The organism is Bacillota bacterium, assembly GCA_012842395.1.
In the GTDB taxonomy this organism is placed as follows: Bacteria; Bacillota; SHA-98; order UBA4971; family UBA4971; genus UBA6256.
In genome coordinates this window covers 1-57,671 of the sequence record DUSX01000029.1, presented here as the reverse complement: position 1 = coordinate 57,671, position 57,671 = coordinate 1, and the positions used below count along the sequence as shown (strand labels likewise).

The following is a 57,671-nucleotide window of genomic DNA, read 5'->3' as shown; positions in this document are numbered from 1 at the left end:
CGCGCCCATCCGCTCGGGGCCGTACTCGGGAAAGGCTTGAATGTACTTGCCCACCGACGCGGCCGCCTCGCCCAGGAGGATGGCGGCGGTCTTCGCCCCTTGGCCACCCCTCCCATGCCAGCGAATCTCGAGAACCTGTGCCATAGCTCGTCCCCCTCACATATGAATTTGTCACGCGCCCCGAGCCACGGACCCATACCCACGAGAACCCGGAGCCCGAAGCGCCCGAACATGTTTTGCGCCCTACCTATTTTAGCATAGAAGTCCAGAACGCGCAGCACCATCTACAACTTTGCGATAGTATGAGACCGCGCGGAAGTGACCAAGGCTCCGACCGCGCGATACTTGGGCCTTTGTGTCGTGCGAGGTCGATCCATGACGATCCGTAGCGCACCAGCTATTTACTTCGTAGCCAGGCTATGCTAGAATTCCTTTTGGACGCCTGTTAACGCCTGAATATGGCGCCATAAGTGTTCGTTTCCCTTCTTGACAGCGTGGGCTTGCCGGTGCTTGCACGACGCGGCGGGGAGGATTCGGCGGTCTCGCGCCGCGCCGAATTCGAACGAGGCGCGCCGGAAACGCGCCGTCCCCGGAGGGCAAGGCCGGCAACCCTGGGGAGGAACCCTCCGCCGAGAAGTGGCGCGAACTCTTGGCGACATACTTAGGGCACCGGCAAGGCGTTCTGATTCGAGTTTTCGAGTTTTCGAGTTGCAGAATTCTTACTACGCCGAGGGGCTGGCAAGGACATGAAGATGAAGGTCAAAGACGTTGAGACTCTCGAACCTGTCACGGCAGCGCCCGGGGCAGGTCTTGAGGGGCTCGCGCCCTTGGTGACCGACCGGGGCATTGTGTATGTCGTTTCGCAGACTAACGAGCTATTGGGCGTGGTCACAGGGAGCAAGCTAATATCCGCACTGACCTCGGGATATGCGAAGGGCGCCACCGCTCAAGACGTGATGATTCCCGCGAGCAGCTTTCCAAGCGTTGATCCTGAAACCGACCTCCAAGCAGCCGCAGGCCTTTTTGAAAGCTCGTGTGTCCCCGAACTGCCGGTAGTCGAGAATGGGATGCTGGTAGCCTCCCTGCCTCAGCGGTCCGTGCTCATGACTTTCTCCAGCGAAGCGGCCTTATCAAAGAGTGCTCGTTACCACGAGCAGCGGGCCCTTGCCATCCTTCGTTCCCTGCACGAGGGGCTTATCGTGATAGACAAGGACCTCATCATCCAGGAGTTCAACCCGGCAGCGGAGAGACTCATGAATGCGAGGGCCGCGGACAGGATCGGCCAGAAGGCCGTGATGGTAAGCCGGGACGAATCACCAATCTTCGAGGTCATGAAGACTGGCAAGGCCAGGTACAACGTAATGACACCGCTTGCTGACGGACGCGTCTTTTCCGTAAACTACGTGCCTCTCGTGGAAGACGGCACGGTGCAGGGGATCATCGAGACCTTCCACGACATCACAGAGCAGGAAGAGCTTCGCTCCCAGCTCGTCAACTCCAGGGACGAGCTCGACAGGGCGTTCGCGCTTACCCTCCCGAACTCAAGGGTGGAACACAAGCTCAAGCATACGCCCGAGTACAGAGACAAGTACGACCCCGAGACCGGTCTCATCACCGTGACCGAGGTCATCGAAGATGGCAACTACAAGCACGTGGTCAACGCGCTCAAGGTCCTCGCGGACCTCAACTCCAAGGGCATTATGTCGCTCCTCGGCATCAGCAAGGATGTCCTCGTCCAGAGCATAATCTTTCACGACCTCGGCAAGTCTCAACCCCAGCTAGAAATAGGGCAGACTGTGGATCCGAAGAAGGTCTTCGAGTACAGTCCCGCGCATGCGGCCCGGAGCGCCGACATCGCAGCCCACTTCTATCATAAGGATCAGGACGTGATCTGGCTGGTTCGTTACCACCATCACAGAGAGGAAGAATTGCCGCTGGATTTCCCACGGCACTTGATGCCAATGCTGAGGCTGCTGCAGCTCGTGGACGGTCTTTCCGCAGCTCTCACCCGCCGCAACGCCACGATAAAACTGGACGTCGAAGGCACGAGAGTGACCGTGCATGAGCGCAACGGCCACCCGGATTTCAACAAGTCTAGGGTGGTCGACCTTTTCACGGGCGAGAGCACGGTGATCAACGTCGACTGAAATGTCGACCGGAATGCCGGCTGGGCTGAAATGTCGAATGTCGACTGAAATCGCACGCGCCGGCTCCCCCACGCGGGGAGGGCCGGCGCGCTCGCGTTAAAAGTCCTCGGGCTCCTCTGCACATGGACACGGCCCGAGCCAGGCTAAAGCCGACATGAACGGAATCGAATGCACGGTCACACCGCATTCGCTTCCCTCACGCGCCTCCCGCACACGCCCCGGGCTTCAGGCCACAAGGGTCATATGTCCGGATAAAGGGGGAAGCGGTCCGTAAGGCGCGCAACCTTTGCGCGAGCAGACTCCATGATCGCGTCGTCCCCCGGCTTGTCGAGCACCTCCGCGATGATGTCAGCGATCTCCTCCATCTCAGCCTCCCGCATCCCTCTCGTGGTGACGGCGGGGGTGCCGAGGCGTATTCCGCTCGTTACAAACGGCTTCTCGGGATCAAACGGTATGGTGTTCTTGTTTACGGTGATGCCGACATCGTCGAGGAGCTTCTCCGCCCTTTTGCCGGTAAGCCCTTTCTCCGCCACGCTCACCAGCATGAGATGGTTATCTGTGCCGCCCGAGACGATCCGAAACCCGCGACGCGAGAGAGCAGCGGCCAGGGCCGAAGCGTTCCTGACCACCTGCACCTGGTAGGCGCGGAACTCCGGGGTCATGGCCTCCTTGAGCGCAACGGCCTTCGCTGCGATCACGTGCATGAGAGGCCCGCCCTGGGTACCCGGGAAGACAGCTTGATCGATGTCTTTCGCAAACCGAGCCTGGCAGAGTATGAGGCCCCCGCGCGGTCCGCGGAGGGTCTTGTGCGTGGTGGTGGTGACGAACTCCGCATACGGGACTGGGTTCGGGTGCACGCCCGCCGCTACGAGCCCCGCGATATGAGCCATGTCCACCATAACATACGCGCCGACCTCGTCAGCGATCTGGCGGATCCGCGCGAAATCGATGAACCTCGGATACGCGCTTGCCCCCGCGACTATCATTCGCGGCTTGTGCTCCCTCGCAAGCGCGTGAAGCGCGTCGTAATCTATGGTCTCCGTCTCCCTGGAAACCCCGTAGGGCACGAAGTTGAAGTACTTGCCCGAAAAGTTGAGAGGGTGACCGTGGGTCAAGTGTCCGCCGTGGGAGAGGTCCATGCCGAGCACCGTATCGCCGTGGGACAGCACCGCGAAATAGACCGCCGTGTTGGCTTGGGCACCAGAGTGCGGCTGGACGTTGGCGTGCTCAGCACCGAAAAGCGCTTTCGCCCGCTCGATAGCGAGTTTCTCGACCACATCCACGAACTCGCATCCACCGTAGTAACGCCTCCCGGGGTATCCCTCGGCGTACTTGTTGGTCAACGTTGACCCCTGTGCCTCCATCACCGCCCTGCTGGTGAAATTCTCCGATGCTATCAGTTCGATCTTTCGTCTCTGGCGCCAAGTCTCCCGTTCGAGGGCCTCCGCGACTTCCGGGTCGACGGACCTCACGATATCATACATGTCTGTGCCCCTCCCACGTAGAAGTACACTACCCGCTAAGGCCCGGCTAAGTATGTCGCCAAAAGTTCGCGCCGCTTTTCGGCCAGGCGGTCCTGCCTAAGGCTATCGGCCTTGCCCTCCGGCGACGGCGCGCTTGCGGTGCGCCCCGTTCGAATTCGGCGCGGCGCGGCACCGCCGAATCCTCCCCGCCGCGTCGTGCAAGCACCGGCAAGCCCACGCCGTCAAGAAAAGGAGACGAAAACTCATGGCGCCATACTTTAGGACCTGCGCCGCCCGCACCGAACTACCCCTGTGCTGGCTCCTGGCGCCGTCAGCGCGCGTGCAGCCCCAATGCCCGGGTGCGCCCCTGTCGTCACCGGTGCCGCGTTCGCGAAGGGCATCGCAGCGCGGCGTGCCCGCCGCTCAGGGCGGCGCACCGGGAAGCCGCCAGCCATCGCGCTGCGCACTCGTTACGCTCTGCCCGCCAACATGTCAAGGAAATATCGGTGGAGCCTCGTGTCGGACGTTACCTCCGGATGGAACGCACACGCGAGGTGCCGCCCCTGCCGGGCGAGCACGATCTTGTCATCGAACCTCGCCAGCACATCAACGCCTCGACCGACCGAAAGGATGTAGGGCGCCCGGATGAATACAGCACGCATGGGAGGGCCCCCGACCGCAGGTATCTCGATGTCGGCCTCGAAACTGTCCACCTGTCGCCCGAAGGCGTTCCGCTTCACCACGAAGTCCATGAGGCCCAGGCAGATCTGGTCGGAACCCGAGACCTCACGAGAGAGAAGAATGAGCCCGGTGCACGTGCCGAATACACCGAGGCCCCGGGCTGCTTGGTTTCGGATCTCCTCCACGAACCCGAACCGCTCCATCAGCTTTCCCACGGTCGTGCTCTCGCCGCCTGGTATGATAAGGCCGTCCAGCCCATCCACCTGCTCCTTGTACCTGACCTCCACCGCGTCCGCGCCCGCTGCCGTGATCATGCTCAAATGCTCCGCCACGTCACCCTGAAGCGCCAAAACTCCTACCTTCACCCCTGCGACCTCCTGCCACTAGCCGCTGCCGTCGCACTAGCCGCTACCGTCAATGCACGCAAAGCTCGGTGCAATCGAACCTTCAGACAGAGCCGGTGCTATGACCCTCTTGCCCAATCGCGCCCCGGTGGCCGCAGGCCACAGGCCACCCCACCGGCCACGACGGGTGAGGTTCTCGCTCCGCGAGCGAGCCCGCGCCGCAAGTCACCAGCCTCTCACCTGCAACCTCTCCTCTTCCTTCAAGGACGCAGCGGCGAGACCCTTCATCGGTTCACCGATGCCGCGGGACACCTTCGCGAGGATGTCCGGGTCGTTGTAATGAGCCGTCGCATCCACGATGGCGCGCGCCCTGGCCGCCGGGTTGTCGGACTTGAATATGCCCGAACCCACGAAGATCCCGTCCGCCCCCAGCTGCATCATAAGAGCGGCATCCGCGGGAGTCGCGATGCCACCGGCAGCGAAGTTCACCACGGGGAGCTTGCCTTCCTTCGCAACCTGCACCACAAGCTCGTATGGGGCCTGCATCTCCTTGGCTGCCGCCATTAGCTCATCTTCGCGCATCGAAGTAAGCCTGCGTATCTCGCTCATTACCCGCCTCATATGTCGCACGGCTTCGACGACGTCGCCCGTGCCGGCCTCGCCCTTCGTGCGAATCATCGCCGCGCCTTCTCCGATCCTTCGCAGGGCCTCCCCCAGGTTACGGCAACCGCAGACGAACGGCACCTTGAACTGGTGCTTGTCTATGTGATGCTCCTCGTCGGCTGGTGTCAGGACCTCGCTCTCGTCGATGTAATCTACGCCCAGAGCCTCAAGGATCTGCGCCTCAACGAAATGCCCGATCCTGCATTTGGCCATGACCGGGATTGTGACAGCTTCCATGATCGCCTCGATTATGGCGGGGTCGGACATCCTTGCCACGCCGCCCTGCGCCCTGATATCGGCGGGCACGCGCTCCAGTGCCATGACAGCAACTGCGCCGGCATCCTCGGCGATCTTCGCCTGCTCGGGGGTGGTGACGTCCATGATCACGCCACCCTTGAGCATCTCCGCAAGGCCTTTCTTGACGGTAAACGTTGCCTTTTCAACCATCCGTTCGTCCCTCCATCAGCTTGTGGCTCATTCCCCCATGCAATTCTACTACACGAGTTTCCGAGACACAAGCGCCTGGAAACCACGATCTCCCAGAGCATGAGACGAGGCGAGGGATGGCTTGAAGAGTGGAGTCGGGCACAGCGCGCCGCCTTACATCCTAAGTTAAGTATCAAGTATCGCTCCGTGAGTCCTCGTCTCCTCCTTTGGGCGGCGTTCGGGTTGCCGCCGGCCCCTGCACGACGGGGCGCCCGGAATTCGGCTATCTCGTGTGCCGGATCCGAACGATGCGAGCCGAGAGCACGCCATCGCCGCGGAGCGCAAGGCCGATAGGTAGCCTTAGGCAGGGGACGCTCGCGCCGCAGAGCAGCGCGAACTGCCGACGATGCACTCAGTCCCAGAGTCGGCAGCCTAAGGGGGCCGCATATTCATGCCACCCGGACGGAAACTTAACTCAAGGGGCAAGCAAGGCAAGTGCGTCAACGTCAGGGCGAGCCTAGGTTTGCCGGTGTTGCCCTCGGGAACGGCGCCCCGGCAGGCCACCCTCACAGGATGCGGGATGCGCGGCCCGCCGGGCCGGACGGGTGGCCGGGTTTTGACACCCACCGCGCAGCGACCGTCAACCGCTCCCAAGAGTCGCAAGCGTTCCTGACCTCGCGCCCAACAAGGCCGCAACCGCAGACAGGAGAGAGCGTGGATATGTCCGACACGTTCTTCAACCTCTTCTGGATCCTTCTCCTGGTGTGGAGCCTCCTCTCGCCCCTCTTCGGAAGGCGAAGGATCGAGCTCGCAAGGCTGCACATCCTCAACTCCCTCTCACGCAAGAGGAGATCGCGGGTCATAGCCATGATCCACCGCATGGAGGCAATCAGCTTCCTCGGCATCCCGATCTCGCGCCACATCGACATCGAGGATTCGGAACAGGTGCTAAGAGCGATCCGCCTCACGCCAGACGATGTCCCGATAGATATCATCCTCCACACACCGGGCGGTCTCGTGCTCGCCGCGGAGCAGATCGCCCACGCGATCGCGGGCCACAAGGCGAAAGTAACTGTGTTCGTGCCGCACTACGCGATGTCTGGCGGGACGCTCCTGGCTCTAGCCGCAGACGAGATCGTCATGGACGAGAACGCCGTGCTCGGCCCGGTCGACCCGCAACTCGGGAACTACCCGGCGGTATCCATTCTGCGGGCCATAGAGCAGAAGGACAAGAACTCCGTAAGCGACACGACGCTAATCCTGGGGGACATGGCCGCCAAAGCCATGGTGCAGGTCTATGAAAGCGTATACGAGATCCTGGCCGCGAAGCTGCCCGAGGACAAAGCCCGCGAGATCGCGAAGACGCTCACGGAAGGGCGCTGGACACACGATTACCCGATCACTTGCGATGCGCTGCGGCGCATGGGGCTCCAAGTCAGCAACGAGATGCCCTACGAGGTCTACCGTTTGATGGAGCTCTACCCGCAACCCGTGCAGCGGCGCCCCTCTGTTCAGTATGTGCCGGTGCCGTTCGAGCGACGGGAGCCGGTGGAGCGGGGACGGCGCGACTAAGCAAGGCGCGGGGGCGCCAGTCGCTGCGTGCGCCGAACTAAGTTCCAACCAAGAGGCGTCTCCGCGACACCGGGCAGGCCCGGTAGATCGCCAGGCTTTGCGGCGACGGGGTCGGCTTTCATGAGGCATGGATAGGTCAGGGCTACGCGATGATTGCGCCCCGAGGAGGCACAAGCAAAAAAGAACGCCAGGCATCCGCCTGGCGCAACATCCTCTGGTGGAGACGAGGAGATTCGAACTCCCGACCTCGTGAGTGCGATTCACGCGCTCTCCCAACTGAGCTACGTCCCCACTCAAACCTATGGGCTATGTGGTGCCACATCTCTCGCACGTAGAATAGTAACACACGCCGGGACCGAAGTCAAGGCCGGGCAAAGCCGGAAGATATGCGGGGTATCTGGCTATCTTGCGCGTCAGATTCGAACGAGGCGCGCAACAAGCACGCCGTCCCCGGAGGGCAAGCCCGATAGCCCCAGGCAGGACCCTCGCGCCCAAGAGTAGCGCGCACTCCTGGCGATGTGCTCAGTCCCCCAGGCCGCCCAAGAGCTCGGCGAGTACCCCCGCTATCTCCACTGTGTCTCCGATCTCGCTGATACCAATGCCGGTCTTGACCGCCTGGGGTCCGTAGACCATTAATGGGACCATTACGTCTGTATCAAGAAGCGTTCCGTGGCTGCCCTTCGTATACTCCATGAACGCGCTGGACTCAGTGAACATGTAACCTTGGCGTGCTATCGCGATGATCGGGGCACTCCTCGGATGCGACGCGTGAAGAAGCGCCCGTCTTTCGTCTGACGTCGTGATGACCTCCGCTACGCCTTCAGCGCCCTTGAGCGCGCTTACCACAGCTTCCTCTGTTGTCGGCGTCGGCCACGCGTACAAGACACCTCCGTCAAGGCTGTATGCCAAGCCATCGTCGGCAATGCCTCCGAACAGCTCTGACGGCACAATGGCCTTGCTCACGCTGGTCATCCCGTGGTCTGCGGTGACCACTACAGCCCAGTCCTCCCTCGCGACCTCCTCGAGGACTCCTGTCAGACCGCGGAGAGCCTCTCCTACTGAGATGAGGCATTGAGTGGTCTCAGGCGCAGGAACGGGCCCAAACCTGTGTCCCACCTTATCCGGTCCGGCGAGGTTAAGCACGATGAATGCGCCAGGCCCTGCCTCTTTCACGAAAGCACCCGCTACATCGATCACCCATCTGTCGAGCTTTTCATACCAGCCGCAGTAGTCCTCATATTGCGTGGACTCGTCCGGAGGAGGCCCGACCTCTTCGAGCACCCATGATGGCACTGACGCCGGGCTCACCGCGAGGTCTGCATCTTCGCCGAACAGCGACCTGACTCCTTCCTTCCCGGAAATGAATGCTGTGCGCAGGCCAGCCTTCGCCGCCCGTTCGATCACTGTGGGAGCTTCCAGCAATTGAGGCGAGCTGAACCCATTCAGCGTCCCGTCGCTCCCCATGAACTGTTTGCCTGTGACCCCGTTCTCATCGGGCCACTTGCCGGTCAGTATGGCCGCATGTCCGGCTGCCGTGGAAGACGGGAACACGGTCCGCACGTGCTGGTAGAACCCTTCCGCCGCCGCCTGCCTGAGATATGCCTCGGATGGCAGCAAGTCCAATGAGTAAGCAGCGCAGCCGTCAAGGATGACCAGGACCACCGTCGGGCGGGCCCCCTCGCTCGGGGAGGAGCCGGCGGCCGCGGGCACGGCGGCCGCCAGCGAGCAGACCAGAAGGACGAGGAGGACCCTGTATGTTCTCCTAATCCATTCGGTAGTCATGACTTCGCTTTCACCTCTAGGGTCACGACATACCAGTTCCAGTCATTCTTGTCGTGGATTTTCTCTACTTCTGGATGCGTGTCGTACGGGAACACCAGCTTCACCGGCCCGCCAAGGCCGCTTCCTATTGCCTTGCCACCGTCTTTCGTCGCAAGCATAATCGGATACTTGATCGCGTCGGCAACCTTGACGGAAACCTTCTTCCCGTCCTTCGCCACGACGATCACCTCATCCGCTGTGTCCACCGCCCCAGCATACTGGAGTATGGTGCTGATGAGGACGCCCTCATAAACCTTCTTGCCAAGCCACGGGTCTTTGACTTCGCATTTGGTGAGGCCGAGGCCCTCAAGCATCGCCATGTCGAACTCAAGCCCGGCGTCGGCGTTCTTGACCGTGATGTCCCCCGTTACAGTGAGCACCACTTTCCCCGCAGGCTTCGGCGTCTCAGCGAAACCAATAGGCGCAATACCGGCAACGAGACACATGACCACGAACCAGACGAAACCCTTACGCATCTCTTGTCCCTCCTAGATAAGAGTTGATTGACGGAGAATCGCCCGAACGCGCACATCTTCGTGCATGAACCACCTCCCCGGCGCGGTTCGGTCTGGGTTCACAGAAGAGCAAGACCAGGGACATCGCCGCGAATGCCGCTGCACATGCAAGGAAGGGCACCGCCGGAGACCGCTCGTACAAGACCCCACCGGCGTATGGCCCAACGATCGAACTTGCGGCGACCGCCAGATTGAAAAGCCCGAAGGCACGCCCCGTGGGCGATCCGCCGAGAACCTCGCCAACGCCGGCAAGTGCAACCCCTTGTCCGGCCATGAATGCACCTGCAAGGAACAGGACCCCAGCTAGCAAAGCGAGGCTTCGTGCCGTCACGAGACCCAGCATCGCAGCGGAAAACACGAGCGCGTTGCCGCCGAGAGCAACAACGGTACCCCACCTATCCGCGCATCGACCGAGCATGACCGTGATGACAGACTGGCCCAGCGACATTATGGATCCGGTCAGCCCTATGAACGCGAAGCTCGTTCCCATTTCGTCTCCAAGGTACTGGGGTATGAGAGGTTGAACCATGTAGTAGGCAACCGCCATGCACGAGTACGTGACTACAAACCTCGCGAATCGCTTTTGCCGCAGAAGACCTGCGTAGCCTGCTGCTGCGTCTTCTGTATGGGCTGAACCACGAGAGCTGGAAGCACTTGGCGCTTGTTGGTCAACAAAACACAGCACAGCGACGGAAGCTAGGAAAAACACGAAGGTGATGAGGAAGACGTTGCGCGTGCCGATTACCTGTGCAAGCCATCCACCCAATATGGGGCTGGCTATCATTCCCGCTGCATAACCGGAGTTGATGACGCCGAACACGAGGCCAGACATGCCCGCCGGCGCTCTCGCCGCCGCGTACGCGTTCATCGCGGGGTAGCCTATCATGGACAACGAGTAAAGCGCCGATGCGGCCGCGACAACCTTGTAGTCCCGGGCGAAATAGTACAGAAGAGGCGCCGGAACCCCAACGAGCCAGGAAAGAATCATCGTCCGCTTTCTCTCGTACTTGTCCGCGATGACGCCACCAGGGATGTACGACAAAGCCAAGGCGACCATCATGACGGAGTAGACGACCCCAACCTGCCCCGGCGAAGCGCCCAGTGACCGTATGTACAGGGGAAAGACGTAGGCGTAAAGGCCGTACCCCCACCCCCACAGGAACAAGCTCAACGTCATCAGCTTGATGTCTCTTGGCATGTCTCGTCCTCCGTGTCCCGCATCAGAGCGTGCGCCTGGAGGCCAGGGCCAGTCTCGGGAGCGGGCGCTTCCTCCCAGCAAGCGTCCGTCCGAGTGCCCGTCAAAACCTCTTGGGCGCGCTCAAGACCAATGCTTGCTTCTCGATACGCCTCATACATGACGTCATAGACGCGGCGCACGTCGTCGCAAGGGTCGAAAACCCGCCTCCAGCTGACAAGACGCCTGGTTGCCTCCTCGAGCGACGCGAAATCCCCGCAACAGTGCCCGGCGAGGACGATGGCCCCGAGCACGGCCCCCTCTGTGATCGACATCCCCTTATAGGGGATACCGAGCACATCCGCCTTAATCTGGAGCCATGGATCATGCCTCGCCCCGGAACCCACCGCCCTCATCTCCGCGGTCATCTGGTGGCAGCTCATTGCTTCAAGGCTCTCCCTTACAGCGTACGAGCAGCCCTCAAGTACCGCCCTCAACATGTCAGCCCTGGTGTGTTTGGGCTCGAGCCCGACGAATGCGCCTCGAGCATGTGGGTTCGCCTTCGGGCTCCGTTGGCCCACCAAGTGCGGGATGAACAGAAGGCCCGAAGCTCCTGGCCGTGACGCCGCAACGGCCTCGGTTACTAACTCCCTCCAGTCGTGGGTCGCGCTTGCCTCAGCGGGGAAAAGGACCGATAGGGCCCACTTAAGCGAGCCCCCGGTGTATGATACCGGGGCTACGCGAAGGAATCTGCCGGGCGCAACGTGGCACATGCAGCTGCCCTGACCTTCTTCAGCCGGACAGACCAGCGACACGCACGTCGACGTGCCCGTGGCGTCGCAAGCTGCACCTGGCCCGAGGATCCCGGCGCCCAGAGCTTCCATAACGGCATCTATGCCGCCCGGAGCCACCGGGATGCCGGCGGGGAGCCCGGTTTCGCGGGCGGCCTCATGAGTGACCGTCCCGCACGCCTCCCAGGGGTGAACGACCGAGGGCAGGAAGGCGGCGACGTCGTGTCCGCCACGGACATCCCAGCCTCTTGCAGGATCGTACCAGGAGAAGCACGAGGCTGACGACGAATCGATGCACGCCCGGCCGGTGAGGCGAAGGGCAATGAAGTCCTTCGGCTGAAGGAGGACCCACCCGCTCTCCGCCTGGAGCGCACGAAGGCTTGCGAGCCACTGCGCGGTCGCCTCGAACGACGGCCCTTGCGCACGATAGTCGGCGCTGCCGTCCAGGGGTGCAGGGTTTCCGCGCCCATCGAGAAGCGGCCTTCTATCCATCCACGTGATCACGGGCGTGAGCGGGTCTCCAGAAGGCCCGGCCGCGACCAGGGAGGGGCTGTGTCCCGAGAGACCGACAGCCCGTACGTGCACGTCATCGCCTGCGGCGTGCACTACCTCCCGGATCGCTCCCGCGACCGTAGCCCACAGCCCGCGAGCGTCCTGCTCGGCACCGCCGGCTCGTGACACTACGAGTCCCGCGGGACGGGTCACCACGTGGTACGAGTCTCCCGCAAGAAGCCCGACCTTCACAGACGAGGTCCCGACATCGATCCCGACATATGCCTCGTTTCTGTTTCTATTCATCCCCGCCCATCCTCAAGAGCACCTTCAGCGTCTCTCCGGAGGCACCGGTATCCAGGGCAAGCCCGACGTCGTCGAGGCTGAACTCCTGGCTCAAGAGGCCTGAAACGTCCAGTCTTCCCGACGCGAGAAGCCGAATCGCCATGTGGAAGTGACGCGGGGCAAAGCCGAAGCTACCGAGGAGCATTACCTCGCGGTAGTGGATCGCGTTGGGGTCCAGAGGTACCTCGGACCCGCCAGGGAATCCACCGAATAGGTTGACTCTGCCACCGGGACGGACCGATGCCACGGCGTCCTCGAGTGCGCCAGCCGCACCTACGCACACAAAAGCGGCATCCGCCCCGTCACCCCCGGTTTCCGCGTTCACCCGGTTGCGCACGTCCTCGACCCTGGGATCGATCACAAGCGCCCCGCGCCGGGCAGCTTCTCGGCGTCTCGTCTCGCTGGGCTCGCTTACGAAGATCGCCCCTGCGCCCCTGATTTTGCACAGCTCTAGCATGAGGAGGCCCATCGGGCCGGCACCGTTGATGAGCACGGAGTCACCCGGGTCGAAGGATGTCGCATCGACCGCGTTCAGGCAGCACGCCACCGGCTCGGCAAGACAGGCCGCCCTTGGCGACAGGCCCCCAGGGACTTTGCACGCGCCTTTCGCCAAGACTTCGCCGGGCAGCCTGATGTACTCGCAAAACGCGCCAGCTATCCCCTCCTTCGATGCGCACATCTCCTGCCTTCCCTTGAGGCACAGCCGGCACTTGTCGCACGGAACGTAGGGCGCGACGGCCACGACGTCGCCCACGGACACGCGTCCCGTCCCGCGCGCGTCGTTCCCCGGCCGCATCTCGACGATCTCGCCGACTGGCTCGTGACCGAGGATGCAGGGCGGCTCGAACATTGGGTGCCCCCTCAGGTACGTCTTTATGTCGGTTCCGCAGACTCCACAGAACATGACCTTCAACAGGGCCTCGCCGGGCTCGAGAGCAGGTTCTGAGACGTTCTCCACCCGGACGTCCCTCGGGCCGTAGTAAACCGCCGCCTTCACCGCACAGCCACTTCCTCTCGCCCGCCTTCATGGACCACGCGCGCAAGCTCGCGCGCCATAGCCTCAGGGTCGGCGGCCTCGAAAACGTTGCGGCCAAATGCGATCCCCGCGGCCCCCGCATTGAGCGCTTCCCTCGCCATGCAGATAGGGTCCGAAGTCCGAGGCCCGCCGGCGATCACTATGGGAATCTTACATGCCCTGACGATCCTGTCGAATCCCTGGCCAGTAAAGTACGTCTTGACGAAGTCCGCGCCAAGCTCGTAGCCTACTCTGGCACACACGGCTATGCACTCCGGATCATGGCTCATGTTCATGTCGGCTGGAATGATCTCGGCGAGCACAGGCAACCCATATCTCGTCGCCTGCGATATCACCTCCGCCATGGTCTCGAACATGCGCTGCTCCTCCGGGGCGCCCACCAGGACCATGATGCACACCGCGTCGGCGCCCAAGGACACAGCTTCTTCCACTCCGCACACGAGCGCGTGGTAGGACATATTCGGATTGTACCGCGTTGCGCCGCCGGTGAGCCGGATTATGAGGCCGCACCGCCCAGCGTAGGTCGCCCACTCGCTCCTGGCGACGCCGGGGTTCACGAGGATGGCATCGGCCCCGCCGTCCACCACCTGCCGCACGATCGCCCCGGGGTCCTCTATCCCCGGGGCAGGCCCCATGAAACCTCCATAGTCAAGGGCGCTTATGAAGCTTCTGCCCCTCCTGAAAATCCTCCGCAACCTGACTTCCTTGCCTGTCACCATTCGTCCCTCCGAACACTTCCGGCCTCCAGCCTGTGAGCACGAGTCGCAATGAGCTGTGACGCGAGAGCTTCGCAGTCGAGGTCGTTTACTCGCTCCACCGCCCCCACCCACTCGGCTGGCAAGGCACCAATGCCGCCAAGCGCCCCTGAAAGCGCACCTACTATCGCCGCAAGCGTGTCTGTGTCACCGCCCATGCTTGCGGCGGCCGGGATCGCAAGGTGGGGCCGCCCGTCGTAAAGCACCACGAGGCCTAGGGCGGTCGCCACGAGCTCGGTGGGGTACATGCCAACCCCGACGGTCTCGTAGAGGGCCTCCTCAGCTCTCTCCGGCTCGCTCTTGTTGTGCGAGACAAGGTCGAGAGCAAGCCTCATGCGTGCGGGAACCGTCGCGCCCGCCCACTGAACGCCCAAGCCTTGCCCGTACGCCGCACCAGCCACGGCAGCCTCCACGACAGCCCCGAGCGGTCTCCCGGCCACTGCACACGCCACGCCCGCCGCCACAGCGCAGGCACCTGCTATTGCGATGTTCACACCGTGCGTGGGCAGGGATGAGAAGTGTGCCTCACACGCGGCCGCCTCCGCATCCCCCGCATTGACGATGCCGATCGGCGCGACGCGCATAGCCGCCCCCACGGTGGCTCCCTTGTCGCCGGTGCGCGCCGGGTCTTCCCCCGCACGCAGGCGTTCAAGCGCGCCTCTTGAGCTGGGGCCGAGGAAGGACGTCTCGAACGCGTTCACGCGGTCCGCCCATTCCAGATATGCGTCGGCCGCCACACGTGGCGTGATCCGTCCCGAAGCCACGAGCGCTCTCGCAAGCGCCCAGGTCTGTTCCGTGTCGTCCGTCACTCGACCCGGGGGTGTTCCCATGTGGATGTGGCCTGGCGGGGGCTCGAGAAACCGGTCGACCCTGCCGAACCGCGCTTTGATCTCTTCCCTGGTCAGGAATTCCACCGGCATTCCCATTGCATCTCCAACTGCCACTCCTGCAAGGCAGCCTGCAGCCCTCGCCAAGAGCTCGTCACTCATGCGCGGGAGCACCCCCCTCTTTCCAGCGACTCGATGTAGGGACTGACCTCGTCCCAGGTCGGCATGGCCTCCCTTGCTCCCACCTTTGACACCGCCAGCGCTCCGCATGCGTTGCCCAGGGCGAGGCAGCGGTCTTTGTCGAGCCCGCTCACAAGACCGCGTATGAACCCCGCCGTGAATGCGTCCCCGGCGCCGGTGGTATCCACAACGGGAACCTTCAAAGCATCCCGGTGTCGTCTCGCAATGGCCATCGTTGCCGAAGGTGCCCCCGTCTCTCGCTCAAACAGACTCGCCCCGCGGTCTCCTTGAGTCACCACGACACGTCTCGCGCCTTCAGCCATGAGGCTTCCAACCGCTGCATCGAGATCGTCCTTTCCAGTCAGCAAACGCGCCTCCCCTCGGCTGAGCACTAGATAGTCGGCGAGGGCAATCATCTCGCCGAGCGTGCCCATCCCGAGACCGGAGAAGGCCCCGCCCGGGCCGTAAACCACGAGGGCTCCGACGTCTCTTGCCGCTCTCATCGCCCTCACCCCGACGGATGGTATCGCCTCACCCACGTAGAGGACCTGTGCGCCCGCGAGCGCTTCCGCCCGAAACTCATCCGGCTTCTCAAGGATAGCCGTCCCGCCCAGTGAGAAAATGACCCGCGCACCGTGGCGATCAACGGCAATGATGGTTTCCGCGGTTCTTCCCTGGTCATCCACAAGCACGAACGATGTGTCCACGTCGTCCTGCCTGAATGCCTCGAGGAGTCGCTGCCCGTTATCATCAGGCCCGACCTTCCCTACGAACCGCGACGATACTCCCAAACGAGCCAGCCCCACCGCGATGTTCGCCGTTGAACCGCCTGGTAGGAAATGCGGGCCATCCTCAGCGAACACCATCTCGTCAGGCCCCGGAAGCCGATCCACTTTGATCATCATATCGATGGCAGCAGCCCCCAGCGCTACAACGGTTTTCATACGTTAGAGCGATCCCACCTTATAGAGGGCAAGGCCCGCTATGCTTGTGATTGCCGCACCCAGGCACGCCAGAACCACCACGTAGTCGAGCGCCTTGAACCTGTACGGCCGCAGGAACGTGAACCGCTTGCTTGAGCCGAAAGCGCGCGATTCCATCGCGAGGGCAAGCGTGTCAGCCATGGAGAGCGCATTCGCAAACAGAGGGGACACCACCCGTGACGTCTTCTTGAGTCTCTCCACGAAACTGCCCCTGTCGAGCTCGACCCCCTTGGATTTGTGAGCGTCCATGAGCGACCTGATCTGGGCCTGGACGACCGGCACGAATTTCCATGCTGTGGAGACTATGAACCCGACCTGATAGGGCATTTTGGGAATCCTCGCGATAAGCTGCACTATCTCTGATGGCGAAGTAACATACCCAAGCACAGCCACTGCCACCAGAACGGTGAAAACCTTGAGAGTCATACCGATGCCGTAGAGAAACCCACCGAGCTTGACAGGCCATGCTGGGCCCACGCCCGGCACCCACGCCGGTATAATGTGGAATAGCACACGGCCGGGCTCCTTTAGGTGGGCAACCGCTGGCGTGTACGTCACACCCTGCGCGAGGGTGATGATCACCGCCATCACCGTGAGGAATACTGCGAGGCCTTTCAGCTTCTCCCACGGGAACCTGGCGAAGGCGCCGAAGATGAAGACGCTCACGGCAAGCCCGAAGAGGTATACCGGGTCCGACCAGATGACGCTGATAACCACCACCACGAGCAACCAGAGAATCTTGGCCCTCGGGTCGAGCGAGTGGATAGGGGTGTTCTTGCTTTCATACTCGACTATCACTGCAAGCCCTCCCTTGCGCCTTTCAAGTGCATTAGCGTCTCAACCGCCTCTTCCGGCGTAAGGGCCACCTGGCCGCACAACCTCACCGATAGCTCCGCAATGGCAGGTGGTTTCAGGTTCGCCTTCGCCATAAGGCCAGGGTTCGAGAACACTTCCTGCGGCGAACCATCGCCGACCACACGACCGCCCGCCATGACAACCACGCGTCTGGCATATAGGCTGACAATGTTCATGTCGTGCGTGATTATGAGAACCGTCTTGCCCCGGTCATCGTGGAGTCTCTTCAGGTAGTCCATGATTTGCAGGGATTCGAGCCAGTCAAGGCCGGTGGTCGGCTCGTCCACGATGAGTATGGCAGGGTCCATGGCCACTACCGAAGCCAGAGCCAGCCTCTGCCGCTCGCCCTTCGTGAGGTATTTGGGCCAGACCTCGCGATACCCGGCTAGCCCGATGTCCTGCAGGATCTCCTCGACCCGTCGGTCAAGTTCCTCACCGGTGAGACCCACGTTACCGGGACCGAAACGCAGCTCTTCCTCTACGCTGTTGCAGAACAGCTGCTCATCGGGGTTCTGGAACACATAGCCCACGGTGCGCGAAACCTGCGCTGCCGTTAGGTCCTTGATTGACCTGCCGCCGATTCTTACGTCGCCTGCAGTGGGCTTCAACAGGCCGTTGAGATGGCGCGTCAACGTGGTCTTGCCCGCGCCGTTTTGGCCGATTATGGCGATGAACTCCCCCTCTCGTACGGTCAAGTCGACGCCCCGCAGCGCAAGCGCACCCTGGGGGTACCTGTGCTCGAGGCCCTTCACTTCGATGATCACATCACCCAGCGGGTGCCCTGGGGAGGTTGCCCCGCTCACAGCGTTCGACGTGTGGCCTGCGGTCGTGGTCGTGCCTTTCTCGCCGCCAGCGCCGGCGTCGTCGCTGGTGTCCCGCCAAGCGCCACTCAGCCAACCGCCGCTCTCCACGAGTTGGACGGCCTCGTCCAGCGTGAACGGGACCCTTTCCGCACCAAGCAGGGTGCCGAATCTCACCACGTGCGGAACACGGACCCCAGCGGCCGCCACCTCAGCGACGCGCCCGAAGACCTCGCGAGGCGTGCCCTGCAGCACGAATCTGCCCGCGTTCATCACGAATACCCTGTCCGCAAGCTCGAGAACATCGTCGACCTCCTGTTCGACGAGGATGACCGTGATCCCCAGCTCTTCTTTCAATCGTTTGATAATCGAGAAGACACTGGCCTTGCCCTGCGGGTCGAGCATGGATGTGGGCTCGTCAAGGACCATGATGTCAGGCAGCATTGCGTATACCCCGGCGATGGCCGTGGCCTGCCTTTCCCCGCCGGACAGCCTGTACGGAGCGCGCCTTTCGAGGCCTGTAAGGCGCATATCAACGAGGCTCTTGTGAACACGCTCCATGATCGTGGGATAGTCCAGCCCGAGGTTTGCCGGCCCGAAGGCTACGTCCTCTTCCACCGTCATGCCGAAGAGTTGCATGTCAGGATCGCCGAAAACAAGCCCCACATGAGCCGCCATCTTCGCGGTGCCCACCTTCGCGGGCACCATGCCGTCCACGAGCACATCGCCCTGGAGGTCACCCTCGAGGAAGAGGGGCACCGTGCCATTCATCACTCCGCACAGGGTGCTCTTTCCCGAGCCTGTGGGGCCCAGCACAGCCACGCACTCACCCCTTGCGACGTCGAGTGAGACACCATCCAGCACCCAGCGATTGGAGCCCTTGTACCTGAACCTCACGTTCTTCAAGCATACGGCCTTGTCTGTCAAATGGAACACCTCTTCACCAACTGCGGCTATGCGTGAACTGGCTGGAACTCGCTGGCGGCGCCCCTATACCACCTGCTCCGGCCGCTTTCTGTGCTGTGCCGTTTTCAGCATCCCAGCCACAGCCAGACCGATCGCAGCGTTCGCTGCAGATCCAATGATCTGCGAAGGAAGGATCGCGATCATAAGGGGCAGGCCAATCATGATGACCCAGGGTCCAAGACATGTTACCGTATTGGCGATCGTGCCGACTATGACGGCCGACACCACCCCCGCCTTCTTCGCCATGAACGCGGTGAGTGTCACAGTCAATGCCATCCCTGAGAGGTATATCGGCACCATGGGCAGCCAGCTAGCGAAGCCGCCGAGAGCGTTGCTGATAAAGCACCCAATTGCGGCCACCGTCGCACCCACCGGCCAGCCGAAGAACACTGCCGCAAAGTAGCCCGCTGCCGCATCCAGAGCTATCGTGGTGGCTGGCCCAGGCACCTTTATCATCGCACCGGCGCCAGACACCGCGGCCAGGATGGTGACCCTGGCGATCGTCCTCGTGTCCCAGCGGACCCTGTGTTCCTCAGGATAATGCGCTGAAAGGTATCGCCCGATGACCCACATGAGAACGAGATAGCCAACGGCAAGAAGGTAGGACACTCCAAGACCGAGGGCCCCCTGACCAAGCCCCATGAAAGACACCTCCAGTCAAGCTCAGATATGGAGTGTACAGCCTGCCACGCTTCACTCGGCCAGTGACATCACCCCTCTCGCCGCAGCGTCGTCTGTGATGATCACGTCCACGACCCTGCTGCGGAGCGCTCCGAGGATTGCCTCGGTCTTGTTTGCCCCGCCAGCGACAGCTATGACGCACCCCATACGGCTGAGCTCCTCGAGAGTCACCCCGACGATCCTGTCGTTAAGCGACGTCTCCAACGGCGTCCCATGGATGTCAAAGAAGCGCATGCACATGTCCCCTACTGCGCCGATCCCTCGCAGCTCGCGGAGCTCTGCATCGGGAAAACCGCCTCTCTCGAGGAGGGTCGAAGGCGGCCTGAAGGTTCCCACTCCGACCAAAGCTACGTCCACGCGTTCCCACAGCTCTACGACTCTCTTTATATTGCTATCAGCCATGATGGCCGCCTTCGCCTCAGGAGTGTCAACAAACGACGGTGCATGGAGGTAGAAGTTGACCCCTCCGAGTGCGGTCGCCACTCGCGCGGCAAGCTCGTTGATCTGGAGGTCAGCTGCTACCTGTCCAAGCCCTCCCAGCAAGGGCACAACCGTCACATTGAGGGCCGATGGTATTGCGGCACCGAGCGCCGCCGCGACTTCACGCAGCGTAGCTCCCCACGATACGCCGATCACCGAACGCTCCTTGACGCAATGGGCGAGGTAGCTCGCAGCAGCACGCCCCAGGTTCTGTGCAAGCAAGCGCGGGGAGTCGACTCCTCCTATTACCACAGCGTCCTTGAGGCCGAACCGCTCCCTCAGCGCCCGCGCAAGGTCGCTGTAGTCTTCATCCGGATCTATGACCTTCAGGAGCACTATCCCGGCCTCGCGCGCCTGTTGTAGCGCACGCGACACCTGGCTCCTGGATATGCCCAGGCTTTTCGCGATCTCCTGTTGCGTGCGCTCGAGCTCATAGTACTGGTGAGCGATCTCGTAGAGAACCCTCTTATCGAAAGACACCGGGATCCTCCTTTGCACATATGTTCAGCACACTTGTTCATCCACAGCAACATGATTCGCCGCCTGACCCGGAAATCCTTCTACTGGTGCAGGCTTCGGAGAATAAAAAGCAGGGGTTCCGCGACTGCTCATCGCGTAACCCCTGTCTTACGTCCGGAACGTCGTCGAGAGCTCAGGCACTTTGAGTGCTCCGAGTCCTTGATTACCTCTTCGGCCTCATCGTGGGGAAGAGGATCACGTCCCTGATCGAGCTCTGGTTGGTGAGGAGCATCACCAGCCTGTCTATGCCTATCCCCATCCCCCCGGTCGGCGGCATTCCGTGCTCCAGCGCTCGCAGGAAGTCCTCGTCCATCCTGTGAGCCTCGTCGTCACCCCTGGCGCGCAACGCCGCCTGCGCTTCGAACCTCTCGCGCTGGTCTATGGGATCGTTCAGCTCGCTGAACGCGTTCGCTATCTCGCGCCCGCCTATTATGAGCTCGAACCTGTACGTGTAACGCGGGTCGTCCTCCCGCTTCTTAGCCAGAGGGGAGATCTCTATGGGGTGGTCCGTTACGAAGACCGGGGATATCAGCGTCGGCTCCACGCACTCCTCGTAGACCTCGGAAAGCACCTTACCCGTTGTGGCCTGCGGGTCGACCTCGACTCCCAGGCGGCGCGCCGCCGCACGAGCGTCTTCGTCGCTATCCACACCGCTGAAATCAACCCCTGTGCGTTCCCGCACGGCTTCCACCATAGTCTTTCTCGGCCAGGGAGGCACAAGGTCGATCGTGTTCCCCTCGTAGTCGACCTTGGCCTGTCCCAGCACCTGAATGGCCACGTAGTGGATGAGATCCTCCGCGAGGTTCATCATGTCTGTGTAGTCCGCGTAGGCTTCATAAAGCTCCAGCATGGTAAACTCGGGGTTGTGTTTCGTGGAGATCCCTTCGTTCCTGAACACGCGCCCGATCTCGTACACTTTCTCGAGACCCCCGACGATGAGGCGCTTGAGATGGAGCTCCAACGCTATCCGCAGGTAAAGATCGATGTCAAGGGCGTTATGATGGGTAATGAACGGCCTCGCGGTTGCCCCGCCAGGGATGGTGTGCATCGCCGAGGTCTCCACCTCGATGTAGCCACGGGAATCGAGAAATGCGCGCACAGCGCGAACGATGGCTGTCCGCTTGAGGAAGACCTCGCGCACCTCGGGGTTGACGATGAGGTCGAGGTATCTCTGCCTGTAGCGAAGGTCCACGTCAGCCAGGCCATGCCATTTTTCCGGGAGAGGCCGGAGCGACTTCGAGAGAAGCTCGAACCTCTCGATCTCTAGCGTGACCTCGCCCCGCCGAGTACGGAATACCCTACCCTCCACGCCAACGATGTCGCCAATGTCGAGCGAGGTGAACAAGTCGTAAGCGTCCTGGCCGAGTCGATCCAACTTCGCGTAGATCTGTATTCGACCCGACAGATCCAGAAGGTCCGCGAAAGTGGCCTTCCCGTGGCTCCTCATCGCCATGAGCCGCCCGGCGACCTTGACGGTGCCACCCTCGAGCCTCTCAAAGCCCTCAACGATCTCTCGGGCGTGGTGGGTGCGCTCGAACCTGTGACCGAAAGGATCGATACCCCTAGCTCGGAGAGCATCCATCTTCTGCCTCCGGACTCGCACCTGCTCGCTTTCGAGCTCCTCGTCCCCGTACGCTCCAGCGCCCGCCGCGGCTCCGCCCTCCGGTGTTGGCGCGCCTTCCGCTAACCCCGCCGCGGCCTCCACAGCCTCCGCGGCCTCCGCAGCACCCTCACTCGCCGGATGAACCTCTCTCCCCTGGCTCATTTCGTCACCTCGTGATGTCCAGAATCTGGAACTTGATGGGCCCCGCGGGTGCGAGGGCTTCCACTATGCTCCCGACCTTCTTGCCGAGGACGGCCTTACCCACGGGAGACTCATTCGATATACGCAGGTTCCCCGGATCGGCTTCCGCCGAACCGACTATGGTGTACTCGAAGATCTCGTTGTCCGAAAGGTCCTTCAGCTTCACCTTGCACCCGAGATGCACCGTATCGGTGCTGACCTCATCCTCGTCGATGACCTCGGCATTCCGGAGCATCGCCTCCAGTTGAGCGATCCGTCCCTCGACGAACGCTTGCTCGTTCTTGGCGTCCTCGTACTCGGCATTGTCGGTGATGTCGCCGAAAGCCTTCGCCTCCTTGATCCTCGCAGCAACTTCGCGCCGCTTGGTAGTCTTGAGGTACTCAAGTTCCTTCTCGAGTCTCCTGAGCCCTTCCAAGGTGAGAACTACCTTTTGCGCCATCAAGCAGGTTCCTCCCTTAACCGGCCCATGTACATCCGGACATCGCGCAACCTGCCCCGGCGCCATCTCGCGCGCCCGGGCCCGTTGCGCGATGCCCCTTTTCGCATGCCATTATTATGTCGTGTGCTCCCGCCGTTGTCAAGCCTCGGTCAGGACCGCAAGACCGGCTAGTTCAGCGTCTCCACTCTGGGCTTCATCTCCAATCGCCTGATGAGGTCCAGGTAGTCCGAAGGCGTGAACTCCTCCGGTCGCCGGCCAGTCAGAGCAACGAACACCGCGTCCATGACGTTCGTTGCGAACGACCTGCCCTCGATCTCTGGGGTCGACGCCACCAGCGTCTTCACCCCTCTCTTTCTAAACGCTTCCACGTCATCGCGGGTGACGGTGTTCGTTATGATAACCTTCCCCGTGAGGTCGTCGGGCATGTGTTTCTTGATGAAATGGCAGTCCCCCCCGATGATGTCCGCCCACCCGTACGCCTTCCCGAACTTCGGCACCACGCGTTCCTGGCTCTTGCCTGTAGGGTATAGCATCTTGATGGGGAGAAGCCGTATCACCGGCATGAGGACGGTTACAAGCGTCTCGAACGTGGAAAGAGATCTCAGGAATATGGGTATGCCGAGACCGAACGCCAGATCTCCGTACATCATGTGACACCCGGATTCGAGGAGAGCTGACGCCATGCCGAACCTGTCCAGGGCGCACACGATAAGAGCGTTCTTGCCCGCGAGGGGCATCTTCATCTCGTCACGAATATACTCGACCGCCCTGCGCTCGATCACGCCTTTCAGCATGCTCCCGTCGGCGATGGGAGTCTTGCTGGCAGCACGTGCTATCGGGACCGCATCACGAACCATGTACCGCCTCCGTCCCACGTAAAACCAGAGATCCGTGCCGCCCATGCCAAAGGCGTCCACTTTGCCATCCAGGCTTCGAATGAGATCAATAGCTCTCCGGATGTCCCCATCGGTCCCGCGCCTCTCGATCACGACTTCCTCGCCGAGCAGAATGACCGTGGCTTTGTGGTCGCGCTTGGACGAGCCCAGACTTACGCTGACAACGTGCTTCATGCGAACCTGCCCCCCACTCCCATCTTGTAGGCTTGTGCGACTAATTGCGCGACGCTGCCGCCGCGGCTATGGCGTTGTTATGCTGCGAAGGATGTTGCGGATGGACTCCGGGTCCACATAACGGTCGCCCTTAATCGGGGACGTTCCGACCTCGATCCCGATCACCCGGTCGCCGAGAATGGATTCCACAAGGCCCACCCGCATGTCGGACCCTATGAAAACGACGGCGTCGTATGTCTTGAGCCTCGTGATTATGGCCATGATCTCGTTGAAGACCTCTTGCCCCGACCTCTCCCTGAGATAGGCCCACCGTTCAACGTCGTTCAGAAGGAGGACGAAATCCACGCCTTCCTCCTCCGCTACTTTGCGGATCTCCTCTTTGTTCCCCACCGGGAACCCCACGATCGCGACGCGCGCGCCTTTACGAACCTCGCCGAGGCTCTCCAGGCGGGACACGAAAGCCCTGTCGATGCCTACCTGCTCCGCGGTCTCCTGTTGCGAGAGGCCCTTCACGCGGAGCTCGAGGATCTTGTCGATGGCCTTGTACAACCGCGCCTTATCCACGACTTTATCGCCGATGCGGATGAGCTCCAGCCGCATCACCCCCTGTCTGCCTTCGGTGCGCGTCCAGCGCGAGCACGCACCGACGGCATTCCCGCTGGAGCCATGTTTACATTATTGTGCACACTCACATTCTAGCAGGATGCTCCCGAAAACGCAAACTCGGGTTTTGGCGAAGCGCGCCCTGATCGTGGCGGCGTCCCAGAGTGCAACGCCGGCAACCCGGCAACCGACGGGAATGGGGCAGAGACCGATGCAACCTCAATTAGCTCCAGGGGTCACCAAGGACCGAGGTCACGGCTTCCACCATCTCAGCCCTGGTCTTCGCAGCGTTTATCCGCACTCGAGCCTGGGCCGCGCCGGGGATGCCGCGGAGGTACCACGCTGCGTGTTTCCTCATCTGAAGAACGGCGCTTTTCTCCCCGAAAAGCTCGATCATCATGTCAAGGTGGCGGATGGCCATGGCGGCTCGCTCAGCAAGCGAAGGCGGCGGCACCTTCCGGCCTGTCGCGAGATAGATAGCGACTTCCCTGAATATCCAAGGATTCCCGAGCGCCGCCCTGCCTATCATAACCGCGTCGCAGCCCGTCTCCTCGAGCATACGCGCGGCGTCCTCCCCCGACCGGACGTCCCCGTTGCCGATAACGGGGATTCCGACGGCCTCCTTCACATCCTTGATGATGCTCCAGTCAGCCTCGCCGGAATAGAACTGGTCACGGGTGCGACCGTGCACCGCAACGGCGGCCGCGCCGGCAGCCTCCACCGCCTGCGCGAGTTCGACGGCGTTGACGTGCTCCCTGTCCCAGCCCTTTCTCATCTTCACCGTCACTGGAACCCCCGCCACCCCGACTACAGCCGCGACGATATCCTGTGCGAGGGGCACGTCCCGCATGAGCGCGGCCCCTTCGCCGTTCCTGACAATCTTCGGCGTCGGGCATCCCATGTTGATGTCGATGATGTCGGGATGGACCCGGTCCCGAACGATGGCGGCTGCGCTCGCCATGCTCTCGGGATCGCTCCCGAACAGCTGAACCGCCACGGGTCTTTCGAGGTCCGAGATCCGCACGAGCTCGAAGGTCCGCTCGTTGTGGAAGATGAGGGCCTTGTCGGAGATCATTTCCGTGTATACCAGAGCGCACCCCATCTCCTTCGCGAGCACCCGGTAGGCGAGGTCGGTCACCCCCGCCATGGGCGCAAGCACTACGGGAGCCGCCAGAGCAACATCGCCGATGGAGATGGAAACGGCGCGTGAACCGCCGCGTAGCTCAGTTGCGCCTGAGGCATGCGCCCCGCTTACTGCCGCGCGGGAACCGGGCTCGGCTTGCGGGCCACCTCGCCGTCCCGTCGGAGGAAGCGTGTCCTCGATCGCTCGAAGCAGGTCAGACAGGCCCCATCGCTCGGCGGCGGAGATCAGCACCGCACCGGGGTGCTCCACACGCAAGCGTTCTCTCTTGATGTCCCCTTCGACGAGGTCTATCTTGTTGAGGACGGTGACCATCGGCTTGTCCTGAAGGCCGAGGTCGGCGAGGACCGCGTTCACCGCCGCACACTGCTCGTCCTTGCCGGGGTGACTCGCGTCCACCACGTGACAGATGACATCGGCTTCGGCGACTTCCTCCAGGGTGGCGCGGAATGCCGCCACGAGATCGTGGGGCAGCTTACGAATGAAGCCCACGGTGTCTGCAAGGAGCACCACCCCGCCTCCCGGCAGGCGACACCTGCGTATCGTCGGGTCCAACGTGGCGAAAAGTTTGTCCTCCGCGAGGACCTGCGACTCGGTGAGGGCGTTGAAGAGCGTGGACTTGCCGGCATTGGTGTAGCCGACCAGCGAAACCACGGGTATCCCCGCTTCCTTGCGGCGGGAACGCTGCAGCCCTCGCCGCGCCGCTATCTCGGCGAGCTCGCCGCGGAGGACCGCGATGCGCTTTCTAATCCGGCGCCTGTCTGTCTCGAGCTTCGTCTCCCCAGGCCCACGGGTGCCGATGCCGCCGCCGAGCCTCGAAAGCTCGACGCCCTTGCCTGTGAGCCGCGGGAGTAAGTAAGAAAGCTGGGCGAGCTCGACCTGGATCTTGCCTTCCTTGCTCGCGGCCCTTGAGGCGAAGATGTCGAGGATGAGCCAGGTGCGGTCGATGACCTTGATCCCTATGATCTCCTCGAGATTGCGTTGTTGGGCGGGGCTGAGTTCGTCATCGAAGATAACCAGGTCAGCGTGGGCCACGATCGCAAGGGCCGCGATCTCCCGGGCTTTCCCCTCGCCTATATACGTAGCGGGGTCAGGCGACGCCCGCCTCTGGACCACCCTCCCGACCACCTCGGCACCCGCCGTCTCCGCGAGCCGGTCGAGTTCATCAAGGGAGTCCTCGACCTCCCACCTCCGGGAGCCCGCTACCTCAAGACCTACGGTAATGGCTTTCTCGAGCTGCTGAGCTGAGTTTCTCAGACCCCGTTCACTCCCCAAATCAAGGACACGGCCGATTCTTCTCGAAGATCATGCGCAGGCCTTCCAGGGTAAGGTTGGGCTCGAGCACGTCTATCTCGGATGAATCCTCCGCGATGAGCGGCGCGAAGCCCCCGGTAGCCACCACGCGGGCATCGCCTCCCATCTCGAGCTTCATCCTCTTCACTATCCCGTCGACGAGCCCCACTGTCCCGTAGATTATGCCTGCCTGCATGCTTGCAACTGTGCTGCGCCCGATAACCGACCTCGGTTTCACGAGCTCGACACGGGGGAGCTTTGCGGCGCGCGCGAACAGCGCCTCACTCGATATGCCGATGCCGGGCGCGATGGCCCCGCCCAAGTACTCGCCGGCCGCGGATATGGCACAAAACGTCGTGGCGGTGCCGAAATCTACCACGATCACTGGGCCGCCGTACTTCTCGTAAGCCGCCACGGCATTGACGATGCGGTCCGCCCCAACTTCCTTGGGATTCTCGTAACGTATGACTATGCCAGTCTTGATCCCGGGCTCCACGACCACAGGCTCACAGTGAAAATAGCGCCTCACAAGATCCTCGAATGTACCGATGACGGGAGGCACGACGCACGAGATGGCAGCGCCGTCTATTGCGGTGAAATCAAGCCCGTGGTACGAAAAAAGGTCTCGGATGAGCATGGCGTACTCGTCCGCGGTCTTCAGCCGGTCGGTGGCCATGCGGGAGCTTGTCACCAGGCGCGTGTTCTCGTAAACCCCCAGAACGATGTTGGTGTTGCCAATGTCGAGTACAAGGATCATCCCCGTGATTCCCCTCCTTCAGCCTCTCCCGGAGGCTCGAGCTCGGTCGAGCAGCCTCGGAGCGCAAGACGCAAGAACGAGACAAAGCCCCATTCATCGCTCCTCGCTCATCTCAACTCCCCCGCTACCGCTGCGCCCGTCCGACCCGCTACCCTACCAGCTTGGCCATGGCCTGCACCAAGATGAACACGCCCATCCCGATGAAAAGGATGCCGGCTGCGATCTGAATGTACTCCGCTGGGAGGAATCTGGAGATCACGCCGCCGAACAGGGCACCAATGAGGCTGACGCTGGACAAGGCAAGGGACGCACCCAGGAAGACCGGGATGACCATGCGGTGTTGGGCAACCAGCGTGAACACGGCAAGCTGCGTCTTGTCGCCCATCTCAGCCAGGAAAAGAGTAGTGAAGGTGAGAGCAAAGAGTTTCCAGTCCATGCTTGGCAATATCCTCCTAATATGTAGATCGCCGAAAGTTCGCGCCACTTTTCAGCGCGGGAATCTTCCCCAGTCAGCCCGGGGGTTTTCCGCAGGGTTGCCGGCGCCGCCCTCCGGGGACGGCGTGCTTGCGGCGCGCCTCGTTCGAATCGGGCGCGCGAGATAGCCAAATCCTCCACGCCCCGTCGCGCAAGCACCAGCAACGCTGGCGTCGGCAAGAAAGGAGACGAAAACTTGCGGCAGAGAGCGTTGAACTCTCCCACAATGTGTCGTCTCGTCCCAAATATGATGTCGCCCCAGCCCAGTTGAAGCCCACAGAGCCGTCGCTGGGGTCGTGCGCACTGGCAATTACCTGGGAAGTTCAACGGCCTCATGGCAGCGTATTAGTAGACACGCCTTTCAGCCCGGCGCCATTTCAGCTGGCGGGTGAGCGCCCTTCGGCTTTTCCTGCGATTTTTCTACGTGCTTGCAAGGATATCCTTCCGCTGGGTCGAATATCATGATTCATGCGTAAACGTCTCGAGCTTGCCGCAGTAACATCCGGACACCTGGTGAATGACCTGTACGCAGCCTTCCTCACGCCGCTGTTGCCGATGCTCGTGGCGAAGTTCGACATGTCTCTAGCGGTGGCAGGGCTTCTCTCCGCAGTATACGCCATCACCTCGTCGGTCGTTCAGCCTCTCGTGGGACACCTCGCCGACACTACCAAAAGCAGGGCCTTCATCGTCCTCGGCCCGACGGTGACCGCCACAGCCATGTGCATGATCGGTCTTGCTGGCAGCCAGGGTCTGCTCGTGGCCCTGCTCGTTATCGGCGGGATCGGCTCGGGCATGTTCCACCCCCAGGGCGCCGCAATGGCTGGCTCAATAGACCAGACCCGTAAAGGATTCGTTCTGTCGGTGTTTACGACAGCGGGAGAGGTCGGGTATGCCCTCGGACCTCTCGTGGTGCTCTCAGTCGTGAGCACGCTCGGCCTGCGGTACACTTACGTCACGGTCATCCCAGGCATCCTTGTCTCTCTCTTCATATACCGTTTCGCACCACGTCGTCGCACGGCCAGCCGCCCCGGTCTTGGCGAGGCAAGACGCTCCCACCCGGCGCCGGCAAACGATGCCTCCGCCGCCGATGGAGCCCTGACCAGCAGCGGGCAGAGTGGGAAGGTGCCCGTTGGGGCGCTCGTGATGCTCTGGATCATCGCGGCCCTGCGCCTGGCCGTCTCCATGAGCTACACCACGTTCCTGCCCATCTATCTGAAAGAGATTGGCCTGCCGCTCATGGTGTACGGGTCCGTGGCGTCGGTATTCGTGGCCGCCGGCATCGTCGGCATCATGGTGGCGGGGCCAGCGGCCGACAGAATGGGGCCATTCAAGTTGATGATCGCAGGCCTGCTGGCGCCCATCCCGCTCCTGCTCGGGTTCATGCGCGCGAACGGCCTCGCCTCGTACGCGCTGCTCGCTGCGGCCGGGTTCACCATATATCTCCCCATGCCCATCATCACGATGACCGCCCAGAATCTCGCGCCGGCAAGAGCGGGCACGGTTTCGGCGTTCATGATGGGCGTCGCGTGGGGGGCGGGGTCGCTCGGTGCAGCAGGCATAGGGGTCGTCGCGGATGCCCTCGGCATTCGGACGGCGCTCACTCTTCTCCCCGGGGTGCTCGCCGTGGCCGCGGCGCTTGCCTTCGCTCTGGAGGGCCAAGCTCACCGCGCGCCTTCTCTACGAGCAGCTCACGAACCCACTTCCCGATAGGGTTCGTTCCGCGTGCTAAGTAATCGGCATAGTGGGCGTGGAGACACTTGATCCCCGCAGCATCAGGCTTCCCAAGCACGCCGCCGATTCCGGAGCGCGCCACTACCTCATACTGGCCCGGATGCTCCGCGGCGAGACGCGCTGCCTCGTCGGCCGGGAGGAGGGACAGGCGGTAGTTCGCGTACGACCTTGTCGCCTCACGGTAGGCCTCGAAGGCGGACGCGTCGCCCGCAAGCCTTCGCTGCAGCTCCCTCACGTATCCCAGGGCTTCGAGCTCGGATACCGCTCGCACTGCACCAGGACAGGTGAGCCAGAACACGGTGGGAAACGGCTTCACGCGCCTTTCTGGAGACGTGCCACCGTCCTCGCGGAGGACCGGCCTCGTCACGATGGTCTCCGGGAGGCCAAACGGGCACCGTGTCGCTACCCGGAGGAACCCCCGTGGCTTCCTGCCTATTTGTCTTTCCACGATCTCCTCGTCTGTCAGGCCCGTCCATTGGGGTCTGCGCTCCATAGGGCACATTGAAGAAACAGCCGGTGGCCTAAGCACACCGGCTTTCCTCTCACTCCACTCTTTCCTGATTCTTCATTGCTCGATGTTCGATCCTGTCGTTGTTTGTCTCTCGCGTCAAAATCGTTCGTCTTCGTCTTGCTCTTCCGAATCGTGCCCGTGAGATGGTTGTCTTTTCTGCGGGGCAACACAGCCGGGCTAACGAGACCATGCGATCCGGCCTCTACGCCCCTCCTACTCTGGAGTAGCGAGTGCCGCGCCCACCCCGCTTCGATTCCTGGCTTTTCTTGAGGTCTGACAGCCGCTCGTCGCTGTCTTTCAAGAACTTTGATAGCTTCTCCTCAAAGGACTGCCTTGCGGCCGCGTTCATCCTTCTGCCGCGACCGGGCTGGTAATTCGGATCAGCCTGCTTGATCGACAACCCGATCCTGCCGTTTTCCACGGCCAGAATCTTCACTTTCACGACGTCGTTTTCTTTCAAGTAGTCCTTTATGTCTCGTACATACGTGTCAGCAACTTCAGAAATGTGAACCAGTCCGGTCTGACCCCCGGCCAGTTCGACGAAGGCTCCGAAGTGCGTGATTCCCGTCACGCGGCCCTCGACGATGCTGCCTACCTCGAGCGACGGCATACCTGGTGAACTCCCCCTCGTGTGGTCGTGGTCAGCAAGAAACAGAGCCCGAATTTCAGTTCATTATACTTCGTACGGTGCGGTTGTGTCAATCCAAACCCAAGCGCGCCAGGCCCTAGGCTCAGCCAGAAGACCAGCGGACACGGCATCTGAGACCTTCGCTGCCCGGCTACGCGAGCCCGCCGGCCTAGTCACGAATGCTCGCAGGGTCGACCCCCTGCCTTTTCATGACGGCGGGGGGCGAATCAGGGTTGCGCGGCTGAGCGACAATGAACGGCACCTCGCCCGGCTTTACGAGGCCCAGCTCCTCACGGGCCACCTTCTCAACATATTCGTCGCTGGAGAGGTATTCGATCTGCTTTCGCAGTTCCTCGCACTTGGCTTCCCAGACTTGGATCTCCTTCTGCACCACGGAGATCTGGTAGTTCACCCGCACGAGCTCGAGATAGCCTCTGAGGTACAGGAACGCGATCCCGAACATGAATAGACCGACTAGCACCCGCCTGATCGGCTTCCAAGACGATTGGTTCGGCTTGTCTCCCGCGGCCAGAGCAACCACCTTCGCCTTTCTGCAACCTCCGGGCCCCGGGCTCCTGTCTCCGAATGCAGCGGCGCCCCCTATTGGGCCGTTGTTTGCTATTCGACGTCTTCCCGGCCAATCCCTTCTTACCGTCTCCGTCGCGGACGCGGAAGCCTGAAAACGCCGTGAGCAGCCCGACGCATCCTGAAGGAGGCTTCACGAAACCCCAGCCTTGCTCGCCTTCTCACACGGCGACAGCCCTCGACCACCGACACCGCGCTTCCCATCACTCGCCGACCTAGGACCGCCCTGTATCCAGCGAAACCCGCGGCGAACCCGAGGAACATGAAAAACCTGACCTCCCCCCAGCAGGTGGCGAGGAGAAACGTGAACGCGACGGTGGTCGCGAAGAGCGAGAACAACAAATCGCCCGCAGCCGTGGCAACCGGGCCCAGCCCCAGCACAGACCTGGCGACACGGTAAAGGTCGAAGAACACGCCAACGATGACGCCCGTAAGAATCGTCACTAGAAGTGTGAACGCCTGCGATTCGACCGGCTCAATCACTTCAGCAGCCGCCCCAAGAAGCTCCTGGCCTTCTTGCCGACTTCCTCGGCATACTCCATGCCTGCAAGATACCCTTCGATGGTCAGGTTTCCCTCATCGAGGTTGAGTTGCTTGATGTGGAAATCCCTCCCGTGCAACATCAACATCCCCGCTGTCGTCTCAAGGACTACTTCCTGGTCATCGAAGCTCTCCACGTTGTTGACGCCGTCAACCGCTATCGTCTCGCGTTCAGTAACCGTCACCCTGTGCTGCGACGACACGGCTGTCCGCCTCTTCTCGTCAATCATCCCTCTTCCCTCCTCGTGCGAAGGTGCGCAACTCGTTGCCGCATTTCCGGCGGTTGCCCGGTCGTGGGCCTTTCCTGATGAATGGTTATGCCAGTCCCCACAAAAAAAGACCTGCCTTGGGACAAACCAGGCAGGTCTCACCCTATCCGTCATGCGGCGTGGTTGGGCACTCAAAAGGCCTACGGCTTCCGTGCGCTGTGCCGTTCCTCCCCGCTCCTCGACACGCTCTTGGCCTCCTCCCACAAGGAGTCCATCTCGTCGAGGGTCATGTCCTCCATGCGGCGGTTGCTCTCACCTGCGCGCGCCTCGATGTGCTTGAACCGCGTGATGAATTTGTCCACCGTGCGCCCGAGAGCGATCTCCGGGTCCACCTTGAGGAACCTGGCCACGTTCACGAAGGCGAAAAGCACATCGCCGACCTCCTCGGCGATCCGCGCTTGGTCTCCCGCCTCTCGTGCCTCCTCCAGCTCGTGCATTTCTTCTCGGACCTTTGCGAGCGCCCCGGAGACATCCGGCCAGTCAAAGCCCACCCTCGACGCTTTCGCCTGGACCTTCAACGCCCTCATGAGAGCGGGCATTGCACCCGCGACGTTGTCTAGGACCGACGCCGGTTCGCCGGCTTCGTCCGATCTCTCTTTTTGCTTTATCCGCTCCCAATTGCGCAGCACAGTCTCGCTGTCCTTCGCCTCGACATCGCCGAACACGTGGGGGTGACGCCGGATGAGCTTGCTGACGATTCCCTCGATGACGTCGCCCACATCAAACTTGCCGGCCTCGCTCGCGATCTGGGAGTGGAACGCTACCTGGAGAAGCAGGTCGCCTAGCTCCTCGCACAGCTCCGCATCGTCGTGGTCGTCTATGGCCTGGACCACTTCGTAGGCTTCCTCGACTACGTAAGTTCTGAGAGATTCGTGAGTTTGCTTGCGGTCCCAGGGACATCCGCCTTCACCCCGGAGCCTTCGCATCACTTCAACGAGCGGGGCCAGCGAATAGCGGCCCGTCGCATCGTTCGCGGTTTTCGCCTGGTTGTCCCTGCACCTCGTCGCCATCTCTTGCACCTTCCCCTAGCCCAGTACTCAACACTCAACGACGCAGGAGGCCAAGCCGTTCAAGGACGCTCGCGATCTTCCCCCCGCCGGGGAAAACCTCAAGTTCGTGCCGGCCGACGACTCCCGTGACGAGCAGCGCCAGCCCGTACACGGCGACCGCCACCACTATAGCGGCAAGCGCGCCCAGGGTGTTGCTGGCAACTGCCCGATACACTCCTGCGTACGCCGCCCTTGCCACCAAAGCCATCACCGCGACGCCCAAGACCGGTTTCACTGCTGTGTTCATGACGTCAATGCTCAGGCCGAGCATCCGCACGAGCGCCGCCACGTTAAGGAGCCCCGCCACAGCAAAGGCGGCTACAGTGCCATATGCCGCGCCCCGGATGCCGTATGCAGGCATGCCGGTGAGCACGAGGCTCACGACCAGCTTCGCCAACGCGCCCTTCGCCAGGTTCCGCACAGGCACCGTAACCTCGCCGAGCCCCTGCAGAATGCCTGAGCTGACTTGCTGGAGCGCCAGGAATACGGTGCCAAACGCAAGGGCGCGCAGCGGAACAGCGACTTCCGCAGGCCACCTGAGCATGATCGAGAACTCCTTGGCGAACACGAAGAGCCCTACCGCGGACGGAAGCGCAAACAGGAAACCTAGCCTGATGGCCTCCTCGGCTCTCGCCGAAAGCGTGCTCCTGTCGCGTCGCGCCAGGGCTTCGGAGATCGCTGGCACGGCGCTCGCCGCCACCGCCGACGTGACAAGCGTCGGAAAGTACATGAGGGGTTGCGCCATGCCCGTTAGCCGCCCGAAAAGCCTCGTGACCTCGTCGGGTGAGAATCCCGCACTGGCGAGACGCATGGGCACAATAGCTATATCGAGGAACTGCATGAGCGGCATTATCGCCGCGGCGAGCACCACCGGCAACGACAGGTCGAAGATGCGACGAACGAGCGCCAGCGTAGAGCCCATGTAATCCTCGATGGCACGCGCCCCGCCCCCCGGTGCGCCGTCCTCAGCCGCGGAGCGGCCGCGGCTTTCCCCATCGCCACGACGTCTCGCCCCGCCACCCTCCCTGCCGCTCCTTGCAAAGACCGCCCTCACCTGGGCCCATGACACCTTCCATGACCCTGGCACGTGCTGAAGCCTGAAATACGCAACGAGTAATACTAGGAAACCCGCGGCCCCGCCGAGCACCGCGCCAAGGTTCGCTCCCGCCGCCGAGAATTCAACCCCCCGCGGCAAGAGGAGCCATGCGAGGCCGATCATGGCGGAGACCCGCACTACCTGCTCGCTCACTTGCGAGAGCGCGCTCGGCCCCATTTCTTGCATGCCTTGGAAGTATCCGCGGAACGCCGACGTTACCGACAGGATGAGCACAGCCGGCGACACAGCTACGATAGCAAGAGCCGCCCGGGCGTCCCGCGCCACGTACCTGGCGATCGGCCCCGCTCCCAGGGCGAGGGCTGCCGAGAAGAACGTGCCCGTTAAAAAGAGGATCGCCGTGGCGACCTTCAGGACCTTAAGGGCGCCCGCAGGGTTGTTCCTCGCTGTCTGCTCAGCTACGAGCTTCGATACCGCCACCGGCACCCCTGCCGTCGAGACTACCAGGAACACCCCGTAAACGGGATAAGCCATCTGGTACAAGCCGACGCCCTCGTCCCCGATGAGCGAGGGCAGGACGATCCGGGAGACCGCGCCCAGAAACCTGTTGGCCAAGCCCGCTGCGGCGAGGATCGCCGCCCCTCTGATGAGAGACTTTCTTGTCATCTACCGATGCCTCGCATGCCCTAATGGGTACTTAACGCACGCCCCAATGCCCGCGGGCTGCCTGCGCGCTAGCACCAGAGCGTGCGCGCGGCGTCAAGTCCTTCACTCGCGACCGCCGTCCTCGGCAATCGCGAGATGCGCCGGCGGTGGGAGACGCACAGGCCAATTGTACTACAGCGCAGGCTTGCAGGCAACACGAACGCCGCCTGTCACTTCAGGTTCACACTACCGCGTTCCCACCGACACCACCGTGCCGATGGACAGCCTGCCGGGGCCAACTTTGCAGGTCCCCGTGAGGGAGCACCGGTCCAACGAGGCACATCGGTTCATCGGTTCAAGGAGGCACATCGAAGCACACCCACTGCGCGGAGTTGCCGGTGTTACGCTCGGCGATGCCGCCCCGAGCGGCGCCCGCTTAGCCAGGCCATAACCGAGCCCGTCCGGCTAGGCGGCAGGTTCCGACACCCCCTCACCCAATCACCGGCAACCCGAGAGTTCGGAAAGCGAGAGAAGACCGGATAACCTTATGCTGCTGAGGCGGGTGGCGTAGACGGGCTAGGGACGGAAGCAGGCAGCCAGCCCATACGGCTCGCTGCCTGCTTCCGTCGACAGGCTGCCCCCTCAGGGGAGCCACTACCTTACCCTGGTGACCCACGTTCCGACTCGGGTTGCGCGAGATCCTGACGGCCACCCCGACCCCATCCCCCAGCCCACCTGGGAATCGTCGAGCAAAAGGGGAAAGGTGGACGGAGAGCCCGAATGAACACCGGCTAAGCATAGCGCCACAAGTTCTCGTCTCACTTCTTGACGGCGCGGGGTTGCCGGTGCTTGCACGACGGGGCGTGGAGAATTCGGCCGTCCTAAGCGCCGAATTCGAACGAGGCGCGCCGCAAGCGCGCCGTCCCCGGAGGGCAACACCGGCAACCCTGAGCAGGACCACTCTGCCGAAAAGTAGCGCGGACTCTTGACGACATACTTAGACGCACAGGATACTGGCTCAAATCACCGTTACTGCTCCATCTGCTTGGCTAGGAATCCCGCGGCGGTCTCAGCCAGTTTCAGCTCGAGGTCACCCATCTTGACGTTGGGATCCATCGAAGAAAGTATCACAGCCCCGATCGGGTCGCCTTCCGCGATGATCGGCGCGATCACCTGGCTAGAGAACTTGCAGTCTCTGGCATCCTCAACCACCGGGCAGGTCTCGCAGTACTCGTGCTTTCCCGGCTCGTTGATGATGACGGACTTGCGGGTTTCCATGGCTTTTTCGACAGCCGGAGATACCCGCTTGTCCATGAACTGCTTCTTTGGCCCTCCGGCCACCGCGATGATGGCGTCACGGTCGGCGATACATGCGATATGTCCTGTAGATTCATACAACGAATCCGCGTACTCTTTCGCGAAGTCGCCGAGCTCTCCGATGGGCGAGTACTTCTTGAGGATCACCTCTCCCTCGCGGTCGACGAAGATCTCGAGCGGGTCGCCTTCGCGGATTCGCAGCGTTCTTCTGATCTCCTTGGGGATGACTACCCTGCCAAGGTCATCGATGCGTCTCACAATGCCCGTAGCCTTCACCGTCGTCCCTCCTCTCGAGTTGGTCTCGTTTAGCTCTGTCTTCACTGATAGCCTATTGCATTAATGACATTTTTATTCAGTTTTGCCACCCACCCGTCAAACCTCGGGCGCTCGGGCACTCGGGCGCTCTTTCGACTGCGCCGCAGCCAGCTTGGGGTGGGGGCGTTTGGCCTGGACCGTGATTCCAACACTGTGCCATTGGGCTCGCCCGCTTTCCAACCCCGTCTCGCAGAGTATATGGTATCCAAGTGCGCAACAATCATGCAGAGCTACCCGGCTGAGGCTCCCACCCCTTACCACCCATTACCAGCGAGTTGCCGTGCCGGGCGGCTATCCTCCGATGGAGGTCGCGCTGCCTTGCCGGCGACCAGTGGCAAGCCCCCGTATCCCCTGGTCGCGGCCGAGCCGCGTCTTCGATGGCCGCTGCCGGACACGCTGGAGCGTGTCCTCGACCAAACGAAGGAGGTCCTCATCAGAGAGGCCGTCGCGCCTGATTCGCACGGAAGGGCTCTTGCCGAAGTTCGCATACACCCTGCCCCGGTTCGCCCTGACGGCCTCCATGACTTGGTCTTGCGAGACTCTCGAGGCAGGAAGCAGCTTCACGACGACCTGGTCGCGTTCGGACGCTACCTGAGCCACGCCGATGTCTCTTGCAACAGCACGGATGCGCGCGATGGCAAGAAGGTTCCGGCACGGCTCCGGTGCCGGCCCGAACCTGTCCTCCATCTCTTCCTCAAGGTCGTTGACGTCGTCAACCGTAGAGGCAGCGTTGATCTTCTTGTACATCTCGATCTTCAACCTCAAGTCGGCGATGTAGTCGTCCCCGATGAAGGCGCTCACGCCCAAGTCGATGACGGGCTCGGTCTTTTCCTCCTCGGCCGCCGTGGTGCCGCGCAGCTCCTTCACGGCCTCCTCCACGAGACGCGAGTATAACTCGAACCCGACAGCCGCGATGTGGCCGTGCTGCTCGGCGCCGAGGAGGTTGCCGGCACCCCTGATCTCGAGGTCACGCATGGCGATCTTGAAGCCCGACCCGAAGTCCGTGAACTCGCGAATCGCCGAGAGCCTTTTCTCCGCAACCTCGGACAGAACGCCGTCCCTACGGTACATGAAGTATGCGTATGCCACACGGTTGCTTCGCCCCACCCGCCCCCGCAGCTGGTACAGCTGGGCCAGGCCGAGCATGTCCGCGTCTGTCACCACGAGCGTGTTGACATTAGGTATATCGAGCCCGTTCTCGATGATGGTCGTAGCAACCAGCACGTCGTACTCGCGATCCATGAATTTGAGCATGACCTCTTCCAGCCTGTCCTCCGGCATTTGGCCGTGAGCTACCCCGATCCTGGCCTCCGGAACGAGCCGGGCGAGGAACATCGCCGCGGAATCGATGGTCTGTACGCGGTTGTGCACGTAATACACCTGGCCGCCTCTGGCGAGCTCGCGCACGATCGCCTCGCGGATCACCGTATCGTCGTGCTCCATCACGTAGGTGCGCACGGGGAACCTATCCTCGGGAGGCGTTTCGATCACACTCATATCTCGGACGCCAGTAAGAGCCATGTGAAGCGTCCTCGGGATTGGAGTCGCCGTTAATGTAAGAACGTCCACGCTCTTTCTTAGTTCCTTCAAAAACTCCTTGTGTGCGACCCCGAACCTTTGCTCCTCGTCGACCACCACGAGGCCGAGGTCGTGGAACTTCACGTCCGGCTGAAGCAACCGGTGGGTGCCGATGACTATGTCTATCCCGCCCCTGCGCAGCTCCTTCAGGATATCGCGCTGCTCCGCCTCTGATTGGAATCGCGATAGCGCGGCGATCCGAACCGGGTAGCCCGCGAACCTGTCCTTGAAGGTGGTGAAGTGCTGCTGAGCCAGGATCGTCGTGGGCACGAGGACTGCTACCTGTTTCGAGTCCATGACGGCCTTGAAGGCCGCTCGGATCGCGACCTCGGTCTTGCCGTACCCGACGTCTCCACAGAGAAGCCGATCCATAGGTCTCGGCTTCTCCATGTCCGCCTTCACCTCGGCGATCGCGTTAAGTTGGTCCGGGGTCTCCTCGTAAGGGAACGCGTCCTCGAACTCTTTCTGCCACGGCGTGTCAGGGCTGAACGCATGCCCGCGTATAGCCTCGCGCGCTGCATAGAGCTCGAGAAGCCCCCGGGCCATATCGCGGACGGACTCTTTAACCTTTGCCTTCACCCTGCTCCATTCGGTCCCGCCCAGCTTGTAGAGCTTGGGCGGGGAGTCCTCGGGACCGATGTACTTTTGCAGAAGACCGATCTGGTCTGTGGGTACGTACAGCCTATCCTCCCCGGCGTACTGGATCAGCAGGTAATCACGCTTCGCACCAGCGGCTTCAAGCGTCTTGATGCCCATGTACCTCCCTATGCCGTGCGCCACGTGCACCACGTAGTCGCCCGGCCTAAGGTCCGTGAACGCAGCGAGCCGCGATCCCGCGCTTTGAGCCTGCGGGAGCCTGCGCTTGCGCCTCTCCGCCCCGTAGAGCTCGGCATCGGTGAGCACCACAAGTCGCAGTGAGGGAAGTTCGAAGCCGCTCTCGAGGGAACCCGCACTCACGATGACGTTCCCCGGCTTGACCTCATCGGTGATGGACGGCACGCAGGTGGCCTCGATGCCGTTCTCCACCATGACCTCACGGAACCGCCGAGCGCGGTCTTCAGTGCTGACGACCACGACCACCCGGTGCTTTTTCCTGCGCCAGGCCTTGAGGTCCTTCACGAGCAAGTCGAACTTGCCGTGGTAGGGACTCGCAGGCTTCCCGGAAAACAACCTGACGCGGTCTGTGTTGCTGATATCCGTGCCCCGGGCCAGGAGCACGAATTCCAGGCGCTGGTAGCGACCAAGGCACGCCATGGCCTCCTCGGCGGAGGCAAAGAGCGAGACCTCCATCGGAAGCACCCTTCCGGCCTCCAGGAGGGTCGCGTACGCCTCGCGCACCTCAGCCTCGAAGCCAACGAACGCCTCCCGTAGGCGCGCGGGTTCATCCACGACGACCACCGGGTCAGCGGCGTAGTCGAGAATCGTGCCGAGCCGTCCGTAGAACGCCGGAGCGTACTGGTCCTCGCCGTCGAACGTGAGACCTTCACGGAGCTTTTCGAGGGCGGAATCGGTCCGGTCGCGAAGCGACCTCGCCTCGGTCACGCGCCCGAGCCCCTCGAGTCGTTTACACTGGGCGGCGGCTTGAGCCTCGATGCGGGCCAGGCCTGCCTCGCGGGCGTTTTGCGAGACCAAAAACTCGCGCGCCGGCGCGAGGCTCGCGTGGTCCACCTCGCGGCTCGACCGCTGGCTCGCCGGGTCGAACTCCCTAATGGAGTCGATCTCGTCGTCGAAGAACTCAATTCGTAGGGGCGACGCGGAGTCTGGGGGAAAGACATCGAGGATGTCGCCCCTCGCGGAAAACTGCCCGCGCCTTTCCACGAGTTCCGCCCTCTCGTAACCCATTCCAGCGAAACGGGTAATGAGGGAATCCCTGTCGTGCCTTTCGCCGGTTTTGAGGGTCAGTGAGAACTCCGAGAACACCTCTGCCGGCACGAGCCTTCTCGCGAAGGCCCTCGCGGGTACTACCACCAGAGCCCGCCTGCCCCTGGAAAGGCACGCCTTGACGGCAAGCCTTTGGGACAGCACGTCGGCGCTCTCTCTGGCCTCCTCGTGAGGCCACAGCTCGAGTGCTGGAAAGCTCATCACTTCCGCCGGCGAAAGCAGCGTGGCGAGGTCTTCCCCAAGCCTCCCGGCCTGCTGCGGGCTGTACGTCACCACGATGAACGGACGCCCGGGCACGGCCCGGTACAGGGCAGCAAGGACATAGCTCTTCATCGACCCGCCAAGCCCCAAAACCACCTGGGAAGGGGTCTTTCTCTCGAGACCAGAGGCGATGTTGGCGAACTCGGGAGACTCCCGGAGCACTGAGAGAAAGCTGTTCAAGAAGCACTCCTCCTGGGACCGTCATTCACAGTGGGACCGCCACTCACATCAGGCTCGTCCGCGTCGGGCTCGTCCGCGCCTCAGCCGCACGTACGGGTATCCCGCGGGTCAAGGCGCGTCGGCGTGCGCCGCGCCGGCCGCGAGCGCGTCGGTCAAGAGCGAGGGCACGCAGGCGCCAAGCGGCCGGGGAAGGCCCGCACGCGTCTCCGCCTCCCCCCGCTCCCCGCTCCCCCGCGCCCCAGGGCGCAGCCTTGGGCGCGCCCGAGTGCGAGAGAAGAAAGACAGGGCTGTAAATGCCCATGCCGAAAAGGGCTTTAGAAGCCCAACACCCCGTCTAAAGCCCTGCCGACGCCGGTGTTTTCTGTTCTTGCCCGCGCTTCATTATATTATCCCAGACGAAACTAAGTCAATTCCGCCTCCGCCGGGTCCCAGGGCACCGCCTCGGCCCAAATGTGATGTCGCCTCTCGGCCCAGTTGAAGCCCATGGAGCCGTCGCTGGGTTCGCGCCGCGCTTACAGGCGCCCGCCCGCACCAACCAGCGCCACTATCGCTAGGTTCCAGGCGGCATGCGCGAGCACGGCCGCGGCCACCGCGAACAACGGCTCGAGCGTGACGGTGAGCACCGCCTGGGTCACAGCGCCGAAGGCGGCGTGGCTCAAGAGGCTCATGGCCCCCGCCGCAAGCCCGCGCGCCGATAACGAGGCAGGCTCGCCCTCCGGCCCGGGCTCGGGGTCGGGCCCGTGCCAGAGCCATGCTGAAGCGTCATACACCGCCTCAACCGCGCCGAAACCGAGGTGCACCGCTAGGACGGGCGCCGCCATCGCCAGCGCGAAGCCCGTCTTCGCGGTCTCCTCCACGCCCGGGCCGAGGACGAACGCCAGAAGCGGACCCGGCCGCCCGCCTCGCGATGCCGCCCTGTTGAACAAAAAAGCCGCCCCCGACGCAAGGACAGAGGCCAGGAGGGATCGAAGCCCTGTGAGGAACAAGCCTTTCGTCATCCACCTGCGTTGCGAGGCCGCCCATCCAAGCGCGTCAACCGCTCGACCTCGATTTGTCGCGCGATGGAGCGGTCGATGGCAACCCGCGTGTTCCCAACCTCGAGGACGAACGCTGGGAACGTCAGGTTCACCGTGACTTCGCTCCCAGGAAGGACGGCCATGGCAAGGAGTTTCTGGAGGAGCCGCGCGTTTGCGCTCTTGACGCGCACCACCCGCCCGCGCTCGCCTACCATGAGTGCTGCAAGCTCACACGTGGGCCCGCGGCCCTCGCGGATTATTGTGCCGCTTCGAACGCGGAATATCCTCGCCCCGCTTGTCGGGCCGGTAGCGCCGCCTGCGCCATTCCATCCTCCCGCGCTCATAACGCCAGGCCGCTCCACGTCAAGACGAGATTGAGCACGCAACCCCAGGCAAAAGCGACTCCAACGGCTAGCCCTGCGATGGCAAGCGCCACGCGCCAGCCCCGTTCTTTCCACATCATGGCAAACTGGGCCACGCACGGGACGAACAACGTAAGGACCACGCACGCCACAACGAGGTCGGGGCCGGTCAGCTTGCCTGCGACCACCAGATCGTAAAGCCCCGCCGCGCCATAGTCCCGGCGGAAAAACCCAAATAGGAACGCGGACGCCACTTCGGGCGGAAGGCCCATGAGCCTCACCGGCACTTCCAGTAACCTGAGCGCGAGCTGGAACAAGCCTGTCATCCTGCCGAGCCAGATCACAATGCTCGCGCCCATGAAGAGCGGCATCACCTCAAAGAAGTACCACTTCATCCGGGTGAAAGTCTTGGTGAGCACGTTCGAGGCGACGGGCACCCGGAGCGGGGGCACCTCCATATAGAAGACCGGCCTCTCCCCGGGAATGAACCGCGAGGATGCGTACCCGGCGGCCAGGAAGGTACCTCCCACTACGCCAACCCACAGGAGAAGCGCCCGCGGCCTCGTCGCCAGCATCCCCAGGATCACGCCGAGTTGCGCCGAACATGGCACCGCCAGCGCAAGGAGCAAGGTGGCGATCGTCCTCTCCCGCTTGGTCTCGAGAGTGCGTGTCACCATCGTGGCCATCGTGCCGCAGCCGAAGCCCAACGTTATCGGGATCACCGCGCGTCCGCTCAGGCCCACCAGCTTGAAAGCAGCATCGGCCATGAGGGCCAGCCGCGGCAGGTAGCCCGTATCCTCGAGGACCGAGAACATCAGGAAGAACGTGCCCACGATGGGCAGCACGATCGCCACGGAATAGCGAAGCCCCAACGTGATGAGGCCGTACTCACCGGCGATAAGCTCCCTTAGGCTGACGCTAGCTATGTGCCGTGCCACGAACGCATTCACGGCGGGGTTCACGATCTCGCCGAACACCCGTCTTTCAAGGAAGTCCACGAGTGTGCCCGCGCCGAACGTTCCGACAAACCGGTAGAGCCCGAAGTAAAGTACCAAGAGAAGCAGCGGCACGGCCGTCGGGGGGAAAAGCGTGACGAAATCCAGAACCCGCGCAGCGCAACTCCGCCCCCGGCCACGACGCGCGGCCGTCCTGGTCACGCGGCGGGCAATGACGTCCGCTCTCCCTTGTCGCTCAATCCCAATGAGGTATGACAGAGGGAGGTCGCAGCAGCTTGCGGTGGACTCCACGATCGCGCGGATCCGCTCGTAACGCTCGCGGCCCTCGCTGCGGCGCACGAGGGCGTGGACATCCTTGGCGCCGGAAAGAAGCAGCAGCGCGATGGCCTTCCGGGACATTGAGTAACGCCCATGGAGCTCGGCCTCGATCTCACGCGCCGCGCGCGCTATCAGGTCCGCGACACGCTCCGAGGCGAGCGCAGGCGCGGCGCGGAGCGCCGTGGACGCCAGAGGTGCCCGGTGCGCCCGGGACGCCGGAGGCACCCCCGACGCCGAACGCCCCGGAAACGCTCGAGATGCCCTGGACACATCCAGCCACCCTATCCTTCAGAGCGTCCACCCCGAGACCGCGCGTGAGCACAGTCCCGACCACAGGCACACCAAGCTCACGTTCGAGGCCCGGGATGTCTATCCATATCCCTATGCGCTCGGCCTCGTCCAGTATGTTCACGTCGAGGATCAGCTTGAGATCGGCCTCGATTAGCTGCAAGGTGAGCGGAAGCATCCTGCGGAGGTTGCGCGCGTCCACCACATGCACCACGATATCGACTTCCTCAGAGAGCAGAAGCGAAAGCGTGACGCGTTCCTCTTCGGTCATGGGCACTAGCGAGTACGTGCCGGGCGTATCTATGACTTCGAACGGGATGCCGCGAATCCTGGCAAGGCCACGCGAAACCTCAACAGTTGTCCCGGGGTAGTTTGACACGGTGGCGTATGCGCCCGTTAGGACGTTAAAGAGCACGCTCTTCCCGACGTTGGGGGTCCCGATAATGGCGAGCTTCCTTCGGCGCACGGAGCCTCCCCCTATGGGAGGATGCGTCAGCCCTTGCCCCATCTTCAGTAGATGAGAGACTGCCAATGTTGCACGCGAGGACGCCGCTGCGAGCAGGACGGCACTTCTGCACCGTCCACCCGCCCGCAAGGGGCATGAGCATTTCTGCACCCTCCGCCCGTCCCAAAGAGGCGGGAGCATCTCTCGACTCTCCACCTATGAGGTGCGACAACGATATGTTATTCCCTACCACGAGTGTTTGCTACACCTTCGTTGCCTGCATCGCCTTCCCGTGGGGAACTCCCATCCCCGCGCCCGGATCGGGAGTGGGAACCCGCCTGCGCCTGGGCCGCGCCCCGGGCCTCGGCACCATCACGCGCGCCCCCGGCCGTGGTGGCCATGCGGCAGTTGCGGCAGTACCCGTAGACCCTGAGACTGTGGTCCACGACCTGGAAGCCGGTACGCTCCGAGATGGCTTCCTCTATATCGTCGAGAAGGTCCTCGTTGAACTCGAAGATGCCGCCACAGCTCAGGCATATGAGGTGATGGTGATAATGCTTCTCGAACTCCGGGTTGAACTCGTAACGACTTCCTTCCTCTCCGAACTGCAGCTTGTGGATGATGCCCAAGCTCTCGAAGATGTCGAGAGCCCGGTACACGGTGGCGAGGCCGATGTCCGGGCACTCCTCTTTGGTGCGGCGGTATATCTCGTCGGCAGAGAGGTGTAGGTCTGCGCCTTTCACTAGAACCCGCAGAATCGCCTCCCGCTGCGGGGTAAGTCGCATGTCTTTCTCGGCAAGAAGCTCCTTTATGTCAGAAAGCTCCCTTGGCACCCCGTCACCCCCCACCCCCGTTTGCGGCCGCTCACGGACCCGCGGACCCTTGGCCGCCTTGCGCGAGGGCCGCCCCGTCCGGCATGCTCGACGGCTCCCGCGGCCCTATGAGCTCCTCGACGAACTTCGGCAACACGAACGCGGCTTTGTGGATCTCGGGCGTGTAGTAACGCGTCTTCAGGTTCGTGACACGCGCGTCGCGGACCGGGTCTTGCTTCTTCGACGCGAGCACAAAGCTCCACAGTGCCCCAGGGTAGGACGGAACCACGGCGAGGTAAAGCCGTACGACGGGGAAGACCCGCCGAAGGTCGCAAACGGCGCGCCTTATGAGTTCGCCGTAGAAGAAGGGCGACTCCATTTGGGCACAGAATACCCCTTCGCCGGTGAGGGAGGCGTACGAAGCGCGATAGAACTCCTCAGAGAAAAGCACGGCCCCGGGGCCCACGGGGTCTGTCGAGTCGCAAATGATGACGTCGTACTCCCCGGGATGCGACCTCACGTGCTCCGCCCCATCGCCTACCATTATCCGACACCTGGGATCCTGAAGCGAACTCGAGAGGTGAGGAAGATACCGCCGGCTGACCTCGATGACCCCCTCGTCTATCTCGGCGAGCACAGCGTTCTCCACCGACTCGTGCTTTAGGACCTCGCGCATCGTGCCGCCGTCACCCCCTCCGACGACAAGGACCTTCCGGGGACAAGGATGGGTGCAGAGCGGCACGTGGGTGATCATCTCGTGGTATACAAACTCGTCCAGGTCGGTGGTCATGACGCATCCGTCGAGCACGAGCACTCTTTTGTTATCAATGGTCTCGAGAACCGCAATGTCCTGGTACTTGCTGGTCTCGTGGTAGATGGTCCGGGCGATCTTCATGGACAACGCCAGGCCCGGAGTCTGCCGTTCGGTGAACCAGAGCTCCAATTCACCGCCTCCTCCTTCGCCTTGGGCCGAACCCTAGGTTTCCTGCGCCGCTATTATATTCCTGGACCCAAAGCGTGTCAACGACACGGGGAGCGGAGGGCCCGAGAGGGCTCGAGCGCCCGCAGGCGTCCGAGATGAGCTAGCCGGGCGCAAGGTCCGCGCCCGGCTGTCGACACCCACTGTATCGCTCTACCGCTGGCTCGCCGTGTTCCCGAGAGGACCGCCAAGAATGGGAGGGAAAATCACCGCGTGTACCCAGCGGCTTTGGGCTTGAACGTCTTGCACATGGTGTGTTCCGACGCCGAAACCGTCAAGTCGGTGCCGGCCGCGGCGCCCCGTTCACCGATTCGCCCGACCTCCACATCGGTCGCGCGGGCCCGGCCGCGGGCTTCCCCACGCTCGCCGATTCGGCCGACTTCCATGCCGAAGTCCCTTGCGCCGCTTCGCAGCACAGGATTCCTGTCCACCTCGATGGCGTCAGCCTCGCACACGTTTCCCGAGCCCCAGTAAGCGCACTCGCTCACCGAGCACTTCACCCCAGTTATCCTGCCCATTCTCATCACCTCCACACAAAAGGGTGCCACGAGAACGAGATTTTATGCTTTGTGCCTTCTCGTCGGTCAAGCCAAGGTGAGTGCGGAGATGCTCTTCCGACCGGCCGGGGCGAGGATGACCAGCTAGAGGGGTGAATACGCCGGGGCGCGGAACACACAGCACGGCCAGCCGCGTGACGGCACGCCGCCTAGCTCGATCGCCTATCCTGCCCCGCCAGACCACTAGCCTCGCCGTGGTGCCCGGGGCGGTGGCGGTAGTGTTCGGGGCGAAGGAGCTTCACCAGAGCACACGTTATCGTGTACTCCCAAGACCTCTGGCGGGGAAGCAGCCCACATGTGAAGTAGCCTATTGCGCCCAGCTTCTGTTTGGAGTTGTGTACCCCCGTGAGCTCGTCCATCACCGGGCCGAGCTCGCGTCCGGCCGCCACCTCGCTCCCCACAGCCGGAGGCAGAGGCATCGAGGCGCCGTGCGCCACCGAGAGGACCCCGTCGCGCGTAGCTATGGCGCACCACCCTATGAGATGGGCTTCACACGTCTCACTTGCTTCAAGCGCCGCCTCATCGGCCGCGGCCCCAGCATCGCGCCCTCCCCTTAACTGCCAGCCTCCGGCGCCTTCAAACGCAACTCCGCCTTCGAGGCCCACGCCGACGTCTGCGTCGGTGGTCGCAAGGACGTGCGCGGCGCGGGCAACGGCACACCTCCGGGTCTCGTCATCGCCCAGGGGCTGGTCCGGTAGGCCCAGGTCCACATTGACGCCTTCAACCTCGATCTTGACGTTCTTATCCCGAAAGGCCCGGGTAAACACCCTGCGAACCGCCCGGACCTTTACTGGATTCGTTGAGCCGACTACGATTTTCACGTGATGATTCCCCTCTGCACAGCGAGCGCACGGGTAAGATTCCCATGCACCAAGAAGCCGAACAGCCTTGTCAACGCATCTAGCGTAGGTCACGCGGATCTATGATGATCGACCGGCCCACCCCACGACCCTCGCCGCCGCCTGTGCCAACGTCCTCACCCGGCCAGGCCTCGTCCATCTCCTCCGCTTCTTCCCAATCCTCGTCACGGTCGCGGCCCCGCCAGCTCGCTCTCCAATCGTCTTCCCTATCCACATCGAGAGTCTCGCCCGCCGCGCCCGCGGTGGTCGCGCCCCCGAAAGCAGGGGTCACGATGAGCCGCCGCCCACCCTCATCGCGCTCAGCTTCGGCCTGTGCCCCCCGCAGCCTCCTCGCCTCGGACGTGTCGTCAAGCACGACGCCGATGCTCGTTGCCACGAGCGCCTCCACGAATGGTATGTCGCGGGGTGGTTTCCCGTCGGCGATGGCAATCGCAGCGGCGAATGCCGAACGCGCGGGCTTCTCCCGGCCCTTCAGAAGCAGCAAATATGCCGTCTCCTCCAGGCGCCGCTGGTACTTCCGTGCAACCTCGGGCGTAAACAAGGCTTGCATGGCATCCTCGACCACTGCGCGCAGGCGCTCACTCTGCACAGCCTCGCTCGTGTAAATGACGCTATCAGCGATTGCTAGAGCTCTCGCCCAGTATGGCTTCGCCTTGTCCTCGGCGAACGCCCACGAGCACGCAGACCGAAGGCTGAGGAGTCGCCCAGAATCGCGCAATGCTGCAACGTCGCGCCTTACATCGTCAGCGTCCATCTTCTCGTAGATGATCGGCCGAGCGGGCGGCGGAGGCAGGTTCTTGACCGCAGCACTGTACAATGAATACCCTTGGGGCATCTCCCTCCCGACTCGTCGCCCGATCTCGCCAGCCTCTTTCATCAGGAAGCGCGCGTGCTCAGTGTCGATCTCTGTAAGCTTCGTCTCGCCCACGAGGTCGCTCGCCACTTCGTAAAGCTTTCGCTTGCTGCCTCGAAATACGCGGCAGTCGTCGATTCCCTCGTCCTCTTTGAGGAGCCATGCGATGAATGCCCTGCCCTCGCCGGGCGCCCACACGTGGGTGGCGAGCAAGCGCGTCCCGGTCCAATCATAGTACCCAGCGAACGCGCCCTCGACCCTCCCGGGCGGCGCCGCAATTGCCGGCACGCGCTCGCGGACCGGGGTAAGTTCCTCGGCGACATACACCCCCGCAGACCTCAGTCTATGCAACGACCGGCCGGCCTCTTTGCGCACAGCTTTATCCTGAGCCGACTCACGAATCTCCGTCAGCACCCGCACGGCCGATTCATCTCGCACTTCACCGAGGGCCCGCACCGCCGCCTGGGCGAGGCGAAGGTCATCACCGGTCGCAAGCTGTTCCAGGCCGGGCACCGCGGCCGCCTGCGCGCTTCGGGCGGCCTTGACGAGAATGAGCTCTACTTCCTCGGCCGAGCGCCCCGCGAGCCCGTTAAGCGCAGGTATGGCGAGCTCCTTGGGCGCAGGTGTGCTAGGTTCACCCTTCGGCGTATGTGCGTCCATTTCTCCGATGTGCCTCCTCCACAGGTGTGCCTTTCCAAAAGCAGCCGCATCTTCAGCGTCTATTCTTCCCTGGCCGCAGAATTCCTGCACCCGTGCGCTTTGGCATGCACGTCCGCAGGCACACTCGCTGCACAGGTGTGCCGCCCCGCGCGTACCGCGCATCGCGCACCACGCACCACGAGTGACGCCCCACGAGTTGCGTGCCACGGGTGACGCACATCACGCGCCCGTCAGGACTGATTCAGCATATCAACCTTCAGGCCGCGGACGTGACACGCGACACAAGTTCCTTCCTCGCCCGTTCCTGACGTCTTCCGTCCGATTGTTCAGGATGGCTTGCTGGTGATTGCACGATGGGTGTCAGAATCCTGCTATTGACCTGACGAGCAAGATGTTGGCGAAGCGCGCCGGCGGCCCCGAGATCCTTGAGCCTCTCCATGGCGACGGGGAAGACCCGTCGTGGCTTGCTTTGCTGGCCGCTTGCCTACCGCTGCCTCGCGACTGGGAGCCGCACCGTAAAGGTGCTGCCTTCGCCCTCCCTGCTTTCCACGGAGATCGTGCCCCCGTGGGCCTCGACGATGCCGTGGCTCACGGCAAGGCCAAGGCCGACCCCGCTGGTCCGAGTAGTGAAGAACGGCGTGAAGATTTTAGAGAGGTTCTCACGAGGTATGCCAACCCCGGTGTCCGCGAACTCCACCCACACGTAGCCGCGCCCCCCACCCGCTGCGCCCGCGCCACGCGCGGGGGACCTGCCTGTGCCGAGGCGCCGGTGGTCGACACCGAGCCGCACCTTGAGGACTCCACCAGACGGCATCGCTTGTATAGCGTTCACCGCGAGGTTAATAAACACCTGTTTGAGCTGGCCTTCGTCCGCCATGACCGGCGGAAGCTCCGCCGTCTCTCCTTCGACCTGTATCCTCACGCCAGCCGCGGCTGCCTGATGCTCCAGGAGGTAGACCGTGTCCTCGACGACCCGTCGCACGTCCGTGGGCCGTAGGTGCATCTCCTGATGGCGCGAGAACACCGTTAGATTCTTGACTATTCCAGAGCAGCGGGCGGCTTCCTCTTCAATGGCCCGGAGCGGCTTCAGATACTCATTGGGCGAATCCACAGACCTCGAGATCTTGTCCGCGAGATGCTCGGCGCAGGCGGATATGATGCCGATCGGGTTGTTTATCTCGTGCGCGATGCCGGCCGCAAACTCGCCCACGGCCTTGAGACGCTCAGCCCTCCGCAGCCGCTCACCAAGGCTGACTCGCACGGTCACATCCTCCGCCACGATGATGGCGCCCTTTACGCGCCCGCCTCCTCCGCCGCGGTCAGCCTCCGTCGACCCCGCCGCCTCCACCGACCCCACGGGCTCCGCCGACTTTGCAGAGTTCGCCGACTTCGCCGACTCGCGCGATCCCGCCGGGCCGTCCGCAGCGTGCGCAGCGTCCATAGCGTTCGCAGCGTTCGTAGCGTCCTCACCGTCCGGCGTGCTCACGAGCGGGCACACCCTGCACGACACCACGTACTCCCTGCCGTCCGGCGCGTGCTGCCTCATCTCGTCGCTTTCCAGGGTCTCTCCGTCCTCCAAGACCTCCTTCAGGATGTCCCAGAGGCCTTCTTGCGCTTGTTCGGGCAGGAGCTCGAAGTACTTCCTCCCAAGCGCCGCCTCGGCGGGAATGCCGGTGATGGCCTGCATGCCGCTGTTCCAGGTGGTGACGACTAAGTCCCTGTCCACCACGGCAAGCCCTATGGTCAGGCTTTCGATGATGCTCTCGTTGTACTCCTTCAACGCCGAGAGCTCCCTGTTGGCCTCATCGAGGTCGGCGTATAGTTCAGCGTTCTCGAGCGCCGCGGAAGCGTATGCCGCAAGGATCGTGAGGAACTTGATCTCGTCGCGCGTCCGCTCGTGAATGCTGGGCGTGTACACAGTGAGGACGCCTGTTACCTCGCCACGCACGGCGAGCGGCACCGAGAGCGCGAAGGTCATCCCGTCCTTGCCCAAGTCTTCGAAATACGTGCTTGCCTCGCCCGCCCCATCCACACCTGCAAGCGGCTTCCCGAGCCGAACCACCTGCCCGAGCGAGCTCCCCTCGACGGGAACAGACCCGCTTCTCTCCACGAATTCGGGAGACAGCCCGTAATGGCTTTTCAGGACGAGGCGCGTCTTGTCGCGGCTTAGGATGCGGATGGCGCACCCCTGGGACGGGACGAGCCGGCACGCGATCACCGCGATACGGTTCAGGACCTCATCGGGCCTGCGGATGGACATGAGCTCCTTGCCGACCTCGAACAGGCTCGCAAGCTGCAGGACCCGCCTGTTGAGCTCGGCATTGGCGGCTACGAGCTCTTTCTGAAGGGTGAGGTCGTTCTCGGCAAGCCCTGACACGAATTCGCGCATGGACGCGAGTTGCTCCCTTGCCTCTGCGACCTTGCGCCGTGCCGTGCGCCTTTCCCAATAAGCAAATGCCAGCGCCCCCGCGCTCATGGCGGCGAGCGCCGCATCCACCCAAGCACTAGCCACGAGACAACACCCCGAAGCAAGCCGCCACCGGAACCACCCAGGGCGGCCGCACTATTGGCGCCGCACTGGCGCCGCTATTCAGCTATCCCGTATTCCTTGATCTTGTTCAGAAGCGTCCTCCGGCTGATCTGAAGGATCCTCGCAGCCTCGGTGCGGTTGCTGTTCGTCTGCTGCAACACCCGTATGATGTGAGCCTTTTCGACTTCCTTCATTGACATGGGCCTGCCCGCGCCGCCCGGCTCAGCGCGCCCCGTCGCCACCACGCCGGACGACCCTCGTCCATAGTAATTGCCCACCGCCCCTGCTACTCCAGCGGGCATCTCTCCCGCCGCCACGCCTGTCACCGCTGCCGTCGCCGCTGCCGCTGTCGCCGCCACGACCTGGGGCGCGACCCGCGCCTCGTGCCACGCGGGCGATGTCGCCGCCGATGCCGGCACGTTCACAGCAGGCGCCCCGATGAAAAGGTTGTCCTCATCGATAACGGGACCCTTGGCAAAGATGATCGCCCGCTCGATGCAATTCTCAAGCTCACGCACGTTCCCGGGCCAGTCGTAATCCATGAGCATTTTCATGGCCTTTTCCGAGACGCGCGTCACGGTTTTCCCGACTGTTTCGCTGTAATATGCGATGAATTTCTCAACCAGGAGTGGGATGTCGGCCTTGCGCTCGCGCAGCGGCGGCAGGTAAATCGGGATCACGCTCAGACGATAGTACAGGTCTTCCCTGAACTCGCCCCGGGCGACCTTCTCTTTGAGGTCTTGGTTCGTGGCGGCGATGATGCGCACATCGACCCGGATAGTCTGCGAGCTCCCGACGCGCTCGAACTCCTTTTCCTGCGTAACCCTCAGGAGCTTGGCCTGCATCGCTGGGCTCATCTCGCCGATCTCATCGAGGAAGATCGTGCCCGTGTCGGCCACCTCGAACCGGCCCAGCCGCCTCGTGACGGCCGAGGTGAAGGCCCCTCGCTCGTGACCAAAGAGCTCCGATTCCAGCAGGCTCTCGGGGACGGCCGCGCAGTTGACTTTCACGAAGGGCTTGTCCGCCCTGTGGCTGCAATTGTGGATGGCCCTTGCAAGGAGTTCCTTTCCGGTGCCGCTCTCGCCGAAAATGAGGACCGTCGCGTTGGTCGGAGCGATCTCGTCGATCATGCTGAAGATCCGCTGCATCTCTGGGGTGGAGCCGATCATCCCGAACTCGCTCTTGGCGCGGAGCGGCTGCCGGCGTGGGGCACGGGAGAAAGACGCCCCGAGCTCCAGGGCGCTCCTTACGACCATCTTGAAGTTCTCGATCTTGAACGGTTTGGTTATGTAGTCATAGGCGCCACACTTCATGGCCTCGATGGCGGTGTCGACCGAAGAGAACGCGGTGATCATGATCACCACGCTCTCCGGCGAACGCGCCTTGATCTCGCGGAGCACGTCGATGCCGCTGGTGTCTGGAAGCTTGAGATCGAGGACGACCACGTGGAAATCGCCGGGCCCGACCTTGGCGAGGCACTCGGCGCCGTCACGCGCGACCGCCACCTCGTACCCTTCCTCGGCCAGGACGTCGGATAGCACGGCTCTCATGTTAGGTTCGTCGTCGACGATGAGGACCCTGTAGACCACCCTCAAATCACCCCGCCCCGGGTGACAGCTACGCGTGCTCCCGCGTCATGGAGGTTCGCGTCATTTGTGCGTTCTTCGACATCAGGATGGAATATCCTTCTTACGATAGGGAACACATGGCGCGACCGGCGGGAAAATGGATGGGCTAACCAATGGGTTGCCCAACGCGTAGGTGGCGAGTGGGTTGGTGAATGCGTGGATGCGCTGGAGCTCCTCACCGTTCCTTGTCGACGAACCTCGGCACGGGTTTCCCCCGCCCATGCCCGTTGTACGCGTGGCTTGCCGTCCGCCCCTGGACCAGCCCGACCAGCCTCGACTCCATGTCCGCCCTCCGGGCGCGAGCCATCTCCCGCAGCTGGGCATCGAGCTCAAGCGCCTGGCGGTGCATGGCTGCCGCCTTGCGGCGGGCCTCCTCCACACGGGGATCCGCGAGAGCCTCCTGCAGTGCTGCCGCTCCGGACGAGAGCTGTGCCGACCCGCGACCAGGCCGGCGACCACTCTCGGACGTCAAGCCACCCGGGAGCCCGGAGAGCTCGCCCTCCAGCTCGCGGCGGCGGGCCTCGAGCCTCGCGATCTCTTCGACGTGGCCGCCCCGTCCAGCCAGGGAATCGCACAGGGCGGCATAATCCCCGGCGGCGATGAGCTCTATCTCGCGCTTCGTGTGCTGGACGACCTTCTCGAGGAGGAGGGCCTCCCGCTCGTAGCTTTCGGCGAGCTCTGCCGCTGTCCGCTCGCGCACGTCTCTCTTGTCCAACCCGCGCGCTCCCCCCTCGCCCTCTTAAGGTTGCTGCGCACCGCCACCGAACCGTTTACGCCGCGCCTCCGCTCGGTACACGACATCTGCCCAGCACATTCTGGGTGACCCCCACTTGAACGCCGCGCGGCCTGCGCCGCCACACTGTGCCGTATTCCCCCGCGCGGGGCCCCGCGCTCGCCGCACGCTTGCGCTTCGCGTGTCTCGCGCGCCCTCCCGCACCCGCCAGCGATCACCCACCCTACTGCCTGCGGCCGGCGCCAGTGCCCAGGCCTCAGGAGTCAAACCGCGGGCCTGCGGCGAGGCGCGGGGCCCCGAATCCGCCGGAGAACCGCCAAAACAGATAACTGTGTAACAAGCTAACAAGCTTGTAATACTACGCATTACACTAGTACGCAAGCAGCGCGTTAGCCTGAGTCATAAACGTGTTGATGAGCGCGCTCTGCGTGCTCATAAGCTGCATCGCCTGGATGAGCGACGAAAACTCCTCGCGGAGGGCTTTCTCGCGAATGGCCAGCCGCTCCTCCAGATCTTTCACCCTCGAGTCGATCCGGCTCATCTGGTTGGTGATGGACTGCTGTTGCCGCGCGATGATGCCGGTTAGTTCGTCCACGAACGGCTCCATGAGGTCGCGCACCTTCACGGCAACTCCGCTCGCCGATGCAAAGAGGTCGCGCACAGCCCCCGGGCTATCTTGAAGCGCCTTGTCGAGCTTGGCCTCGTCGGTCAACGTGAGACTGCCAGACCTGTCAAGGGTTATGCCGACATCGTAAAGCCTCGTAGGATCCGGGTAGGCAAGGCAGTCGACCCTCTCCTGGACGGCGCGGTTCATCCTCACTTTCAAATCGAGATAGGTCGCATCGCCCGCCAGGTCCCCGCGGATACCGGCGTCCGGGTCCACGAGGGTCTTGTTGTTGAGATACTTGACGGTCGAGTTGTAACTGGAAATGAACGCCTTTATCTTGGTCTTCAGCGCGCTCGTGTCGCGTTTGACCTCGACGCTCACCGGGGCATCTCCGGCTGCCTGCGCCTTCTTGAGCGTGAGGGTGACCCCGGAGATCGCGTCGGAGACCTCGTTGGAGGACCGGACGAGCGAGAGGCCGTTCAGCGTGAACCTGGCGTCGAGCGTGTCGCGGGCCGCGAGGTAGCCGCCCTCTGTGCTCGTCGCCTGGACCGATGAGCTCGTGCCGGACGCGGCAAGAAGGTTGTTGGCGTCGCCCGTCTCCGAAAGGGTTACCGCGCTTGTGCTCCCCGTGGACCTGGCTGTGATCACGAGGCGCGAGGCGCCCGCCTGTTCGCTCACGACCGCGGCACTGACCGCGGCGCTTGCACCTGATGCATTGATGGCCGCGGCCATGTTCGCGAGCACGGTGGCGTTGTCCTGCCCGGCCTCCACCTGGACGGTGATGTCCCAGGAGGCGGCGCCAACGGCCACAGTGAAGGTCTTGGTGCCTTCACCGGCCGCCTGCGAGACCTCCGCGCCGGTGCTAGCGAACCTGTCCGACACGACCACATCGTAGCTTGCGAGCCTCTCCACGAAGATGCTGTAGGTCGCCTGGGCCGCCGAAGTGGCGGCCTTGGCCGCGACCACGTCAGCGTTGCTCGAAACCGCGGCCCGGGCATCGTACAGCGATGTCAGGTCCTCAGGAAGAAGGTCGAGTGCCACGTTTTTCAGCGCGAGGAGTGAGGAGTTGAGGTCTCGAAACATCGCGGCCTTCGTGGCGAGCGCTTCCTTCGCGGCCTTGAGGTCGTCGACGGGCTTCGACTCGACCGCCATGTATGCCTTGATGAGCTCTTCAAGCTGGCTGGCGCTTGAGCTTGTCGTGAGAAGTTGCACCCCGAGGCTCACCAGTGATCACCTCCGCTTGGGACCCATCTGGGATCCATGCACCGCTCTCCTGCCGTCGCTATACGTCACCGCTTCCTATCCACAACAAGGCCTGCGAACTCTTTTAGGTGGTCCATCATCATGGCGAGTTCCTCGGGAGGGATGTACCGCACAACCTCGCCCGTGGCGTTGTCGATCACCTTGATGGTCACGTCCCCAGTGTCGTTGTCCACGTGAAACGTGATCCGGATGTTCACGACGCCTTCGGCGAGGAGGCGGGCGATGCGCTCGGCGCGCTCCTGCTCCTCGCGGATGCGCTCTGCTTCGGCCTCGGCCTCGGCTTCCGCGGCGGCCCTGGTTTGCACTTCGCGCAGGTTTCCTGACGCGTCGTGCGGGCGTGCGGCATGCGCTGCCGCCCGCTGGGCCGGATCATCCGGTACGCGCCCAAGGCGCGGCATCACGTGACGCGCCTGAGCATTTGCGAGCATATCCAGGTTCCTCAGCCTGACCTCAGCAACTGTGACTTCCACGCGGGATCACCTCGTGGCCGAGGCGCCCACCCTCTCCGGCCCAGTTGCGACCGCGCTCAAGCCAACGGGGTTGGGCGCACCCCTATTACCCTTAGTGGCGGCCACAGCCGTGGCCCAGGTCTCCCGGAGCGGGCGCATCACAGAAAGTGCCTCGTCGAACTTCCCCTCCCAAACCCTCTCCATCGCGTATCTATAAAGTCGAAACAGTCCCGCAGCGATCTCGCCCTGATCGAGGTCCAAGCCATCGATAAGGGTCGCGATGCCGGCGGACGCCTTTTTCTTGTCTTTCGCTCTGCAACTCGCGATGACATGGTCGTACACCATCAGCACAAGCTCCTCGGGGCTTGCCGAGAGCACGCGCTGAGCCCGGTAAGCGTCGTACGCCCCGTGGCCCCTATACTCGCTCGTCGCCTGCAGCACACCAAGTTCGGCGTTCATCAGCGCAACCTCCAGTCGGCACCGGGCCATTCCCGTCTTGCGTGTCCTGCGCGTCGCTCGGTCCCGGCTGAGTGGATTCCTATAAGCGACCCGGTGCCGAGACCGCCGTGCCCAGTGTTGCCGGGCCCAGGGCGAGACCGCGGCTCGGCGGCGCGGCGGCATCCTGCGGGCACCGTGCCGTCTCGCTTCGCCCACGCGCCTTCCGCCCCGCTCCACTTGACCCCAGGGGACGCCCGTGGGGGGAAGCCCCCCACGGGCCAGCAACGCGCTACGGACGGGCCAGAACCGGATGTCCCGTCCGAATTACGCGAACTACCTGAACAGACCCAGCACCGCCTGCGGCGCCACGTTCGCCTGCGCCAGCATTGCGGTGGCCGTTTGCTGCAGGATCTGGTACTTCATCGCTTCGAGCTGCTCGGCCGCAATGTCGGCGTTCATGATACGGTTGTATGCGGCCTCCGTGTTGGTCTTGGCAACCGTAAGGTTTTCCTCTTTAAACGTGAGACGGGACACGATCGCACCGATATCTTTGACACTAGCGCTAACCGTCTGTATAGCCGCATCGACCCTCCGCATGTATGCAGTCGCGTCATTGTGCGAAGAGACCGAGTTTGCGCTGTCTTGCTTCGTGTAGAAGACCCCAAACTCGCCCTTGGCCGCCTCTGTGGGCAAGGCACTCGCAAGCGTAATCTTTATGCCGACACCCGTATCCACCTCGGTCGCGGTTGAGGCGAACGTGGTCGAATATGCGATAGTGCCAACACTGTCCTTGATCGCGATTGTACCCGTTGTGCTGCCATCCCAAGCAACTTCGATGCTGTACTCGCCGGACTCGAGCTCCGTGGCCGACACAGTGTTGGCCGGGGCAATGCTGCTTACTAGACTCGTAGGAAGATCATCCAGCAGATCGACTGCTCGGTCGAAAACTTGGCCGAGCGCAACCTGTAGGTCTTCTGCTTTGTGGCCGTCCTCCATGTTGACTCCCGTGTTTGCAGTGGCCTGGAAGCCGGTTTGGAAGTTGAACGTCTTGCCTCCCGCAATCAGTTTTTGCCCGTTCCACTCAGTCTCGTCGACTATGGTGTTGATCTCCTCTAACAGGGCTTTGATCTGGTCTGTGATCGCAGTCCGCTCCGCGTCGCCGAGGGTGTCGCTCGCGGCCTGCTCGGCCTTGTCCCTGACGACCAGCAGGATGTCGTTGATCTTGCTGAGGCTGCTCTCGGCGACCGCGAGCATGTTCTTGGCGTCACCGATGTTG

Annotated in this window: 51 protein-coding genes, 1 tRNA gene and 1 pseudogene (1 of these 53 running past the window's edge); 3 read left to right on the top strand and 50 right to left on the bottom strand. The window is 62.8% G+C overall.

Annotation, left to right across the window (positions count from 1 at the left end; all coding sequences use genetic code 11):
- Nucleotides 1–144, bottom strand: the start of a protein-coding gene (locus GX515_08495) for a pyruvate synthase (protein ID HHY33035.1). 435 nt of this gene lie to the left of the window's left edge; 144 of the gene's 579 nt are visible here — the first part of the coding sequence; the start codon lies at nt 142–144; its stop codon lies off the left edge, out of view.
- A gap of 602 nt (nt 145–746) precedes the next feature.
- On the opposite strand from GX515_08495, the gene GX515_08490 reads away from it, so the two are divergent.
- The gene (locus tag GX515_08490) at nt 747–2,147 is read left to right on the top strand and encodes a PAS domain-containing protein (GenBank protein ID HHY33034.1); all 1,401 of its coding nucleotides are present in this window, start codon (nt 747–749) and stop codon (nt 2,145–2,147) included.
- A 239-nt stretch (nt 2,148–2,386) separates the two neighbouring features.
- Here the strand turns inward: GX515_08490 and GX515_08485 are convergent, their stop codons facing one another.
- The 3 genes from GX515_08485 to pdxS form a co-directional block, all read right to left on the bottom strand.
- Nucleotides 2,387–3,631 carry a serine hydroxymethyltransferase gene (locus GX515_08485; GenBank protein HHY33033.1) on the bottom strand — a complete coding sequence of 415 codons (1,245 nt, stop codon included), beginning with the start codon at nt 3,629–3,631 and terminating at the stop codon, nt 2,387–2,389.
- A gap of 449 nt (nt 3,632–4,080) precedes the next feature.
- Nucleotides 4,081–4,656: a pyridoxal 5'-phosphate synthase glutaminase subunit PdxT gene (gene pdxT / locus GX515_08480; GenBank protein HHY33032.1), complete on the bottom strand. Its 576-nt coding sequence runs from the start codon at nt 4,654–4,656 to the stop codon at nt 4,081–4,083.
- Nucleotides 4,657–4,860: 204 nt separating this feature from the next.
- Nucleotides 4,861–5,745 (bottom strand): pyridoxal 5'-phosphate synthase lyase subunit PdxS, encoded by an 885-nt coding sequence (gene pdxS, locus GX515_08475; GenBank protein ID HHY33031.1) that lies wholly within the window; start codon nt 5,743–5,745, stop codon nt 4,861–4,863.
- Between the two features lie 699 nt (nt 5,746–6,444).
- Here pdxS and GX515_08470 point away from each other — a divergent pair.
- Complete coding sequence (locus tag GX515_08470) at nt 6,445–7,296, top strand: hypothetical protein (protein ID HHY33030.1); 852 nt, start codon at nt 6,445–6,447, stop codon at nt 7,294–7,296.
- Nucleotides 7,297–7,511: 215 nt separating this feature from the next.
- On the opposite strand, the gene GX515_08465 is transcribed toward GX515_08470, so the two are convergent.
- From GX515_08465 to GX515_08365, 21 genes and pseudogenes are all read right to left on the bottom strand, one after another.
- Nucleotides 7,512–7,587, bottom strand: a tRNA-Ala gene (locus tag GX515_08465).
- A 231-nt stretch (nt 7,588–7,818) separates the two neighbouring features.
- Entirely contained in the window at nt 7,819–9,078 is a 1,260-nt protein-coding gene (locus tag GX515_08460) for an alkaline phosphatase family protein (protein ID HHY33029.1), read from the bottom strand.
- Nucleotides 9,075–9,593, bottom strand: coding sequence for a molybdopterin-dependent oxidoreductase (locus GX515_08455; GenBank protein HHY33028.1), 519 nt, complete (start codon nt 9,591–9,593; stop codon nt 9,075–9,077). Before GX515_08455 ends, GX515_08460 begins: the two co-directional genes overlap by 4 nt.
- Nucleotides 9,586–10,830: an MFS transporter gene (locus GX515_08450; GenBank protein HHY33027.1), complete on the bottom strand. Its 1,245-nt coding sequence runs from the start codon at nt 10,828–10,830 to the stop codon at nt 9,586–9,588. Before GX515_08450 ends, GX515_08455 begins: the two co-directional genes overlap by 8 nt.
- A complete protein-coding gene (locus GX515_08445) occupies nt 10,809–12,395 on the bottom strand; it encodes a hypothetical protein (protein HHY33026.1) in 1,587 nt (528 codons plus the stop codon). The genes GX515_08450 and GX515_08445 overlap by 22 nt, the downstream gene beginning before the upstream one ends.
- Nucleotides 12,388–13,431: an alcohol dehydrogenase catalytic domain-containing protein gene (locus GX515_08440; protein HHY33025.1), complete on the bottom strand. Its 1,044-nt coding sequence runs from the start codon at nt 13,429–13,431 to the stop codon at nt 12,388–12,390. The genes GX515_08445 and GX515_08440 overlap by 8 nt, the downstream gene beginning before the upstream one ends.
- Nucleotides 13,428–14,186: a fructose-bisphosphate aldolase gene (locus GX515_08435; protein HHY33024.1), complete on the bottom strand. Its 759-nt coding sequence runs from the start codon at nt 14,184–14,186 to the stop codon at nt 13,428–13,430. Before GX515_08435 ends, GX515_08440 begins: the two co-directional genes overlap by 4 nt.
- Nucleotides 14,183–15,214 (bottom strand): ADP-ribosylglycohydrolase family protein, encoded by a 1,032-nt coding sequence (locus tag GX515_08430; GenBank protein HHY33023.1) that lies wholly within the window; start codon nt 15,212–15,214, stop codon nt 14,183–14,185. The genes GX515_08435 and GX515_08430 overlap by 4 nt, the downstream gene beginning before the upstream one ends.
- The gene (locus tag GX515_08425; GenBank protein ID HHY33022.1) at nt 15,211–16,176 is read right to left on the bottom strand and encodes a carbohydrate kinase family protein; all 966 of its coding nucleotides are present in this window, start codon (nt 16,174–16,176) and stop codon (nt 15,211–15,213) included. The genes GX515_08430 and GX515_08425 overlap by 4 nt, the downstream gene beginning before the upstream one ends.
- Before the next feature lie 3 nt (nt 16,177–16,179).
- On the bottom strand, nt 16,180–17,013 hold the full coding sequence (locus GX515_08420; protein HHY33021.1) for an energy-coupling factor transporter transmembrane protein EcfT: 834 nt from the start codon (nt 17,011–17,013) through the stop codon (nt 16,180–16,182).
- Nucleotides 17,010–18,797 (bottom strand): ATP-binding cassette domain-containing protein, encoded by a 1,788-nt coding sequence (locus GX515_08415; GenBank protein ID HHY33020.1) that lies wholly within the window; start codon nt 18,795–18,797, stop codon nt 17,010–17,012. The genes GX515_08420 and GX515_08415 overlap by 4 nt, the downstream gene beginning before the upstream one ends.
- 63 nt (nt 18,798–18,860) lie before the next feature.
- Nucleotides 18,861–19,478, bottom strand: a complete 618-nt coding sequence (locus tag GX515_08410) for a hypothetical protein (protein ID HHY33019.1) — start codon at nt 19,476–19,478, stop codon at nt 18,861–18,863.
- Between the two features lie 51 nt (nt 19,479–19,529).
- The gene (locus tag GX515_08405; protein ID HHY33018.1) at nt 19,530–20,477 is read right to left on the bottom strand and encodes a sugar-binding transcriptional regulator; all 948 of its coding nucleotides are present in this window, start codon (nt 20,475–20,477) and stop codon (nt 19,530–19,532) included.
- 202 nt (nt 20,478–20,679) lie between these two features.
- On the bottom strand, nt 20,680–22,281 hold the full coding sequence (gene lysS / locus GX515_08400; protein ID HHY33017.1) for a lysine--tRNA ligase: 1,602 nt from the start codon (nt 22,279–22,281) through the stop codon (nt 20,680–20,682).
- A 4-nt stretch (nt 22,282–22,285) separates the two neighbouring features.
- Complete coding sequence (greA, locus tag GX515_08395; protein HHY33016.1) at nt 22,286–22,759, bottom strand: transcription elongation factor GreA; 474 nt, start codon at nt 22,757–22,759, stop codon at nt 22,286–22,288.
- A gap of 167 nt (nt 22,760–22,926) precedes the next feature.
- On the bottom strand, nt 22,927–23,829 hold the full coding sequence (locus tag GX515_08390) for a quinate 5-dehydrogenase (GenBank protein ID HHY33015.1): 903 nt from the start codon (nt 23,827–23,829) through the stop codon (nt 22,927–22,929).
- A gap of 66 nt (nt 23,830–23,895) precedes the next feature.
- On the bottom strand, nt 23,896–24,423 hold the full coding sequence (locus tag GX515_08385; protein HHY33014.1) for a transcriptional regulator: 528 nt from the start codon (nt 24,421–24,423) through the stop codon (nt 23,896–23,898).
- A 232-nt stretch (nt 24,424–24,655) separates the two neighbouring features.
- A complete protein-coding gene (gene dusB / locus GX515_08380) occupies nt 24,656–25,627 on the bottom strand; it encodes a tRNA dihydrouridine synthase DusB (protein ID HHY33013.1) in 972 nt (323 codons plus the stop codon).
- A 114-nt stretch (nt 25,628–25,741) separates the two neighbouring features.
- A pseudogene (hflX, locus tag GX515_08375) lies at nt 25,742–26,830 on the bottom strand (GTPase HflX).
- 19 nt (nt 26,831–26,849) lie between these two features.
- Nucleotides 26,850–27,623, bottom strand: coding sequence for a type III pantothenate kinase (locus GX515_08370; GenBank protein ID HHY33012.1), 774 nt, complete (start codon nt 27,621–27,623; stop codon nt 26,850–26,852).
- Nucleotides 27,624–27,771: 148 nt separating this feature from the next.
- Nucleotides 27,772–28,059, bottom strand: coding sequence for a TMEM165/GDT1 family protein (locus GX515_08365; GenBank protein ID HHY33011.1), 288 nt, complete (start codon nt 28,057–28,059; stop codon nt 27,772–27,774).
- Between the two features lie 506 nt (nt 28,060–28,565).
- Here GX515_08365 and GX515_08360 point away from each other — a divergent pair.
- Nucleotides 28,566–29,807 (top strand): MFS transporter, encoded by a 1,242-nt coding sequence (locus GX515_08360; protein ID HHY33010.1) that lies wholly within the window; start codon nt 28,566–28,568, stop codon nt 29,805–29,807.
- Here GX515_08360 and GX515_08355 read toward each other — a convergent pair.
- The 25 genes from GX515_08355 to GX515_08235 form a co-directional block, all read right to left on the bottom strand.
- A complete protein-coding gene (locus tag GX515_08355; GenBank protein ID HHY33009.1) occupies nt 29,695–30,276 on the bottom strand; it encodes a DUF501 domain-containing protein in 582 nt (193 codons plus the stop codon). The two genes, GX515_08360 and GX515_08355, sit on opposite strands and share 113 nt — an antisense overlap.
- A gap of 265 nt (nt 30,277–30,541) precedes the next feature.
- Nucleotides 30,542–30,949 (bottom strand): S1 RNA-binding domain-containing protein, encoded by a 408-nt coding sequence (locus GX515_08350; protein HHY33008.1) that lies wholly within the window; start codon nt 30,947–30,949, stop codon nt 30,542–30,544.
- Between the two features lie 187 nt (nt 30,950–31,136).
- On the bottom strand, nt 31,137–31,448 hold the full coding sequence (locus GX515_08345) for a septum formation initiator family protein (protein HHY33007.1): 312 nt from the start codon (nt 31,446–31,448) through the stop codon (nt 31,137–31,139).
- A gap of 167 nt (nt 31,449–31,615) precedes the next feature.
- The gene (locus tag GX515_08340) at nt 31,616–32,035 is read right to left on the bottom strand and encodes a hypothetical protein (GenBank protein HHY33006.1); all 420 of its coding nucleotides are present in this window, start codon (nt 32,033–32,035) and stop codon (nt 31,616–31,618) included.
- On the bottom strand, nt 32,032–32,322 hold the full coding sequence (yabP, locus tag GX515_08335; protein HHY33005.1) for a sporulation protein YabP: 291 nt from the start codon (nt 32,320–32,322) through the stop codon (nt 32,032–32,034). Before yabP ends, GX515_08340 begins: the two co-directional genes overlap by 4 nt.
- Nucleotides 32,323–32,501: 179 nt before the next feature.
- The gene (mazG, locus tag GX515_08330; GenBank protein ID HHY33004.1) at nt 32,502–33,371 is read right to left on the bottom strand and encodes a nucleoside triphosphate pyrophosphohydrolase; all 870 of its coding nucleotides are present in this window, start codon (nt 33,369–33,371) and stop codon (nt 32,502–32,504) included.
- Between the two features lie 34 nt (nt 33,372–33,405).
- On the bottom strand, nt 33,406–35,130 hold the full coding sequence (locus GX515_08325; GenBank protein HHY33003.1) for a polysaccharide biosynthesis protein: 1,725 nt from the start codon (nt 35,128–35,130) through the stop codon (nt 33,406–33,408).
- A 1,008-nt stretch (nt 35,131–36,138) separates the two neighbouring features.
- Nucleotides 36,139–36,702, bottom strand: coding sequence for a stage V sporulation protein T (gene spoVT, locus GX515_08320; protein ID HHY33002.1), 564 nt, complete (start codon nt 36,700–36,702; stop codon nt 36,139–36,141).
- Nucleotides 36,703–37,032: 330 nt separating this feature from the next.
- A complete protein-coding gene (gene mfd / locus GX515_08315) occupies nt 37,033–40,641 on the bottom strand; it encodes a transcription-repair coupling factor (protein ID HHY33001.1) in 3,609 nt (1,202 codons plus the stop codon).
- Between the two features lie 512 nt (nt 40,642–41,153).
- The gene (locus GX515_08310) at nt 41,154–41,639 is read right to left on the bottom strand and encodes a hypothetical protein (GenBank protein ID HHY33000.1); all 486 of its coding nucleotides are present in this window, start codon (nt 41,637–41,639) and stop codon (nt 41,154–41,156) included.
- Nucleotides 41,636–42,001, bottom strand: a complete 366-nt coding sequence (locus tag GX515_08305) for a ferrous iron transport protein A (protein ID HHY32999.1) — start codon at nt 41,999–42,001, stop codon at nt 41,636–41,638. Before GX515_08305 ends, GX515_08310 begins: the two co-directional genes overlap by 4 nt.
- Nucleotides 41,998–43,374, bottom strand: coding sequence for a ferrous iron transporter B (locus GX515_08300; GenBank protein ID HHY32998.1), 1,377 nt, complete (start codon nt 43,372–43,374; stop codon nt 41,998–42,000). The genes GX515_08305 and GX515_08300 overlap by 4 nt, the downstream gene beginning before the upstream one ends.
- A 31-nt stretch (nt 43,375–43,405) precedes the next feature.
- On the bottom strand, nt 43,406–44,089 hold the full coding sequence (locus GX515_08295; GenBank protein ID HHY32997.1) for a GTP-binding protein: 684 nt from the start codon (nt 44,087–44,089) through the stop codon (nt 43,406–43,408).
- A gap of 176 nt (nt 44,090–44,265) precedes the next feature.
- Entirely contained in the window at nt 44,266–44,811 is a 546-nt protein-coding gene (locus tag GX515_08290; protein HHY32996.1) for a transcriptional repressor, read from the bottom strand.
- Between the two features lie 79 nt (nt 44,812–44,890).
- The gene (gene speE, locus GX515_08285; GenBank protein ID HHY32995.1) at nt 44,891–45,781 is read right to left on the bottom strand and encodes a polyamine aminopropyltransferase; all 891 of its coding nucleotides are present in this window, start codon (nt 45,779–45,781) and stop codon (nt 44,891–44,893) included.
- 242 nt (nt 45,782–46,023) lie between these two features.
- The gene (locus GX515_08280; GenBank protein ID HHY32994.1) at nt 46,024–46,335 is read right to left on the bottom strand and encodes a DUF1540 domain-containing protein; all 312 of its coding nucleotides are present in this window, start codon (nt 46,333–46,335) and stop codon (nt 46,024–46,026) included.
- Between the two features lie 188 nt (nt 46,336–46,523).
- The gene (locus GX515_08275; protein ID HHY32993.1) at nt 46,524–47,195 is read right to left on the bottom strand and encodes a DUF84 family protein; all 672 of its coding nucleotides are present in this window, start codon (nt 47,193–47,195) and stop codon (nt 46,524–46,526) included.
- A 79-nt stretch (nt 47,196–47,274) separates the two neighbouring features.
- The gene (locus tag GX515_08270) at nt 47,275–48,747 is read right to left on the bottom strand and encodes a HEAT repeat domain-containing protein (protein HHY32992.1); all 1,473 of its coding nucleotides are present in this window, start codon (nt 48,745–48,747) and stop codon (nt 47,275–47,277) included.
- A 484-nt stretch (nt 48,748–49,231) separates the two neighbouring features.
- The gene (locus GX515_08265) at nt 49,232–51,259 is read right to left on the bottom strand and encodes a PAS domain-containing protein (protein ID HHY32991.1); all 2,028 of its coding nucleotides are present in this window, start codon (nt 51,257–51,259) and stop codon (nt 49,232–49,234) included.
- 74 nt (nt 51,260–51,333) lie between these two features.
- Nucleotides 51,334–52,866, bottom strand: a complete 1,533-nt coding sequence (locus tag GX515_08260; GenBank protein HHY32990.1) for a sigma-54-dependent Fis family transcriptional regulator — start codon at nt 52,864–52,866, stop codon at nt 51,334–51,336.
- Nucleotides 52,867–53,080: 214 nt separating this feature from the next.
- Nucleotides 53,081–53,620 (bottom strand): hypothetical protein, encoded by a 540-nt coding sequence (locus GX515_08255; protein HHY32989.1) that lies wholly within the window; start codon nt 53,618–53,620, stop codon nt 53,081–53,083.
- A 388-nt stretch (nt 53,621–54,008) separates the two neighbouring features.
- On the bottom strand, nt 54,009–55,469 hold the full coding sequence (gene fliD / locus GX515_08250) for a flagellar filament capping protein FliD (protein HHY32988.1): 1,461 nt from the start codon (nt 55,467–55,469) through the stop codon (nt 54,009–54,011).
- 65 nt (nt 55,470–55,534) lie between these two features.
- Nucleotides 55,535–55,936: a flagellar protein FlaG gene (locus GX515_08245; protein ID HHY32987.1), complete on the bottom strand. Its 402-nt coding sequence runs from the start codon at nt 55,934–55,936 to the stop codon at nt 55,535–55,537.
- Nucleotides 55,937–55,984: 48 nt separating this feature from the next.
- Complete coding sequence (locus tag GX515_08240) at nt 55,985–56,416, bottom strand: flagellar protein FliS (protein HHY32986.1); 432 nt, start codon at nt 56,414–56,416, stop codon at nt 55,985–55,987.
- 312 nt (nt 56,417–56,728) lie between these two features.
- A partial coding sequence (locus GX515_08235) for a hypothetical protein (protein HHY32985.1) occupies nt 56,729–57,671 on the bottom strand: 943 nt, incomplete at its 5' end.

Bases quoted from the DNA above. Each gene is read 5' to 3' on its own strand.
- GX515_08490 (HHY33034.1), top strand. From the start codon at position 747: ATGAAGATGAAGGTCAAAGACGTTGAGACTCTCGAACCTGTCACGGCA.
- GX515_08485 (HHY33033.1), bottom strand. From the start codon at position 3,631: ATGTATGATATCGTGAGGTCCGTCGACCCGGAAGTCGCGGAGGCCCTC.
- pdxS (HHY33031.1), bottom strand. From the start codon at position 5,745: ATGGTTGAAAAGGCAACGTTTACCGTCAAGAAAGGCCTTGCGGAGATG.
- GX515_08470 (HHY33030.1), top strand. From the start codon at position 6,445: ATGTCCGACACGTTCTTCAACCTCTTCTGGATCCTTCTCCTGGTGTGG.
- GX515_08460 (HHY33029.1), bottom strand. From the start codon at position 9,078: ATGACTACCGAATGGATTAGGAGAACATACAGGGTCCTCCTCGTCCTT.
- GX515_08455 (HHY33028.1), bottom strand. From the start codon at position 9,593: ATGCGTAAGGGTTTCGTCTGGTTCGTGGTCATGTGTCTCGTTGCCGGT.
- GX515_08450 (HHY33027.1), bottom strand. From the start codon at position 10,830: ATGCCAAGAGACATCAAGCTGATGACGTTGAGCTTGTTCCTGTGGGGG.
- GX515_08445 (HHY33026.1), bottom strand. From the start codon at position 12,395: ATGAATAGAAACAGAAACGAGGCATATGTCGGGATCGATGTCGGGACC.
- GX515_08430 (HHY33023.1), bottom strand. From the start codon at position 15,214: ATGAGTGACGAGCTCTTGGCGAGGGCTGCAGGCTGCCTTGCAGGAGTG.
- GX515_08425 (HHY33022.1), bottom strand. From the start codon at position 16,176: ATGAAAACCGTTGTAGCGCTGGGGGCTGCTGCCATCGATATGATGATC.
- GX515_08410 (HHY33019.1), bottom strand. From the start codon at position 19,478: ATGGGGCTTGGTCAGGGGGCCCTCGGTCTTGGAGTGTCCTACCTTCTT.
- lysS (HHY33017.1), bottom strand. From the start codon at position 22,281: ATGAGCCAGGGGAGAGAGGTTCATCCGGCGAGTGAGGGTGCTGCGGAG.
- greA (HHY33016.1), bottom strand. From the start codon at position 22,759: ATGGCGCAAAAGGTAGTTCTCACCTTGGAAGGGCTCAGGAGACTCGAG.
- GX515_08390 (HHY33015.1), bottom strand. From the start codon at position 23,829: ATGAAGCACGTTGTCAGCGTAAGTCTGGGCTCGTCCAAGCGCGACCAC.
- GX515_08370 (HHY33012.1), bottom strand. From the start codon at position 27,623: ATGATCCTTGTACTCGACATTGGCAACACCAACATCGTTCTGGGGGTT.
- GX515_08365 (HHY33011.1), bottom strand. From the start codon at position 28,059: ATGGACTGGAAACTCTTTGCTCTCACCTTCACTACTCTTTTCCTGGCT.
- GX515_08360 (HHY33010.1), top strand. From the start codon at position 28,566: ATGCGTAAACGTCTCGAGCTTGCCGCAGTAACATCCGGACACCTGGTG.
- GX515_08350 (HHY33008.1), bottom strand. From the start codon at position 30,949: ATGCCGTCGCTCGAGGTAGGCAGCATCGTCGAGGGCCGCGTGACGGGA.
- yabP (HHY33005.1), bottom strand. From the start codon at position 32,322: ATGATTGACGAGAAGAGGCGGACAGCCGTGTCGTCGCAGCACAGGGTG.
- mazG (HHY33004.1), bottom strand. From the start codon at position 33,371: ATGGCGACGAGGTGCAGGGACAACCAGGCGAAAACCGCGAACGATGCG.
- GX515_08325 (HHY33003.1), bottom strand. From the start codon at position 35,130: ATGACAAGAAAGTCTCTCATCAGAGGGGCGGCGATCCTCGCCGCAGCG.
- GX515_08310 (HHY33000.1), bottom strand. From the start codon at position 41,639: ATGACGAAAGGCTTGTTCCTCACAGGGCTTCGATCCCTCCTGGCCTCT.
- GX515_08305 (HHY32999.1), bottom strand. From the start codon at position 42,001: ATGAGCGCGGGAGGATGGAATGGCGCAGGCGGCGCTACCGGCCCGACA.
- GX515_08300 (HHY32998.1), bottom strand. From the start codon at position 43,374: ATGTCCCGGAAGGCCATCGCGCTGCTGCTTCTTTCCGGCGCCAAGGAT.
- GX515_08295 (HHY32997.1), bottom strand. From the start codon at position 44,089: ATGGGGCAAGGGCTGACGCATCCTCCCATAGGGGGAGGCTCCGTGCGC.
- GX515_08290 (HHY32996.1), bottom strand. From the start codon at position 44,811: ATGCGACTTACCCCGCAGCGGGAGGCGATTCTGCGGGTTCTAGTGAAA.
- GX515_08280 (HHY32994.1), bottom strand. From the start codon at position 46,335: ATGGGCAGGATAACTGGGGTGAAGTGCTCGGTGAGCGAGTGCGCTTAC.
- GX515_08270 (HHY32992.1), bottom strand. From the start codon at position 48,747: ATGGACGCACATACGCCGAAGGGTGAACCTAGCACACCTGCGCCCAAG.
- GX515_08245 (HHY32987.1), bottom strand. From the start codon at position 55,936: ATGCTCGCAAATGCTCAGGCGCGTCACGTGATGCCGCGCCTTGGGCGC.
- GX515_08240 (HHY32986.1), bottom strand. From the start codon at position 56,416: ATGAACGCCGAACTTGGTGTGCTGCAGGCGACGAGCGAGTATAGGGGC.